The sequence below is a fragment of the Nitrosomonas sp. genome, assembly GCA_016703745.1.
In the GTDB taxonomy this organism is placed as follows: Bacteria; Pseudomonadota; Gammaproteobacteria; order Burkholderiales; family Nitrosomonadaceae; genus Nitrosomonas.
In genome coordinates this window covers 1,384,114-1,441,652 of sequence record JADJBK010000006.1, presented here as the reverse complement: position 1 = coordinate 1,441,652, position 57,539 = coordinate 1,384,114, and the positions used below count along the sequence as shown (strand labels likewise).

Annotated in this window: 57 protein-coding genes, 2 pseudogenes and 1 other annotated feature (2 of these 60 only partly in view); of the genes and pseudogenes, 34 read left to right on the top strand and 25 right to left on the bottom strand. The window is 49.3% G+C overall.

Annotation, left to right across the window (positions count from 1 at the left end; all coding sequences use genetic code 11):
* Positions 1–3,054: the 3' portion of an efflux RND transporter permease subunit gene (locus IPG31_07905; protein MBK6618280.1), read on the top strand. The gene continues 42 nt to the left of window position 1, outside the view; 3,054 of the gene's 3,096 nt are visible here — the last part of the coding sequence; the start codon falls outside the window, past its left edge; the stop codon is at positions 3,052–3,054.
* Positions 3,055–3,246: 192 nt separating this feature from the next.
* Positions 3,247–3,597, top strand: a complete 351-nt coding sequence (locus tag IPG31_07900) for a hypothetical protein (protein MBK6618279.1) — start codon at positions 3,247–3,249, stop codon at positions 3,595–3,597.
* A 44-nt stretch (positions 3,598–3,641) separates the two neighbouring features.
* On the opposite strand, the gene IPG31_07895 is transcribed toward IPG31_07900, so the two are convergent.
* Together IPG31_07895 and IPG31_07890 are read right to left on the bottom strand one after the other, a co-directional pair.
* Positions 3,642–4,844 carry an exo-alpha-sialidase gene (locus IPG31_07895; GenBank protein MBK6618278.1) on the bottom strand — a complete coding sequence of 401 codons (1,203 nt, stop codon included), beginning with the start codon at positions 4,842–4,844 and terminating at the stop codon, positions 3,642–3,644.
* Between the two features lie 68 nt (positions 4,845–4,912).
* Positions 4,913–6,448, bottom strand: a complete 1,536-nt coding sequence (locus IPG31_07890) for a class I SAM-dependent methyltransferase (GenBank protein ID MBK6618277.1) — start codon at positions 6,446–6,448, stop codon at positions 4,913–4,915.
* A 274-nt stretch (positions 6,449–6,722) separates the two neighbouring features.
* On the opposite strand from IPG31_07890, the gene tsaD reads away from it, so the two are divergent.
* Entirely contained in the window at positions 6,723–7,742 is a 1,020-nt protein-coding gene (gene tsaD / locus IPG31_07885) for a tRNA (adenosine(37)-N6)-threonylcarbamoyltransferase complex transferase subunit TsaD (protein ID MBK6618276.1), read from the top strand.
* Between the two features lie 32 nt (positions 7,743–7,774).
* On the opposite strand, the gene plsY is transcribed toward tsaD, so the two are convergent.
* A complete protein-coding gene (gene plsY, locus IPG31_07880) occupies positions 7,775–8,371 on the bottom strand; it encodes a glycerol-3-phosphate 1-O-acyltransferase PlsY (GenBank protein MBK6618275.1) in 597 nt (198 codons plus the stop codon).
* A 70-nt stretch (positions 8,372–8,441) separates the two neighbouring features.
* Between plsY and IPG31_07875 the strand changes: the two genes are divergently transcribed.
* Positions 8,442–8,798: a dihydroneopterin aldolase gene (locus IPG31_07875; protein MBK6618274.1), complete on the top strand. Its 357-nt coding sequence runs from the start codon at positions 8,442–8,444 to the stop codon at positions 8,796–8,798.
* 2 nt (positions 8,799–8,800) lie between these two features.
* Here IPG31_07875 and queC read toward each other — a convergent pair whose 3' ends face one another.
* The 9 genes from queC to ybgC form a co-directional block, all read right to left on the bottom strand.
* Positions 8,801–9,478 carry a 7-cyano-7-deazaguanine synthase QueC gene (queC, locus tag IPG31_07870; GenBank protein ID MBK6618273.1) on the bottom strand — a complete coding sequence of 226 codons (678 nt, stop codon included), beginning with the start codon at positions 9,476–9,478 and terminating at the stop codon, positions 8,801–8,803.
* A 16-nt stretch (positions 9,479–9,494) separates the two neighbouring features.
* Positions 9,495–10,130 (bottom strand): 7-carboxy-7-deazaguanine synthase QueE, encoded by a 636-nt coding sequence (gene queE, locus IPG31_07865; protein ID MBK6618272.1) that lies wholly within the window; start codon positions 10,128–10,130, stop codon positions 9,495–9,497.
* A gap of 84 nt (positions 10,131–10,214) precedes the next feature.
* A complete protein-coding gene (gene ybgF / locus IPG31_07860) occupies positions 10,215–11,030 on the bottom strand; it encodes a tol-pal system protein YbgF (protein ID MBK6618271.1) in 816 nt (271 codons plus the stop codon).
* Positions 11,030–11,539: a peptidoglycan-associated lipoprotein Pal gene (pal, locus tag IPG31_07855; GenBank protein ID MBK6618270.1), complete on the bottom strand. Its 510-nt coding sequence runs from the start codon at positions 11,537–11,539 to the stop codon at positions 11,030–11,032. Before pal ends, ybgF begins: the two co-directional genes overlap by 1 nt.
* Before the next feature lie 40 nt (positions 11,540–11,579).
* Positions 11,580–12,869: a Tol-Pal system protein TolB gene (gene tolB / locus IPG31_07850; GenBank protein ID MBK6618269.1), complete on the bottom strand. Its 1,290-nt coding sequence runs from the start codon at positions 12,867–12,869 to the stop codon at positions 11,580–11,582.
* A 31-nt stretch (positions 12,870–12,900) separates the two neighbouring features.
* Entirely contained in the window at positions 12,901–13,743 is an 843-nt protein-coding gene (tolA, locus tag IPG31_07845) for a cell envelope integrity protein TolA (protein ID MBK6618268.1), read from the bottom strand.
* A gap of 14 nt (positions 13,744–13,757) precedes the next feature.
* Positions 13,758–14,174, bottom strand: coding sequence for a protein TolR (tolR, locus tag IPG31_07840; protein MBK6618267.1), 417 nt, complete (start codon positions 14,172–14,174; stop codon positions 13,758–13,760).
* Positions 14,171–14,875, bottom strand: a complete 705-nt coding sequence (gene tolQ, locus IPG31_07835) for a protein TolQ (GenBank protein MBK6618266.1) — start codon at positions 14,873–14,875, stop codon at positions 14,171–14,173. The genes tolR and tolQ overlap by 4 nt, the downstream gene beginning before the upstream one ends.
* Positions 14,872–15,282, bottom strand: coding sequence for a tol-pal system-associated acyl-CoA thioesterase (gene ybgC / locus IPG31_07830; GenBank protein ID MBK6618265.1), 411 nt, complete (start codon positions 15,280–15,282; stop codon positions 14,872–14,874). The genes tolQ and ybgC overlap by 4 nt, the downstream gene beginning before the upstream one ends.
* Positions 15,283–15,476: 194 nt before the next feature.
* Between ybgC and IPG31_07825 the strand changes: the two genes are divergently transcribed.
* Positions 15,477–17,342, top strand: coding sequence for an ABC-F family ATP-binding cassette domain-containing protein (locus IPG31_07825; GenBank protein ID MBK6618264.1), 1,866 nt, complete (start codon positions 15,477–15,479; stop codon positions 17,340–17,342).
* 11 nt (positions 17,343–17,353) lie between these two features.
* Here the strand turns inward: IPG31_07825 and IPG31_07820 are convergent, their stop codons facing one another.
* Positions 17,354–17,998: an HTH domain-containing protein gene (locus IPG31_07820; GenBank protein ID MBK6618263.1), complete on the bottom strand. Its 645-nt coding sequence runs from the start codon at positions 17,996–17,998 to the stop codon at positions 17,354–17,356.
* A gap of 112 nt (positions 17,999–18,110) precedes the next feature.
* Here IPG31_07820 and IPG31_07815 point away from each other — a divergent pair, with 112 nt between their 5' ends.
* The 3 genes and pseudogenes from IPG31_07815 (at position 18,111) to IPG31_07805 (ending at position 19,919) form a co-directional block, all read left to right on the top strand.
* On the top strand, positions 18,111–18,449 hold the full coding sequence (locus tag IPG31_07815) for a hypothetical protein (protein ID MBK6618262.1): 339 nt from the start codon (positions 18,111–18,113) through the stop codon (positions 18,447–18,449).
* 20 nt (positions 18,450–18,469) lie between these two features.
* On the top strand, positions 18,470–18,898 hold the full coding sequence (locus IPG31_07810; protein MBK6618261.1) for a DUF2231 domain-containing protein: 429 nt from the start codon (positions 18,470–18,472) through the stop codon (positions 18,896–18,898).
* Between the two features lie 150 nt (positions 18,899–19,048).
* Positions 19,049–19,919: pseudogene (locus IPG31_07805) on the top strand (IS3 family transposase).
* Positions 19,327–19,442 (top strand) — a sequence feature (AL1L pseudoknot). It overlaps the preceding pseudogene by 116 nt.
* Before the next feature lie 127 nt (positions 19,920–20,046).
* On the opposite strand, the gene IPG31_07800 reads toward IPG31_07805, so the two are convergent.
* Positions 20,047–21,027 carry an IS5 family transposase gene (locus tag IPG31_07800; protein ID MBK6618260.1) on the bottom strand — a complete coding sequence of 327 codons (981 nt, stop codon included), beginning with the start codon at positions 21,025–21,027 and terminating at the stop codon, positions 20,047–20,049.
* A gap of 255 nt (positions 21,028–21,282) precedes the next feature.
* On the opposite strand from IPG31_07800, the gene IPG31_07795 reads away from it, so the two are divergent.
* The 3 genes and pseudogenes from IPG31_07795 to IPG31_07785 all read left to right on the top strand — a co-directional run bounded on the left by IPG31_07795 (position 21,283) and on the right by IPG31_07785 (position 23,883).
* A complete protein-coding gene (locus tag IPG31_07795) occupies positions 21,283–22,761 on the top strand; it encodes an IS21 family transposase (GenBank protein ID MBK6618259.1) in 1,479 nt (492 codons plus the stop codon).
* On the top strand, positions 22,740–23,477 hold the full coding sequence (locus tag IPG31_07790) for an ATP-binding protein (GenBank protein ID MBK6618258.1): 738 nt from the start codon (positions 22,740–22,742) through the stop codon (positions 23,475–23,477). The genes IPG31_07795 and IPG31_07790 overlap by 22 nt, the downstream gene beginning before the upstream one ends.
* 73 nt (positions 23,478–23,550) lie before the next feature.
* Positions 23,551–23,883, top strand: a pseudogene (locus IPG31_07785) (transposase).
* 289 nt (positions 23,884–24,172) lie between these two features.
* Here the strand turns inward: IPG31_07785 and IPG31_07780 are convergent.
* Positions 24,173–24,397 (bottom strand): hypothetical protein, encoded by a 225-nt coding sequence (locus tag IPG31_07780; GenBank protein MBK6618257.1) that lies wholly within the window; start codon positions 24,395–24,397, stop codon positions 24,173–24,175.
* Between the two features lie 438 nt (positions 24,398–24,835).
* Here IPG31_07780 and IPG31_07775 point away from each other — a divergent pair, with 438 nt between their 5' ends.
* The 6 genes from IPG31_07775 to IPG31_07750 all read left to right on the top strand — a co-directional run bounded on the left by IPG31_07775 (position 24,836) and on the right by IPG31_07750 (position 29,573).
* Entirely contained in the window at positions 24,836–25,651 is an 816-nt protein-coding gene (locus IPG31_07775; GenBank protein ID MBK6618256.1) for a methane monooxygenase/ammonia monooxygenase subunit C, read from the top strand.
* Positions 25,652–25,921: 270 nt separating this feature from the next.
* Positions 25,922–26,758: a methane monooxygenase/ammonia monooxygenase subunit A gene (locus IPG31_07770; GenBank protein ID MBK6618255.1), complete on the top strand. Its 837-nt coding sequence runs from the start codon at positions 25,922–25,924 to the stop codon at positions 26,756–26,758.
* Entirely contained in the window at positions 26,758–28,020 is a 1,263-nt protein-coding gene (locus IPG31_07765; GenBank protein ID MBK6618254.1) for a methane monooxygenase/ammonia monooxygenase subunit B, read from the top strand. Before IPG31_07770 ends, IPG31_07765 begins: the two co-directional genes overlap by 1 nt.
* Positions 28,021–28,239: 219 nt before the next feature.
* Positions 28,240–28,806 (top strand): hypothetical protein, encoded by a 567-nt coding sequence (locus IPG31_07760; GenBank protein MBK6618253.1) that lies wholly within the window; start codon positions 28,240–28,242, stop codon positions 28,804–28,806.
* Positions 28,807–28,905: 99 nt separating this feature from the next.
* Positions 28,906–29,199, top strand: coding sequence for a hypothetical protein (locus IPG31_07755; protein ID MBK6618252.1), 294 nt, complete (start codon positions 28,906–28,908; stop codon positions 29,197–29,199).
* 173 nt (positions 29,200–29,372) lie between these two features.
* The gene (locus IPG31_07750; GenBank protein ID MBK6618251.1) at positions 29,373–29,573 is read left to right on the top strand and encodes a hypothetical protein; all 201 of its coding nucleotides are present in this window, start codon (positions 29,373–29,375) and stop codon (positions 29,571–29,573) included.
* Between the two features lie 59 nt (positions 29,574–29,632).
* Here the strand turns inward: IPG31_07750 and IPG31_07745 are convergent, their stop codons facing one another.
* The 5 genes from IPG31_07745 to IPG31_07725 all read right to left on the bottom strand — a co-directional run bounded on the left by IPG31_07745 (position 29,633) and on the right by IPG31_07725 (position 33,135).
* Entirely contained in the window at positions 29,633–29,788 is a 156-nt protein-coding gene (locus tag IPG31_07745; protein ID MBK6618250.1) for an IS3 family transposase, read from the bottom strand.
* 132 nt (positions 29,789–29,920) lie between these two features.
* Positions 29,921–30,658, bottom strand: a complete 738-nt coding sequence (locus tag IPG31_07740) for an ATP-binding protein (protein MBK6618249.1) — start codon at positions 30,656–30,658, stop codon at positions 29,921–29,923.
* On the bottom strand, positions 30,637–32,115 hold the full coding sequence (locus IPG31_07735; protein ID MBK6618248.1) for an IS21 family transposase: 1,479 nt from the start codon (positions 32,113–32,115) through the stop codon (positions 30,637–30,639). Before IPG31_07735 ends, IPG31_07740 begins: the two co-directional genes overlap by 22 nt.
* A gap of 95 nt (positions 32,116–32,210) precedes the next feature.
* Positions 32,211–32,705, bottom strand: coding sequence for an IS3 family transposase (locus IPG31_07730; protein MBK6618247.1), 495 nt, complete (start codon positions 32,703–32,705; stop codon positions 32,211–32,213).
* A gap of 133 nt (positions 32,706–32,838) precedes the next feature.
* A complete protein-coding gene (locus tag IPG31_07725) occupies positions 32,839–33,135 on the bottom strand; it encodes a transposase (GenBank protein ID MBK6618246.1) in 297 nt (98 codons plus the stop codon).
* 337 nt (positions 33,136–33,472) lie between these two features.
* Here IPG31_07725 and flgB point away from each other — a divergent pair, with 337 nt between their 5' ends.
* The 11 genes from flgB (at position 33,473) to flgL (ending at position 44,023) form a co-directional block, all read left to right on the top strand.
* Positions 33,473–33,883 carry a flagellar basal body rod protein FlgB gene (flgB, locus tag IPG31_07720; protein MBK6618245.1) on the top strand — a complete coding sequence of 137 codons (411 nt, stop codon included), beginning with the start codon at positions 33,473–33,475 and terminating at the stop codon, positions 33,881–33,883.
* A gap of 2 nt (positions 33,884–33,885) precedes the next feature.
* Complete coding sequence (gene flgC, locus IPG31_07715; GenBank protein MBK6618244.1) at positions 33,886–34,287, top strand: flagellar basal body rod protein FlgC; 402 nt, start codon at positions 33,886–33,888, stop codon at positions 34,285–34,287.
* A gap of 11 nt (positions 34,288–34,298) precedes the next feature.
* Positions 34,299–34,973, top strand: a complete 675-nt coding sequence (gene flgD, locus IPG31_07710) for a flagellar hook assembly protein FlgD (protein MBK6618243.1) — start codon at positions 34,299–34,301, stop codon at positions 34,971–34,973.
* 16 nt (positions 34,974–34,989) lie between these two features.
* Positions 34,990–36,270, top strand: a complete 1,281-nt coding sequence (gene flgE / locus IPG31_07705) for a flagellar hook protein FlgE (protein MBK6618242.1) — start codon at positions 34,990–34,992, stop codon at positions 36,268–36,270.
* A 40-nt stretch (positions 36,271–36,310) separates the two neighbouring features.
* A complete protein-coding gene (flgF, locus tag IPG31_07700; protein MBK6618241.1) occupies positions 36,311–37,054 on the top strand; it encodes a flagellar basal-body rod protein FlgF in 744 nt (247 codons plus the stop codon).
* 37 nt (positions 37,055–37,091) lie between these two features.
* The gene (gene flgG / locus IPG31_07695; GenBank protein ID MBK6618240.1) at positions 37,092–37,874 is read left to right on the top strand and encodes a flagellar basal-body rod protein FlgG; all 783 of its coding nucleotides are present in this window, start codon (positions 37,092–37,094) and stop codon (positions 37,872–37,874) included.
* 58 nt (positions 37,875–37,932) lie between these two features.
* Positions 37,933–38,637 (top strand): flagellar basal body L-ring protein FlgH, encoded by a 705-nt coding sequence (locus IPG31_07690; GenBank protein ID MBK6618239.1) that lies wholly within the window; start codon positions 37,933–37,935, stop codon positions 38,635–38,637.
* 12 nt (positions 38,638–38,649) lie between these two features.
* Positions 38,650–39,762, top strand: coding sequence for a flagellar basal body P-ring protein FlgI (locus IPG31_07685; protein ID MBK6618238.1), 1,113 nt, complete (start codon positions 38,650–38,652; stop codon positions 39,760–39,762).
* Between the two features lie 10 nt (positions 39,763–39,772).
* On the top strand, positions 39,773–40,801 hold the full coding sequence (gene flgJ, locus IPG31_07680; protein MBK6618237.1) for a flagellar assembly peptidoglycan hydrolase FlgJ: 1,029 nt from the start codon (positions 39,773–39,775) through the stop codon (positions 40,799–40,801).
* 81 nt (positions 40,802–40,882) lie between these two features.
* Positions 40,883–42,778 carry a flagellar hook-associated protein FlgK gene (gene flgK / locus IPG31_07675; GenBank protein MBK6618236.1) on the top strand — a complete coding sequence of 632 codons (1,896 nt, stop codon included), beginning with the start codon at positions 40,883–40,885 and terminating at the stop codon, positions 42,776–42,778.
* 36 nt (positions 42,779–42,814) lie between these two features.
* A complete protein-coding gene (gene flgL / locus IPG31_07670) occupies positions 42,815–44,023 on the top strand; it encodes a flagellar hook-associated protein FlgL (GenBank protein ID MBK6618235.1) in 1,209 nt (402 codons plus the stop codon).
* 39 nt (positions 44,024–44,062) lie between these two features.
* Here the strand turns inward: flgL and IPG31_07665 are convergent, their stop codons facing one another.
* From IPG31_07665 to IPG31_07645, 5 genes are all read right to left on the bottom strand, one after another.
* The gene (locus IPG31_07665) at positions 44,063–44,488 is read right to left on the bottom strand and encodes a hypothetical protein (protein MBK6618234.1); all 426 of its coding nucleotides are present in this window, start codon (positions 44,486–44,488) and stop codon (positions 44,063–44,065) included.
* A gap of 283 nt (positions 44,489–44,771) precedes the next feature.
* Complete coding sequence (locus IPG31_07660) at positions 44,772–47,894, bottom strand: efflux RND transporter permease subunit (GenBank protein MBK6618233.1); 3,123 nt, start codon at positions 47,892–47,894, stop codon at positions 44,772–44,774.
* Positions 47,891–49,105 carry an efflux RND transporter periplasmic adaptor subunit gene (locus IPG31_07655; GenBank protein MBK6618232.1) on the bottom strand — a complete coding sequence of 405 codons (1,215 nt, stop codon included), beginning with the start codon at positions 49,103–49,105 and terminating at the stop codon, positions 47,891–47,893. Before IPG31_07655 ends, IPG31_07660 begins: the two co-directional genes overlap by 4 nt.
* Positions 49,106–49,208: 103 nt before the next feature.
* Positions 49,209–50,300 carry an anhydro-N-acetylmuramic acid kinase gene (locus IPG31_07650; GenBank protein ID MBK6618231.1) on the bottom strand — a complete coding sequence of 364 codons (1,092 nt, stop codon included), beginning with the start codon at positions 50,298–50,300 and terminating at the stop codon, positions 49,209–49,211.
* Positions 50,301–50,306: 6 nt separating this feature from the next.
* Positions 50,307–51,620 carry a peptidoglycan DD-metalloendopeptidase family protein gene (locus IPG31_07645; protein MBK6618230.1) on the bottom strand — a complete coding sequence of 438 codons (1,314 nt, stop codon included), beginning with the start codon at positions 51,618–51,620 and terminating at the stop codon, positions 50,307–50,309.
* A gap of 96 nt (positions 51,621–51,716) precedes the next feature.
* Between IPG31_07645 and IPG31_07640 the strand changes: the two genes are divergently transcribed.
* The 6 genes from IPG31_07640 to IPG31_07615 form a co-directional block, all read left to right on the top strand.
* Complete coding sequence (locus tag IPG31_07640) at positions 51,717–52,922, top strand: tyrosine--tRNA ligase (GenBank protein MBK6618229.1); 1,206 nt, start codon at positions 51,717–51,719, stop codon at positions 52,920–52,922.
* 30 nt (positions 52,923–52,952) lie between these two features.
* Positions 52,953–53,222: an exodeoxyribonuclease VII small subunit gene (locus tag IPG31_07635; GenBank protein MBK6618228.1), complete on the top strand. Its 270-nt coding sequence runs from the start codon at positions 52,953–52,955 to the stop codon at positions 53,220–53,222.
* Positions 53,212–54,105: a polyprenyl synthetase family protein gene (locus tag IPG31_07630; protein ID MBK6618227.1), complete on the top strand. Its 894-nt coding sequence runs from the start codon at positions 53,212–53,214 to the stop codon at positions 54,103–54,105. The genes IPG31_07635 and IPG31_07630 overlap by 11 nt, the downstream gene beginning before the upstream one ends.
* Before the next feature lie 80 nt (positions 54,106–54,185).
* Positions 54,186–56,048, top strand: coding sequence for a 1-deoxy-D-xylulose-5-phosphate synthase (dxs, locus tag IPG31_07625; GenBank protein MBK6618226.1), 1,863 nt, complete (start codon positions 54,186–54,188; stop codon positions 56,046–56,048).
* A gap of 121 nt (positions 56,049–56,169) precedes the next feature.
* A complete protein-coding gene (locus IPG31_07620) occupies positions 56,170–56,991 on the top strand; it encodes a GTP cyclohydrolase I FolE2 (protein ID MBK6618225.1) in 822 nt (273 codons plus the stop codon).
* A gap of 379 nt (positions 56,992–57,370) precedes the next feature.
* On the top strand, positions 57,371–57,539 hold the 5' portion of the coding sequence (locus IPG31_07615; protein ID MBK6618224.1) for a M48 family metallopeptidase. 1,346 nt of this gene lie beyond the right edge of the window; only the first 169 of its 1,515 coding nucleotides appear in the window; the start codon lies at positions 57,371–57,373; its stop codon lies off the right edge, out of view.

Below are 57,539 nucleotides of genomic sequence, written 5' to 3'. Positions count from 1 at the left end.
GTGGTTGTCGTCGTTGCACTGATTTTTGTCGGATTTGGTTTTCAAGCCGCCCAGAAATTGTCGGTGGATGCTTTTCCTGATGTTACCAATATTCAGGTACAGATTGCCACAGAGGCAATCGGTCGTAGCCCCGAAGAAATTGAGCGATTGGTGACGATCCCGCTCGAAATTGCGATGACGGGCCTGCCGGGGCTGGAAGAGATGCGCTCCTTGAATAAAAGTGGCCTATCGATAATCACGCTGGTCTTCACCGACGAGACAGATGTCTACTTTGCTCGTCAGTTGGTGATGGAGCGTTTACTCGAAGTAGCCACTAGAATGCCGACTGGCATTACGCCGGTGCTTGGACCGGTTTCGACGGGACTGGGAGAGGTCTACCAGTATACGATTGATCATCCGGATGACGGTGAGCGTGCATTGACGGTTGAAGAGCTGACTGAACGACGTGTGGTTCAGGACTGGGTTGTCCGGCCGTTATTGCGCTCTATCCAGGGCGTGGCGGAAATCAATTCACAAGGGGGCTATGTCAAGCAATTTCATGTGCTCTCTGATCCCAATAAATTACGCCACTATGATTTGACGCTCAAACAGGTTGAGCGTGCGATTGCTGATAATAATGCTAATGCCAGCGGCGGCATTTTGCCATTGGGTGCTGAGCAGTATCTGGTAAGAGGTGAAGGATTAATTCGTAGATTGCAGGATATCGGTAATATTGTATTGACCGAGCAAAATGGTGTGCCGATATTTATTCGGGATGTTGCGGAAGTAAAATTGGGTACAGAAGTTCGGGCGGGCGCGATTATTAAGGGGGGGTATACCGAATCAGCTTCCGGCATTGTACTGATGCTCAGAGGCGGTAACGCCAAGGAAATCGTTGGGCGCATCAAGGAGCGTGTGGCGGATATCAACGCGCGTGGCTTGTTGCCCGGCGGCTTGCAGATTGTTCCTTATTATGATCGTACTGATCTGGTCGATGCGGCATTGTGGACTGTCAGTAAGGTGCTCATGGAAGGTATCTTTCTCGTAATCGTCATTTTGTTTGTATTTCTGGGGGATGTCCGTTCCAGTTTGATTGTGGTGGCAACTTTAGTCATCACGCCTCTGGTGACTTTCATGGTGATGAATCAACAAGGGATTTCTGCAAATCTGATGTCACTGGGCGGGCTGGCAATCGCAATCGGCCTGATGGTGGACTCCACTGTGGTGGTCGTCGAAAATGTTTTTCACCGGCTGGGACATAACGCCAATACCCAGAATGCGCGCCTGAATGCGATTGTCGGCGCGGTCAGCGAGGTGGGCGTGCCAGTAATTTTTGGTATCTGTATTATCATTCTGGTGTTCCTGCCTCTTATGACCTTGGAAGGAATGGAAGGCAAGATGTTTGGTCCGTTAGCTTTTACCATCGCGATTGCCCTGGCTGTTTCGCTGATTGTGTCGCTATCCTTATCGCCAGTACTATGTGCGTATTTTTTGAAGGGTGGCGCAGATCGTGATACCAGAATTATTGCCAAGTTGAGATCTGCTTACAAGTTTTTGCTTAATAGGGCATTGGCTAACCGGAAAACTACCGTTACGGTTGCGTTGGGTTTATTGCTTATTTCATTCTTACTCTTTCCATTTCTTGGCAAATCGTTTATTCCGATTTTGCAGGAAGGCTCACTGACCCCTCAGATTATACGTGTGGCATCGATTTCACTGGCGGAATCTGTCGAAATGGAAATGGAAGCAATGAAGATGATATCAAAAGTACCCGGTGTAACAAGTGTGGTATCCAAGCTGGGCCGTGGAGAATCGCCAGCTGACCCTGCGAGTCAGAATGAATCGGGTCCGATTGTTAATCTGGATCCAGATTCAGGTCGAACACAAGGTGAGATTGAAGCAGAGATACGAGAGGTCCTGACGGTACTTCCCGGCGTTAATATTGTGTTGTCTCAGCCGATTGCCGAGCGTGTTGATGAGATGGTCACCGGGGTGCGTTCACAAATAGCCGTCAAGATTTTTGGTAATGATCTGAAAGAATTATTGGTGTTATCAGAACAGGTATCCCGTATTCTGAGCAGCATTCAGGGGGCACGGGATATTCGTATTGAGCGACTTTCCGGGCAACAATCATTGACGATCGATATCGATCGTAATGCAATCGCCCGCAATGGCATCAACGTTGCGGACGTTAATGAGCTCATAGAAACCGCTATCGGTGGCCTTGTAGTTACACCTTTGTTTGAGGGTGAGAGGCGTTTTGACATTGTATTGCGTTTTCCAGAAAATGTCCGTAACAGCGTTGAGAATATCCGTAATTTACTGCTGCGTGCACCGGATGGCGCGGCGGTTCCATTGCATTCAGTCGCGGATATCCAGATTGTGGACGGACCCTCACAAGTTTCACGTGAAAGTGCCAAGCGTCGTGTTGTGGTCGGCGCAAACGTAGAAGGGCGTGATCTGGGAGGATTTGTGGCTGAAATACAGCAACGTGTTATGCAAGAGGTTGAACTGCCTTCTGGTTACTATTTTGAATGGGGCGGTCAGTTTGAAAATATGGAACGTGCAATGGCGACACTTTCAATCATTGTCCCAATAACCATCTCAGCCATTTTCTTTCTGCTATTTCTATTGTTTAATTCAATTAAGTTAGCTTCGTTGATTATTCTGGTTTTACCGTTTGCATCGATAGGTGGTGTCATCGCACTTTTTCTTACTGGAGAATATTTATCGATACCAGCTTCAGTGGGATTTATTGCATTATGGGGAATTGCTGTCCTGAACGGGGTGGTGTTGATCTCCTATATTCGCAAACTGCGCGAAGAAGGCGTGAGTGTGAAGGATGCTGTCATCAAGGGCTGTGAACAGCGCTTCCGCCCCGTGTTGATGACTGCAACCGTGGCGATGCTGGGATTGGTACCGTTTCTTTTTGCGACTGGCCCAGGCTCGGAAGTGCAACGGCCACTTGCCATTGTGGTGATCGGTGGACTGATTACCTCAACCTTATTGACGCTGGTTGTTCTACCCGCGCTGTATCGCTGGTTTGACGAACCACCCGTTAAACATCAGTTGTGATAGCTTGACAGTCTCAGGTGCTGTGCCGGAATAGACAACAAGACGAATGTAATACATTAGGTGGTGGAGACGGGTTCTGGCGTAAATTGATAGTGGAATGAGGAAAGCAGAATGAAAAAAAATAACTTAAAAATCATAATCATGATAGCTGGATTTGCGATTTGGTGGCATGCTCAGCCAGGATTCTCTCATATGACCACCAACAGCCTTACCGCTGCTGACGCAGTAGATTATTTTTTAGTAACCTGTGAAGAAACGGATAACGATCATTTATACCTTCAGATTGGGGATCTGGGCGTAGAGGATGGCAGACAATTCAACGTATTGGCCATTAAGGGCAGGGCTATTGTCAGTGTGACCAACCCTGATGGCAAAACCAGCAAGGCTGTCAGAGTTCCTGGAAATAAGGGTGTTTTTCATTTATATGTCAGTCAGACTGCGGGTGGTGACAAGGCAGCAAATTATCAGCTGACCTATCATTGCGAAGACGGTGATCATGTCCATCTGGATACGTCTACAACGACCCAGATGGATCAGCCCTGATACTTCTGCGAAATTCAGATCTTAGAAAAGAGTAAAGGATAATTTTAGTCGGCTGTGATTAGTTGAAAACCTTTATCGATACTATTCCAGGACAGAAAAATCTGTTTTCCATCAGTAATCAGTGCAGGATGTGCGGAATTTTGTTCGGACTCGGCGATAACTTTCGCGGCTGACCAGTGCATACCCCGATCAGATGATCGCATTACGGTAATTTGAGTTTTGGTGCCATCAAAGACTTTCCACACTAGCGCGACTTCTTTGCCCAGTGCCAGTACATCAGGGTAGCCGGGTAACTTGTCGTGATCACCTATTTTCCGGGGTTCGGAGAAAGTTTTTCCTTGATCATCCGACCACGCGTAGAAAAGACCGAAATATTTATTTCCCTGAGAAAACCAGGTCATGTGATACCGACCATCGCTACTGATCGATAAGGCGGGCCCATGTGTTGGACAACCTTCGATTTCCCAGTCATCAAAGGTTACCCGCCATGGTTCGCTCGGGAGTCCCTCGGCTGACAGTCGAAACATGCCGTGGTCGCGTATATTACCGGGATAGACGAAACGTGCCAGTATCACGACATTACCATCGATATCTTCTGCCATTGCGGTGCGACAGCATGAGCAGATATTTTTAGCAATACGATGATCTGACGGGAATGCCATTTCTTTTCTTGCCTTTGCCGATACGTGGTAAATCGACAAATCCCCGCCACCCTGCTGTTTGTATTCTGCCCGGTCGCGCGCATCATGCCACATGAAATGGACGTTTCCAGTTGTACCGACCAGCATTTCTGTCTGATAGTGATAGCTGGAATCTGCTTTTGAACTGATTTTGACCGGTTCACTGAAATGAAGTCCGTTCTCGGATTGACTGAAAAAGCTGGTGCTGCGTTGTAAATCATCGGCAAAATAGAGCACATAGACTCTTCCACCTTTATCGACGGAAATAGCCGGAGGATTTTCTTCCCAGGAATGAATGGGTTTGTCCACCGGGTTGACTCGAACCGGTGGACTAAAAGTCTTGCCATAGTCGGTGGAATAATCGATTTTTATTGATTTTTCGGATGGTACCAGACGCCATAGCCGCCCATCTGGACCAAATGCTGCTGCTGTGTATATGTGCTGATCTGCGTAGACACGATCTGCACGGAGAGGGAAACTGGCGGCCAGTAGCAATACCATCCACAGCCAGCATGTCCACAATCCGTCGCTGAAATAGGCACAGCGATATCTATTCTTAGTTTTCATTTCGGTTTTTATGTTTGGCATGGTGATCAGTTATAATTTTCTCGGCATGGTATTGAGCTTAGCTCCGTCTAGACTACCTGAAGTGCCTTGAGTATTGCTAAGTGATGATCTGCAAAAGTTTGCGCTTGTGCACTCAGTTCAGCAAGATTGTCCTCTGGCGTATCCAGGGTTTTGCCCTCCTTGATGATATGTTGACCCTGCAGAGTAAGCAAATGCCAGACATATTGCGCCCAGTCTTGCGGTGTTTTGTGATCTTGAGTAGCCGCGAGCATAAACAGCTGCTGAAAGCGCGGTATGGTTATTCCTCCACCAGTGATGGGACTGGCAAGATAGGAAATCTCATTACTACTGCGCGCCTTTGACATCAAGTGCAGATTGAGGTGTTTGCTGGTGATTTTTGTTTGTGTGATGGCAGCCTCATTCTGTGCTGGTGCGAGCGCACCGTTACCGGATAGCACCACAACCGCTTGTAGTAATTGTGCGAAGGTAATGTTCTGCTGTCTGACAGTCTGTTCCAGCTCGGCCAAGGATTGTGACTGATGACTGGCGAGCGCATCCAGTACCGGTGCGTAAACTGTCTCTTGCAGAGTGGCCTCACCAAGATGACCATTCGTTTTAAGATTGACTTGCGCACGTGGTTGTACCAGCACGCAGCGTTCAGCGCGTAACAGCTCAGCTTGCTCGAGTGTGCTTAACCGGCGAGCACCTTTGACCCAGAAATCGCGACGAAACTGCTGGTTTATGCAAAAGTCCCGTACCAGCTGGCTAAACATGGGGTGGGGAATATGCTTAAGGAGTGCCTGCTGCTCAGCGGTGAGGTTCAAGACATCGATATGGTCGAGATAATTTGCGGAGCAGGCATAATCGATCTTTGCCGGTGCAAGCCATTCGCTCATACGGGCAAAGCTCATTGGGTGCCAGTCACGATTGAAATATTCATGTGCAAGATAGTGGCGATTCTGATCTCGGATTTTTTTCAAGCGCTCGTTTACTTGTGGATTGGCACGAGCGAATGCCGGATTAGTGTCAAACAGCTTTCCGGCAAAATCCAGTGCCGTGTCGATGCGTTGCGAGATATCCTGACCCTTCATGCCGAGTACTTCGGTATGCCTGGCCAGCAGCTCGCGTAACGGTACCATCGCTGCCCATCCGGGTTGCGTGTTGTAACTGATGTAGAGTACGCCACCGACTTTGAGTCGGTGGCGAATAAATTCAGTGATGGATTGCCGGTTGTCATCAGAAATCCAGCTCCAGATACCGTGCAGACCAATAAAATCAAAATCTGGCAGATCGCTGCGTGCACAAAAATCAGCAAAAGCTTCATCAAAAAGATGCGCATTTGACCCAGACACCTGTGCTAATTCTTGTGCAAAACCAGCTTGAGCAGGGTTGAAATCCGTGCCATACCACTGAGTAGCCGAAGTGGCGGCATGAAGATTGATACTTATGCCCTGACCAAAACCCAGCTCACAGGCAGCATTCACTGTCGGTGGGCGTATACCGGCATAAAGGAGCGCAAGACGCATGCGCAAGGGATTGAGTTCTGGATAGTATCCGTGGGTATAAGTAATATCGGCTACATAGCCGTCAGTCCAGTCAGTCATGATCCTGAGTTCCTTGGTTAAATAAGCGAAGTATTTTTACCGGAGATTATTTGGTGTCGTTCTGACCTGGTGGAACGATAATTCGGGGAACGTCACGATAAAGTTCTTTCGAGGCATAACGATACCGGGCTGATTTTTAAGCGTTCAATCAGTGAGACTGGCGTCATGCTACCATAGAACCCGTGTGGTCTGCACCGCAAGGATATGCGGTTCAGGTCAGTCTGTTTCCTGTCAACCAAGAGTGACTATTGATGAAATTGAGAATCTATTGAGTATGATTATTCTTGGATTAGAGACATCCTGTGATGAAACCGGGATTGCGCTTTATGATGTCGAGCATGGCTTGTTGGGTCACGTGCTTCATTCCCAAATCAGTTTACATAGCGAATATGGAGGTGTGGTACCGGAACTGGCTTCCCGCGATCATATTCGTTGGATTTTACCGCTCATTAAAACATTACTTGAGCAAACCCAACTATCCCTGGAAGCGGTCAGTGCTATTGCCTATACGCAGGGTCCGGGTCTGGCCGGAGCGTTATTAACTGGGGCGAGTGTGGGCGCATCACTGGCGTATGCATTAGGAATTCCGGCGGTTGCTGTGCATCATCTTGAGGGTCACCTTTTGTCACCGCTGCTATCCCACCCAGCGCCAGCCTTTCCCTTTGTGGCCTTGCTGGTGTCTGGCGGGCATACTCAACTCATGCGGGTGGAGAGTGTCGGACATTATCAATTGCTGGGAGAAACAGTAGATGATGCCGCAGGGGAAGCTTTTGACAAGACAGCCAAGCTACTGGGACTGGGTTATCCCGGTGGTCAGAGATTAGAAGAAATGGCGCGGACAGGTAACCCAGGAAAATTCAAGCTACCACGCCCGATGTTGCACAGTGGGGATCTCAATTTCAGTTTTAGTGGATTAAAAACGGCGGTCGCGTTACTAATTAATCAGCATGGGGTGGATAAGGAGAGTCATGCGGATATTGCATTGGCTTTTGAGGAAGCAGTAACAGATGTTTTGGTGGCAAAATCGATAGCTGCTTTAAAAATGGCGGGGCTGCGACGCCTGGTTGTGGCTGGTGGCGTGGGTGCCAACACACGATTACGGCAGAAACTGGTGCAGCAGATGAAAGTGGATGGTGCAGAGGTTTTTTTTCCTGAATTAACATTTTGTACTGATAATGGAGCCATGATTGCGCTTGCCGGAGCGCTGCGCTTGCAACATGCTCAGCCGCTACCCAAATGTAATGGCAGTTTTAGCGTTAAGGCTCGCTGGCCATTGGCTGAGATAACACGGTGATATGGATATCTGCATACAGTGGTTGCTGCCTTTTACTTGCCGATGCGTGTTTCCGTGCCAGCAAATAGATTGACGATATTGGAGCGATGGCGAATCATCAATAAAATTGAAATAATCAGTACCGTTACGGTCAGAACAGAGTTTTGTAACAGCCAGTATGTATAGATCGGCGCCAATAAAGCTGATGACAGGGCGGCCAGTGATGAAATCCGTGATAATAAAGCTACGGTTATCCAGGTCAGAATGGTGAGTGCGCCTAGCCATGGACTCAAACCGAGCAACACGCCCGCAGCAGTTGCAACGCCTTTACCTCCGCGAAACTTCAGGAAAACCGGATACAAATGGCCGATAAAAACGGCCAGCATCATTGCGGCCACCAAAGTAGCCTCTTCTCCGCGAGGTGTCGTAAAATGATGGGCAAGCACGATGGTGAGCCATCCCTTGCCTGCATCACCCAACAAAGTCAGAATTGCCGCGCCTTTTTTCCCGGTACGTAAGACATTCGTTGCCCCTGGATTGCCGGAGCCATAACTACGTGGGTCCGGAAGTTTGCATATCCGGCTTGCCACGATAGCGAAGGGAATGGATCCCAGTATGTAGGCAGTTATGATTAAGAATACTGTCAAGATGTCCATCCTTTCGTCATTAGATTAAAATCTGGCATCACCCACCTTATTAGTCACTCTGGTCACGCCTCAAATGGATATTATTTTTCTTAAAACCTTCAGAATCAAAACATTAATTGGAATTTATCCTTGGGAGAAAAAAATTCCTCAAACGATTGAGCTGAATCTTGAAATCGGTTTACCATCAAAACAGGGCCATTTGATGGATCGGATAGAAGATACGCTGGATTATGCGAAAATTGTGGAGCGTATCCGTGCCATGCTTACCGGACAGCATTTTTCTTTGCTGGAAACGCTGACCGAAAATATCGCGCAGATGATTCTGACAGAGTTCCAGTCTCCCTGGGTGAAAGTGAGTGCAGCCAAACTGGATGTGTTGGAAGGAGTTCAAAAGCTGGGTATAGCCATTGAGCGAGGCAAGCGGGAATAAACTCATTTTTCCTGATAACGGGTTGGATCATCTATCTCCGCTGTGATGAAACCGGCGCGGCGTATGCGGCAGGCGTCACAATATCCGCAGGCATATCCGGATTCATCAGCCTGGTAACAGGATACGGTCAAACTGTAATCCAATCCTAGAACGATGCCTTTCTGGATAATGGTGGCTTTTGACCAATTTAGTAAGGGTGCATGAATTTGGAAATGCTCTCCTTCTCTGCCGGCTTTGGTTGCGAGATTGGCCATATCTTGAAATGCAGCCAGATAATCTGGCCGACAATCGGGATAGCCGGAGTAATCAACTGCGGTTATCCCAATAAAAATATCACGACACCGCAATACTTCTGCCCATGCCAGGGCAAGAGACAGCATGATGGTATTTCGTGCAGGTACGTAAGTAATCGGGATTTCGCCCTGTTTTGTTTCCATGGGTAGCGCGGTCGAGGGATTAGTTAGCGCGCTGGAGGCGAGGGTGGTTAAATCCAGCTTGATGAATTGATGATCTGTTACCTGCATCAAATTACCCACATCCGCAGCTGCCTGCAGTTCAGCACGATGGCGTTGACCATAATCCATGCTCAACGCATAACAGAGAAAATCGGCCTGGCGTGCGATAGCGAGCGTAGTCGCTGAATCCATGCCGCCGGATAATAATACAACTGCTTTCTTCATGCGGGATACTTCGGATTCATTTGCCCGCACACTCTCCCCAAATCAGTTTGTGCAGCTGTAACTGCAGGCGAACAGGTAGTTGATCCTGCAAAATCCAGGAAGCCAGAGCGGCCGGATCAAGCTGCTGAAAAACGGGTGAGAATAATATCGGGCAAATTTGATCAAGTTTGTTATCGTGTATCACTTGTTTAGCCCAGTGGTAGTCGTTTTGATCGCACAGCACGAATTTTAATTCATCCCGTGCAGTAAGATATTTAAGATTTTTCCAGTGATTTCTTTCGACTTCACCAGAGCCAGGTGTTTTGACATCAACAATGCGAGAAACACGGGTGTCTACACGGGATATATCGAGTGCACCACTGGTTTCAAGTGAAACGGAATAACCAAGATCGCAGAGTGATGTTAGCAGGAGCAGGCAATTAATCTGGGCAAGTGGTTCGCCGCCTGTAACCGTTACATATTGGGGTGAAAAGAGAGCAACCTCACTGATCACGCTATCGATTGACATCGATGTGCCACCAGAAAAGGCATAGCTGGTATCGCAATAACCACAGCGTAGCGGGCATCCTGTCAGACGGATAAATACCGTAGGTAATCCAACCCGGGTGGTTTCTCCCTGAAGGGAGTGAAAGATTTCGGTAATACGCAGCATTGGGCTGTTGATGAACAGGCTGAATTGACGGCTAGAGGGCTAATTGATTCAGTTTACAGCAGGCTGTCAGTTTTTCTGAGAGAGCTATTGCTTTATTGATCCATAACGTACTTTGGCTTTTAGGGCAGCTCCACTATCAGGATAACGGGAAATAAGGTCTTGGAGCGTTTTCTGGGCGGCAGCGCCTTGTCCCTTTTCTGTCTGGCTGCTGGCCATGTTGAGGAGTGCATCGGGAACTTTGGGACTGGCAGGGTAAGTCTCGATTAACCACTGTTGCGCGGCAATAGATGCATCAAAATCACGCTGGGCGTAATGTGAGTTGCCTATCCAGTAAGCGGCAGCGGGTGCCAGCTCAGACTGTGGATAGTGTCTTGTAAAAGATTCAAATTCGGCGATAGCCGCAACATAATTGCCATCTTTAAACAAGTTGTATGCCGTGTCATAGCGGCTGCGCTGTACTGCATCAGGTGGTTGCAGCCTGCTCCCGTTGTGTTCTGATATCGTGCCAGGCGCAGCAGCTTGTCTGTCGTGATTAGCCGATCCTGTGGGTGGCGCAATATCGTTGATCCTATTTCCGGGATTTTGCAGGGATGCGCCAGTTTCCAGTGCGCGTAAACGACTATCCAAATCCAGGTAGAAATCCTTTTGTTGCTGGCGCAAAGTCCGATTTTCTTCCTGAAGCTCCTCCAGCTGGCCACGTAATTTACCGAGTTCGATCCTGATTGTCTCGCCCTGGGTATGCAGTTCAATTAAGGCTTGTCCAGAGAGTGTATTTTCAATGTTGTCGATGCGTGCTTTCATGGTTTCTATTTGTTCACGCGCATAGGCGTCATCAAATAATCCAGCAAAGCATAGATTACTACCCAGGCACAATAGTGGCAGGAAAGCACGCAACCGCATTAATATTCTCCCTGATAGAGAATGTCAGTGCGACGATTTTCTGCCCAGGAGGACTCGTCACTGCCCATTGCGCGTGGTTTTTCTTCTCCAAGACTGACAGATTCAACCTGCCCATCTTTGACACCTGATAACAGCATGATGCTTTTGACGCTGTCTGCACGGCGTTGACCCAGCGCAAGATTATATTCGCGACTGCCTCGATCATCAGTATTGCCTTGAAGCAATACCTGCGCACCACTGTTGTCACGTAAATAAGCTGCATGTGCTAATACCAGGTCACGGTACTCACTGGTGACGCTATAGCTGTCGAATCCATAGTAAACACTGCGGCGCGACAGGATATTATTGGGATCTTGCAGTGGATTCATCCCAAAACCAGATCGCCCGTCATTGCCATCCATGCCACTTTTATTATCAAAGTAATCGTTGTTATCGCTGGTGGCTACGGGTTTGGTACTGGAACAAGCAGTTAATGCCAATGCTATAAATAAACTAAAAATCAGTTTCATTTTTTTTCCTTCAAAGAATGTTTAATTAGTACTGCATAAATTACCGCTTCCTCGGTAAAGGCCCCCACTTCGGTTCACGTATGTCGCCCATATCCGGGGAAAGCCGTTGTTTCATTTGCCCGTCTACTGAAACGAGCGACAATATACCACGCCTGTTGATTTCAGATGCGTACAGTATCATACGGTTATTTGGGGAAAAACTGGGGGATTCATCAAATCTGGAATCACTCAATATCTGCACTTGGCGGGTAGCCATATCTTGAACCGTAACGTTGAATCCCCCCGCATGACGGCGTATATAAGTCAGCATTTTTCCATCGGGACTGACGCGTGGACTAACGTTGTAGTCGCCTTCAAAAGTCAGGCGCTCGGCCCTGCCGGCATTCTCCCCGGATGCTGGCATGCGGTAGATTTGCGGGCTGCCGCCCCGATCAGAAGTAAAGATGATCCAGCGGCCATCTGGAGAAAATGTGGGTTCTGTATCGATACTGCTGCTTTGTGAGAGCCGTTGCAGTCCACTGCCATCCGCGTTGATCAGGTAGATTTGAGACCCCCCCTGCTGTGACAGAACAACCGCCAGTTTGTTGCCATCTGGTGACCAGGCGGGGGCGCTGTTACTTCCCTTGAAGTTGGCAACTGCATGGCGTTCGCGCGTGGCCAATGTCTGCACATAAACGATCGGTTTCTTCTTTTCAAAGGAAACATAGGCAATTTTGCTGCCATCTGGCGACCAGGAAGGGGAAATAATCGGTTCGCTATATTCAATTAGCGAGCGCGCATTAAATCCATCGTAATCTGAAACCTGAAGTGCATACTGATTGCCTTGCTTTCGGACAAAAGCGATGCGGGAACTGAAAAAACCAGGCTCGCCCGTTAAAGCTTCATATATAACGTCAGCGATTCTATGGGAGAGGGCACGTAATTGGTCGGTTGTGACGATGGATGAAAATCCTGCCAATTGAATGCGTTTGGCCACATCCAGCAGGCGGAAGCGTACATCCAGGCGGCCATCTGGCTGTGCTGAGATACTGCCAATCACCAGCGCGGCCGCATTCCGGTTCTGCCAGTCGGTATAGTTGACTTGATCAATTTCATGTGGAGCAGTCCCAAAAGTATCAACCAGCTTGAATAAGCCACTCCGCTCCAGGTCAGCCGCTACAACGGCTGAAACCCGTTCCGGGAATTGTGTTTCGGCAGCGAAAGGCACCAATGCAATCGGAATCTTACTGGCGCCTCCACCGTATATTTCGATATTCAGTGCGGCGTGTAAGCCTGTCGTAGTACTAACCAGCAGCACCAGTAGGATACAAATCAAGTTACGTAAACGCATGGCGAAGGTTCTCAAAAATCTTTTGGAAAGGTTATTCACGGTAATACACGGTTAGGTTGAAATCGCGGAATTCCCTGAAAAGGGCGGGATCAGGCGGCAAAGGCAAAGGTTTTGCAAGGTATACTGCTCTTTCTACGGCCTCATCAAACACAGTAAAACCACTTGAGCGATGTAAGTTGACACTCAATACTTCGCCACCTGGCAGCAAAATGACACGAAATTCGACAACCGGATTACCTGGCAGGTCAGGTGGCATGACGATCCGGCTGCGAATTTTAGCTTGAATCATCGCCTTGTATTTTGCAATTTCATCGAGTGTCTGGCTCTGCTTCGCTCTCAATGCTAGACGTTCTTGCTCCTGCTGTTTTTTTTGTTCAGTTGCTTGCGTGTTTTCTGTTTTCTTTTCAACTGGTTTTTTGTCAATATCTTTATTGGGCGGCGTCTCAGGTGCAGTTTTTTTTATGGGCTCGGATGGCTTCTCTGCTGCTTGTTTGGGCGTCGGCTTCTCTTTTATTGCCTTAAGTGGAATGGCTGGTTTGCGCAAGGGGGGAGAAGGCTCAGCAGTTGTGATTGCTGGTTGACCAGGTGACTTCGATTCTACAGGCTGCGGTTTAGACTCAACTTTTGGCTCGGGTTTTGCTGTGACGGGTGGCGCAGGGAGAGGTGGTTTGACCGGCTGCACAGGTTTGATGGGCTCGATTTCAGCAAAATTCTGCCATAATTCCACAATAGTGGCTTCGGGCTCTTTACTTTTCCAGTTCAACCCAAAAACCAGTAGGCCGAAAAAAACCAGATGAATCAGAAGAGAAAAAAGTGCCGCGCGCACTTTTCCAGGTTCTGTATGATGATTATCTGACTGGATGACGGCTTGCATGTATTCTTAATTGATTATTTAGGGCGAGTCAACAGGCCAATTTTTTTAACTTGCTGTTGTTGTAGCAAATCCATGATCTGAATGACTTCCTCATAACGAACGCGCTTGTCCGCAGCAATAACGACAGGCTGCTCGGTGTTTTGTTGTTGCTTGAGTTTGATCAATTCCGCTAATCGGGTGCGATCCACTTTTTGCTCCTCGCCTTTTGCTGCGCGGTCACGTAGTGTCAAACCACCATCAACGTCGATGCTGACTTCAAGTGGTTCAATAGGGGGTGCCGAGGATTGTCCGATCTCAGGCAGTTCAACCTGGCCTGGATGGATAAGTGGTGACGTAATCATAAAAATAATCAATAACACCAACATGACATCAATGTAAGGTACCACATTGATTTCATTCATCAATTGTCGTTTGTTGCGGCGTTGAATCATAAATGCCCTGCAGGGTTTTTAGGTTGAGCGACGCGACGCTGCAGTACATTGGCAACTTCATCGATAAAGCTTTCAAAACGGGTCGCCAGTTGGCTGGTTTTGCTGGCATAGCGATTGTAGGCGATTACGGCAGGAATGGCGGCAAAGAGTCCCATTGCCGTTGCGATTAACGCCTCGGCAATGCCAGGCGCAACGTGTGCAATAGTCGCCTGCGCGATATTGGATAATTCACGAAAAGCATTCATGATTCCCCACACGGTTCCAAACAGACCAATGTAGGGACTGACGGATCCGACGGTAGCAAGAAATGGCAGATGTGATTCAAGCTTGTCCATTTCGCGTTGATAGACTGCCCGCATTGCGCCACGAGTGCTGTCCATGATGACACCGGCTTCCACGCCGGGTTGGTGCTTGGTAAATTCCCGAAATCCTGCTTCAAAAATACGTTCCATGCTACCCACGGCCTCGCGACCACCGGCAGCACGCTGGTAGAGTGCATTCAGATCGGCACCTCGCCAGAAGGCGTTCTCGAATTCATCCGTTTGTCTGGTTGCCTGGCGTATTGCAAACAATTTGCGAAAAATAAACCACCAGGAAAAAAAAGAAGCCACGAGTAAAAGTAGCATAACCAGTTGCACGGGCAGACTGGCGCTGCTAATCAGGTAGAATAAAGATAGATCGTTGTTGATAGTTGAGTTCATGTTGATATTTTTTCTATTTTTTGACGAAGAGGTAGTGGAACACTAATTGGTCTTAGCGTCTCGGCGCCTACGCAGACGACGTGTACAGTTGCGCTCACCAGTAAGCCATCCTCTCTTAATACCTGCTGTTGCAGCGTTACTCGGCTTCGTCCTATTTCGGATGCCTGCACAGTCACCTGCAGCAGATCGTCCAGTAGAGCTGGTTTGAAATATTCAATATTGAGTGAGCGCACCAGAAAAATCATTTTATGCGATTGAATCATTGCGCTTACTTCAAAACCGAGTTCACGCAACCATTCATATCGTGCGCGTTCCATGAAATCAAGGTAGGTGGCGTGATACACCACGCCGCCGGTATCGGTATCTTGATAATAGACACGCACGGGGTAGTTGAACATAGTCTCCATATCGGAAAATATAAAATCTGAGTAGACAAGCTGGTAAAACAAAAACCTGGATAATTTCCAAAAAAACCTAATGGTATATTCTTTTAGGGTTGGAGGTCATTGTACAGTGAGACCCCTTGCTTCAACAATGGTCTCTTTTTCGCGATAATTTTTTTGTAACTACCTGGATGAGATCCAGTAATGATGGGGTTTTTATGCTCTCGATTCGTAATCTTTCTTTTCTGCAAAGTGGAATCCCTCTGTTGCGTGATATTAACCTACAGGTTTTTGCGAATCAGCGGGTTGGATTGGTTGGTAGAAATGGATGTGGTAAATCCACTTTGTTTCAGTTAATTCGTGGGGAGATTGCGCCAGATCAGGGCGAAGTATCTTTGCAGAAAGGGAAAACACTTGCTTTTGTCGAGCAGGAGATTGTTAGTTCTGCGCAAGCTGCACTGGCTTTTACGCTGGAGGGAGATGCGGAGTGGCAGCAACTGCAAGCAGTGTTAGAGAGCAATATGCATGATGCGGACTGGTTTGCCGCTCAGCATCGGTTTGAGGAGATTGATGGCTACGGTGCGCCGGCGCGTGCCGCGCAACTACTGAATGGCCTGGGCTTTTCACAAACGAAGCTGGAGCAATCCGTTAGCAGTTTTTCCGGTGGATGGCGTATGCGACTCAATTTGGCGAGGGCGCTGATGCGACGAGCGGATTTGTTGTTGCTGGATGAGCCGACTAATCATCTTGATTTGGAGGCGATTATATGGCTGGAGGAATACCTTGCGCGTTATCCTGGAAGTTTGATTGTTGTTTCACATGATCGTGAATTTCTGAATGCATGCGTCAATCAGGTGGCTTATATGCACGATGGCGTAATTGATGCTTATAGCGGTAACTACGATAAATTTGAGCGTGCAATGATAGAAAGAATGAGTCAGCAGGAACAGGCTTTTCAGCAACAGCAGCAACAGATCGCTCATATGGAAGATTTTGTGCGACGATTTCGTGCTAAGGCGACTAAGGCGAAACAGGCGCAAAGCCGACTTAAAGCACTGGAGCGTTTGGTGAGAATTGCCCCTGTACACGGTAAACAAAATCACTGCGAATTTAAAATTGAAGCGCCGGAACGTGGTCCGGATTTGTTGATAGAGGCTGAAAGTGCCGGTTTCAAATATGGTGATCAATTGATATTCGATCAGGTTAATTTTTCTTTGCGCGCGGGTGCGCGTGCGGCATTAATTGGACCCAATGGCGCGGGTAAATCAACGCTAATCAAATTGTTAATTGGTGAAATTAAACCAACAGCTGGACAAGTGCATGTCAATTCCGATATTCGCATTGGCTATTTTGCCCAGCATCAATTGGAATATCTGGATGGCAATCAAACCCCCCTGCAGCATGTTCAGAAAATTGCTCCTGGCGAAAAAGAATTGGTATTAAGAAATTTTCTAGGGGGATTCGGTCTGGCGGGAAATGATGAAGATCGTCCAGTTGCAACTTTTTCAGGAGGGGAGAAAAGCCGACTGGCGCTAGCTCTGATTGCTTATCAAAAACCACATATTCTTTTGCTGGATGAGCCAACCAATCATCTTGATATGGAAATGCGGGATTTGTTGACTCTGGCTTTGGAAGAGTATGTGGGTGCTGTGGTATTGGTGTCACATGATCGAGGTTTGATTAAAGCGATTGCTGACGAACTTTGGCTGGTTGCAGATAGATCAGTAAAATTGTTTGATGGTGACTTGGAGGAATATAAAAAGTGGTTTGAAAAAGATCAAGCGCTAAAAACAGAGCGAGTGAAAATAGATATCCCGATAAATGGAAAATCTGTTTTGCCGGAAATTAAGCCGCGGCCGAATAAAAAGTTTTTATTCACAAAACAGGTAAAACTGGAAACATCGATTATATCTCTACAGGTTGAATTGGATGCTATCAATAGCCGTTTGATAGATAGTTCGACTTATATCAATTTGACTCAAAGAGAAATACAGGTTCTAGATCAAAATCGTAGCGAATTGGAGAAAAAAATCGAGATACTAGAAGAAGAATGGCTTGAATTGCTGGCATTGATAGAGGCGTAAAATGGGAAAACCTAGTCAGAATGGCCTGCGATTACAAAACAGCAGTAGTTTCCTTTCTTGACGATACATTCTTTATGTTCGATGTCAGCTTTTAGTAATGAGGATAGAAAACTCAGATCGAGCGTGCAAAATCCCTGGTACTCCTCAGCGAGTTTATTGTAAATACAGTTATTGGCAATGATTTCAGTATGGTTTCCTGCGGTTTCCTTTACGCTTGCATCATAACCAAGTTCACACATAACCGCAGCTACTTCATGAAGTTTAGCTGTTGATGATGATTGGTTCTCTATGCGATCTTCAAATTCTCGAGCCATTTGTTCCCCGAGCGAATGCAAACATAGTTTTGTTTCCTGTTCCCCCAGATTTTTATCGACCCACGAAAGCAGCAGTCTGGCAAAGAATGAGTAACGTCTTTGGAAAAGTTCTAAACCACTTGGTGATAACGAATAAATTTTGCTCGGCCTGCCTCCCGTACTTGCCAGAGTTGCGGTCTGAATGAAGCCGCTGCCGCTCAGGCTCGACAGATGCTGATTGACTGCATTGCGAGAGATGGATAGTAGAGACGATAGCTCGTCTACCGTAAGCCCGCTGCGATGGCGAAGTAACGCCGTGATCAATAATTGTTGGCTTTGACCTAAAAATGACAAAGAGGGCATTCTGAATATTGGTAATGGTTGTGTTTGCTGGTTTTGACATATCTCTATTACAAAAGATTTCAAACATAGGGTAAAGTATAAACTCTCACGCTAATATGAGGAGGAAAGTTTAATGCTGACCTATTTAATCATGGTGTTAGCCATTGCAGCTGTTGGCGGTGTTGTGTTAGCCGCGAAAGTTCTGTCTGGACAGTTGGCGCCATGGCCCTTGTCCATTATTCACGCTTTATTGGGCGCGACAGGTTTGATCATGCTGATCATGATGGTGCTGGAAGGCTCAGGGGGCTCACGCTTGACCGCTGCACTTGGATTGCTTGTTGTTGCCGCATTAGGCGGATGCTATCTTGCCTCGATGCACGCAAAAGGCAACGTTGCACCAAAAAATGTGGTGCTTATTCATGCCGGTGTGGCGGTGGCAGGCTTTCTGACGTTGCTCAGCCTGTTTCTTTAATATATTAAAAACTAAATCACATGAAACATCCCGTCCACCCAATGCTGGTTCATTTTCCGCTGGCGACCTGGTTTCTTGCAACAATAGCAGACATTGCAAGTTTCATTTTTACAAATGAACAGACGGGTTGGGTGACTGGGGTGTTGCTTGTCACTGGAACAGGTACTGCGTTACCTGCGATGATGACTGGGTTGCTTGAGCTTGGAAAAATTGATCAGCAGAGTCCGGTGATGAAGGTGGTGAACCAACATATGATTTTGATTATGATCAGCTGGTCTTTCTATGCGATCAGCTTGTTTCTGCGTCTTGATGGCACACAAATTGAATCGCCAGGATTGGCTGCCATTGCTTTCTCGATTTTGGGGTTTTTTCTTCTTTGTAGTGCGGGATGGAAAGGAGGAAAATTGGTGTATGAACATGGTGTTGGCGTCCGCGCGTGCGCAAAATAAGATTAAATTAGTAGCTGCACTCTTGAATATTTGAATATTTGTTTTGCCGGTTAGTAATGAGCCTCGGCCCTGCTTCTAATGGGGTCCTGAAAATACGGCCTGAATCGCCCCGGATTTTGAGGAGGCTCCAAATCTTGAGAGAATGGAGCCATGAACAAATTAAACAAATATTCCCCTGAAGTAAAAGCACGCGCAGTCCGTCTGGTGCAAGAGCATCGCAGTGAGTACCCTTCGCTGTGGGCGACGATAGAATCGATAGCGCCAAAGATTGGCTGCGCACCACCGACATTGCATGATTGGGTGAAGAAGCACGAGATCGACACAGGCTTGCGAGATGGCGTCACCAGTGAAGAACGCGAGCGCATCAAAGCACTGGAGCGTGAAGTCAAGGAATTACGTCGCGCCAATGAGATACTGAAACTGGCCAGTGCTTTTTTGCCCAGGCGGAGCTCGACCGCAAACTCAAATCCTAAGATCGTTCATTGACCGGCATCGCGACACCCACGGAGTCGAGCCGATCTGCAAGGTATTGCAGGTCGCTCCGTCGGGATATCGACGTCACGTTGTCGAACTGCGTAATCCGGCATTGCGCTGTGCCCGAGCTATTCGCGATGACGATCTGATGCCGCAGATATAACGAATCTGGCAGGCCAATCTGCAGGTTTATGGTGCCGACAAGGTATGGCGACAACTTAAGCGCGAAGGAATACAGGTAGCTCGTTGCACTGTTGAGCGGCTGATGAAACGGTTGGGGCTGGAAGGTGTACGGCGCGGCAAGATTGTCCGCACGACGGTTTCAGACAAGGCGCTGCCGTGCCCACTGGACAGGGTCAACCGGCAATTCAAGGCAGATCGCCCAAACCAGTTGTGGGTGTCGGATTTCACCTATGTTTCCACCTGGCAGGGCTGGCTGTATGTCGCGTTCGTCATCGACGTGTTTGCCCGGTGCATCGTGGGTTGGCGTGTCAGTTCCAGCATGCACACAGACTTCGTGCTGGATGCGCTGGAGCAGGCGTTATGGAACCTCTGAAAAACAAACATTCTGAACGGCAGTCACTCAAAAACTGACCACTACTTCAAATAGTGACGCTGATTTTTATGAAAACAGCCGTTCCTCTCTGGAAACAAGCTCATTTACTGGCTTGTTTTCAAATTTCAGACGCAACAAGACATCGACGTTCATAAGCATCACCACGGATGACGTTGGCAATGGCTGTCAGGAAGGTCAAACGGGCCGCATTTTTGGCCAGGCCGCGATAGCGATTTTTAGCATACCCAAAGCGGATTTTGATATCCCGAAACACGTGTTCGACTTTGGCGCGGCGTTTCGCCAGCTCACGGGCGGCACCGCGCAGTAGTTGAGCCGCCCCGGAATCGTCTTTCGTGAGCCTGGCCAGTTTGCCCGGACGCATCGCGATCACGCAGGCTGGAGGGCTTTCCGCCGGCATCTCCGGGCGTTTATCCAGCCCCTGATATCCGGCATCGCCATGAACAAACTGTTCCTCGCCATGCAGCAGGGCGGCGGCTTCGGCAACGTCGCTGACATGCCCCGAGGTTACTTTGAGCGTATGCACCAACCCGGTTTCATGATCGACGCCGATATGAAACTTGCTGCCGAAAAACCATTGATTGCCCTTTTTGCTGGAATGCATTTCTGGATCACGCGACCGGCTCTTATTTTTGGTTGAAGTCGGCGCGGCAATCAGGCTGGCATCGACGATGGTGCCGGCTTTCAAGAACAACCCACGCTCACCCAGCGTTTGGTTGATGACCTGGAAGATCTGATCCATTAACCCGTGTTTTTCCAGTAAATGCCGAAATTGCAAAATGGTGCTTTCATCCGGCACGGCTTCCAGACGAATGCCGCAAAAACGGCGCAGTGATTCAATCTCATACAGCGCATCTTCCATGCCCGGATCGGAATAGTTGTAGATAATTTGCGCAACATGCGCGCGCAGCATCAATTCCAAGGCAAATGGTTTGCGGCCACGCCCATTGCCTGGCGCATAGTGTGGTTCAATAACATCAATCATAGCCTGCCAAGGCAATAATCCATCAAGTTGATCGAGAAACTTCTCGCGGCGCGTGACTTTGCCCTTATTGGCGTATTCGGCATCAGCAAAACTCATCTGTTGGTAAGGTTTCATGAATAGCTTCTCGAAAAAGTTTGATGCAGAATTATATTACTTGCGGGGAATTAATCAGAGGTTCCTTATACGCCCGGCAACCGGAGCTGGGTGCTTTATTAGACGACAATTAACCTGTCCGGTCAGGCGACAATTATCTTGACCGGTTGAGTGAAAGTATCAGTATGAGTTCTTTTCTATATAAGGAGAAAGAACTTGCCTGGAAAACATATCACTCATCAACAGGAAGCTATTTATATGAAGAATCGTCAGATAGGGCATGGTCAGGAGACAGCGACTGCGAAAGCGGGGGTAAGTATCCGCAGTGGCCGCAGGATTGAGAAGGGTGTGCGGGTGGAGAAGTCGCAACGGCAATGGCGCACGCGCCAGGATCCTTTTGCGCTGGTTTGGGAGACCGAATTGGTTCCATTGCTGTACGGGGAACTTGAACTGACCGGGACTACGCTTTGGGAGTACCTGGATGATCGATATCCCGGCCAATACCCGGAGAAATTTCTCAGAAGCTTGCAGCGCCGTGTAAAACACTGGCGGGCAACGCAAGGTCCCGGTAAGGCGGTCATGTTTTGCCAGTCGGTGCCTGCCGGGCACCAGGGGTTGTCCGATTTTACCCGGCCGCGCACGGCAATTACGATTGCAGGCAAACCATTTGATCACCTGCTGTATCAGTTTCGTCTGGCTTATAGTCATTGGCGCGCGGTTCATATCATCCGGGGCGGGGAAAGTTATAGTGCGTTGGCCGATGGATTGCAGACCGCCTTGCATAAACTGGGCGGCGTGCCCAGGGAACATCGCACCGACAGCCTGAGTGCCGCATACGTCAATGCGAGCCAAAAACAAGAACTCACGCAATCTTATGCGGCGCTGTGTCAACACTATGGCATGAAGCCTACGGTCAATAACCTGGGCGTCAGCCATGAAAATGGCGCCGTAGAAAATGCCCATGGTTCGCTCAAACACCGGATTGAGCAGGCGATCAAACTGCGGGGATCTGCGGATTTCGAAAGTGTGGGCGCCTACCGCCGTTTTCTTGAACGGATCGTCGATAAGCTCAATCTGCGCTGCAGGGGGCGATTGGCGGAAGAGCAATCGCATCTCCAGCCACTGCCACGCTACCGCTTCATGGACTTCAGTGAACTGACCGTCAAAGTGACCACCAGTAGCACCATAGCGGTCAAACGGGGACTCTACAGTGTGCCATCCAGACTCATTGGCGAGAACATCCGGGTCCATCTCTATCACGATCGTCTGGAATGCTTTGTTGGCCAAACACCGGTCATTACCTTACCGCGCGCGTATCCGAAAACGCCAGAAGGACGCGCCCGGCGCATCGATTACCGTCATGTGATTCATGCATTGGCGGCAAAGCCACAAGCCTTTCGCTTTTCCCGGCTGCGGGATGATCTGTTGCCAACGCCACAGTATCACCAGCTGTGGGCGCGGGTACAACAACAATTTGATCCCGGACTCGCTTGCAAATGGATGGTATCGGTGCTGCGTTTTGCCTACGACTATGATTGCGAGAGCCAGTTGGCCGCTGAATTGTTGCAACAACATCCGCTACCTGAACTGCAAACACTGCAAAAGCGATTTCTGCGACAGCATGTGCCGCAGCCGGACATCCCAATCAAACAACACACTGCGGATACCTACGATCAACTCCTCAGCGGAAACTGGGCAACGCAAGGAGGCAGCTCATGTCTGAATCGCTCCCACTGATGCTCAAGGAACTCAGACTCCCTGCCTTTGGCCAGCATTACCGGCACTTCCAGGATCAAGCCGCAGAACACGCCTGGAGCTACAGCCAATATCTCGCCGCCCTGTGCGAACAGGAAGTCGCCCAGCGCTTCCAAAGCAGAATCAGCAACTGGACGCATGAAGCCAGACTACCGCGCGGCAAAAGCTTTGCCACTCTGGCTCTGACCGAACTGCCTCAAGCCGCTCAGAAAAAAATCATCACGCTGCGCGACAATACCTACTGGGCGAGCCAGGCAGACAATGTGTTGCTGATCGGCCCATCCGGTGTCGGCAAATCACATGTGGCGGCAGCATTAGGGTTGCATTTGATTGAACAAGGCATTCGCGTCAAATGGATATCAGCTACCGCACTGGTTCAACTCCTGCAGCAAGCCAGGAAAGAACTGGACTTGATGTCCGCCATGACGCGGCTGGATAAATACCGTGTACTGATCGTTGATGATATCGGCTATGTCAAAAAGACCGATTCGGAAACACAAGTATTGTTTGACTTCATTGCCCATCGCTATGAAAGCGGAAGTCTCATCATTACTTCAAACCAGCCTTTTAGCCAGTGGGATCAAATCTTCCCTGACACCATGATGACTGTTGCCGCCATCGACCGGATCATCCATCACGCAACCATCATCGAAATCGACAGTGAAAGTTATAGGAGGAAAAACCAGAAAAAATCATGAAGTAGCTAATAAACTCAACCGGCCATCATAATTGTCGTCAAAGCGGCCAAGATAATTGACGCGAGACAGTGCTTTGATTCACCACAGCGACAAGGGCTCCCAGTATGTCTCTATCCGTTATACGGAGCGACTTGCCGAGGCTGGAATAGAGCCGTCGGTTGGCAGTAAAGGAGATAGCTACGACAACGCACTGGCCGAAACGATCAACGGGCTTTACAAGACTGAATTGATTCATAAGCAAGGGCCTTGGAAAAACAGGGAATCCGTTGAATTGGCGACGTTGAACTGGGTGTTCTGGTTCAATCATCAGCGTTTGCTGGGACCTATCGGCTATATACCGCCCGCAGAAGCTGAGGCACAATACTACCGGCAGTTAACCAACTCGGATTCTGCCAGTGTTACTTAAACCAAATAGCCTCCACAGAACCCGGGGCGATTCAGCCTGCGTTGTGCGGTCGCGACCAGAAAGCGTTAGGTCAGCGTCTTGATATTTCCTAATAGAATGGCAATCCACTAAAACTGCGGTTCATCCTTGAGCTTGCGTTCGACCACGAGGGTGCTTTTATGGATGTAGCGCTCTTGCTATAACGCTGAAGCAGACCGGATCATCAGAATAGGCAGTAGTACCGCCAGCAGCAAAGTTTTGACTAATCCGCTGAACTTGTAATAGGTCTCACTCTCGGTCATGGCTTGTATCAACTTGTGATGCACCGCCAAGTGATGAAGTGACTCGTGGCGAGTTGGCGTTTGAGTGCGAATGCCTGTAGCCCCGTTTCAACCTGACTGATCAAGGTAACTTGCCAGAAGATCATGTCATCAACGGCAGTGTCGTCGTCCGAAACAGCGTTTGCAGTCAGATGAGGGACTGATTTGAGAGACTGTTTAGTTTTTTTTGCGGCATCATCGTGACTGATATACATTAACAGAGTGTTCTTATACAGCAGTCTGCACTTGGTTGTGACCTTTTTAGTCTGACGAAATAGGGTTAGCGCCTGCAGTCAGCAGCATAACCTCTCTAGTAATATGGTTATAAAAAATAGTATAAAGAAATATTGAGGAAATAAGTCAAAAAGGATTTTTATAATGCCTTGTCTTGTAATTATTTGAATTATCGGTAGTTTTATACTGGTTTGTGGTGAGTCACTAAAAAAAACTTGACTAAGGATGAGAAGGTGACTACGCTTTCGGGTGTATCTGGCGTTGGAGGTGTAACCTTGCTGGAACAAAAGTGGTAGTAGAGTGTCACAAGCAAGGCAAAAGCCGCGATTAGTTTGTGGTTTTTGTGAAGACGGGTGATGGAAAGAAGACAAATCATCACAATTTTTAACAAAAATGTTGTTCGATAGGAGGAACTAGAGATGGCAACTACGATGGGAACAAGCAGCGCAGCGTCTACCTCGGAAAGAGGCTATGACATGTCGTTGTGGTATGACTCCAAGTGGTACAAATTTGGCATGATCACCATGCTGTTGGTAGCAATATTCTGGGTATGGTATCAACGTACTTTTGCGTATTCGCACGGTATGGACTCGATGGAGCCTGAATTTGACCGCATCTGGATGGGACTGTGGCGCGTACACATGACCATTATGCCGTTGTTTGCCTTGGTAACCTGGGGCTGGATCTTAAAAACGCGTGATACCAAAGAGCAGTTGGATAACCTTGATCCTAAACTGGAGATTAAACGTTATTTCTACTGGTTGATGTGGATTGGCGTATACATCTTTGGTGTGTACTGGGGCGGTAGTTTCTTCACGGAGCAAGATGCTTCCTGGCATCAAGTGATTATCCGTGACACCAGCTTTACCCCTAGTCATGTAGTGGTATTTTATGGTTCATTCCCAATGTACATTGTCTGCGGTATTGCTGCATACCTGTATGCAATGACTCGTCTACCGCTGTATAGCCGTGGAATTTCATTCCCACTGGTTATGGCGATTGCGGGACCATTGATGATTCTGCCTAACGTTGGTTTGAACGAATGGGGCCATGCTTTCTGGTTCATGGAAGAGCTGTTTAGTGCACCGCTGCACTGGGGCTTCGTGATTCTGGGATGGGCTGGCCTGTTTCAAGGTGGTATTGCTGCACAGATTATCACCCGTTATTCCAATCTGACTGACGTTATCTGGAATAACCAAAGTAAAGAAATTCTTAACAACCGGGTCGTAGCTTAATCTGGTACATTTTTGGTGGCGCGGCGTCGAGTAGTTGATTGGCGCCACGCTTCCAGGATGTGAGTGGAAATACCCTGGTTGATTTCGAGGGATTGGAGTCAGCCGGGTACGAGAGAGGTACTTTATTGATAAAGATAGAGGAATCGTCATGTTGCTACACTTAATATTACAAGCTAGAAAAGGGAGGGAGTTATGAATGATATTTTACTAGTTCTGATATATGTCGTACCGTTGTTAATGGTGTTTACTTTGCTCACCAAGGGCGAAGGTATGTTTGCTGGTGTATTCAGAACGAATGAAATTCTGAAAGCGGCTAAAATGCCGCCAGAAGCGATTCACATGTCGCGATTGATTGATGCGGTGTATTTTCCGATTTTGATTGTGCTGCTGGTTGGAACCTACCACATGCATTTTATGCTATTGGCAGGTGACTGGGATTTCTGGCTGGATTGGAAAGATCGCCAGTGGTGGCCGGTATTGACACCTATCGTTGGAATTACCTACTGTTCGACCATTATGTACTACCTGTGGGTGAACTATCGTCAACCATTTGGCGCGACCCTTTGCGTAATATGTTTGTTGCTGGGTGAATGGCTGACCCGCTACTGGGGATTCTACTGGTGGTCACATTACCCAATCAATTTTGTCACACCGGGTATTATGCTTCCAGGTGCATTAATGCTGGATTTGACCTTGTATTTGACACGTAACTGGTTAGTTACCGCATTGGTTGGCGGTGCCTTCTTTGGATTGTTATTTTATCCAGGTAACTGGCCGATATTTGGTCCTACACATTTGCCGATCGTAGTAGAAGGACACTTGCTGTCGATGGCTGATTACATGGGTCACATGTACATTCGCACAGGTACACCGGAATATACGCGTCTGATTGAGAAAGGATCATTGCGTACTTTTGGCGGCCATACCACAGTGATTGCGGCGTTCTTTGCAGCATTCGTTTCCATGTTGATGTTCTGCGTTTGGTGGTATCTGGGCAAAGTCTACTGCACAGCCTTCTTCTACGTTAAAGGTAAAAGAGGACGGATTGTACATAGAGAAGATGTGACTGCATTTGGTGAAGAAGGCTTTCCAGAGAGGATCAAATAATGGATATCAAAAAACTATATAAACATGGCGTGATGGGGCTTTACGGTGCGGCCTATGCAGTAGCAGCACTGACCATGACGATGACGCTGGATGTTTCAACGGTAGCGGCACATGGTGAGCGTTCACAAGAGCCATTCCTGCGGATGCGGACTGTGCAATGGTATGACGTGAAATGGAGTCCAGAAACTGTCAAAGTGAATGAAAATGCAAGAATGGAAGGTAAGTTCCATTTGGCATCAGACTGGCCACGGGCTGCTTCAAAACCTGAACGCGCATTCCTGAACGTGGGTAGCCCGAGTCCGGTTTTTGTTCGGCTGAGTACCAAAATCAATGGTCATCCATGGTTTATTTCTGGACCATTGCAGGTTGGCCGTGACTATGCCTTCGAAGTTAATCTGAGAGCGCGTATTCCTGGTCGTCACCACATTCATGCGATGTTGAATGTGGAAGGAGCTGGTCCAATTGCTGGTCCGGGCGCATGGATGAACATCACGGGAAGTTGGGATGATTTTACCAATCCGCTCAAGTTGCTGACGGGTGAAACCATCGATTCAGAAACGTTTAATCATACCAATGGACTTTTCTGGCACGTATTGTGGATATCGCTGGGTGTTTTCTGGATTGGCGTATTCACTATCCGTCCCATGTTCCTCCCGCGTAGCCGGGTACTGCTGGCATACGGTGATGACCTGCTGCGTGATCCAGTGGATACCAAGATTGCCTGGGTGATGGTAGTAGTGACGCTAGGTTTAGTATGGGGTGGTTATCGCTATACAGAAAACAAACATCCCTACACTGTACCAATTCAAGCGGGTGAATCCAAGGTTGCTCCATTACCGGTAGCACCTAACCCGGTTGCTATTACCATAACAGACGCGAACTATGACGTACCAGGTCGTGCGCTGCGTGTTTCAATGGAAGTAACTAACAATGGTGATAGCGCGATTGAGTTCGGTGAATTCACCACGGCAGGTATTCGTTTTATTAACTCAGTTGGACGTAAAACACTGGATCCAAACTATCCACGTGAATTAACGGCAATTGGACTGTCATTTGATGATGAAACACCAATCCAGCCGGGCGAAACCAGAGAAATGAAAATGGAAGCCAAAGATGCATTATGGGAAATTCAACGCTTGATGGCGTTGTTGGGTGACCCGGAAAGCCGCTTTGGTGGACTGCTGATGGCTTGGGATGAAGAAGGAAATCGACATATCACCAGTATTGCTGGTCCAGTGATTCCAGTCTTTACCAAACTCTAAGCAATACCAGGGTTAGGTTAATCACCATCAACCGTTACACCGCTGTCGTCAGGCAGGGGTGTAACGGTTTTTTTATTAGCGGAACGAGAACAAAGTATCCTGAAATCTGTCGAAATAATCGTTGTCTCTATGAGATGATTGCTAACAAAAAATAGCGATTGGGCTATTTGAGAGAAGGGCTTGTTGCAAATAGATTAAAAATTTATGGGGGAATTGGTCATGATGAGGCGATCAATACAGGTAGTTTTAGCGTGTTGTGGATTGATTGGAGCATTGAATATAAGTAATGTACAGGCGCACGGAGCGGTACCACTGGAAGAGGATATCTGCGTTCGTCAGGTTGGTGAAAATATGGTGCATCTAAGTGCGTATCAGCCACAACATGATCAGGCAGGACAATATTGCACAGAGATACCGGTTGCGGGGGAGACGTATCTGGTCGTAGATTTAATTGATCCGGCGCTCAGGAACATGCCGGTGAGTTTAAAAGTATTTCGTGGAGCGACCCCTGAAGGCGAGACGGTTGCCCAAATGAATGCGGATTATTACCCGGATGGCGTGATAAACGGATTGGAACGGCTGGATCAGGGACTATATTCGCTATTGGTGACTGCAGAGGGGGTGCCGCCATTAAACTATCACTATCAACTGCGCGTGGAGATGGTGGATTATGCAAAAGTGGCACGCCAGGCTATAGGTCCGGCTATCGTGCTGTTAGTATTATCTTGGCTTATATTTAAACTGGTGCAGTCCGGACGTATTAACAAATGGTTCAAAAACCGGTGAAAATAAATGAGAGGTGGTCTCACAAATTCGGACAGCCGGATAAGTGGTAATCTTGCTCAACCCAAGCCGTGTAATAGATGGCAAAAAAGGAGCGAGCGTATGAGAAGGACGAGAAGGAATCACGCAGCGGGATTCAAAGCCAAGGTGGCGATATCTGCGATCAAGGGCGATAAGACCCTGGCTGAACAATTTGATGTACATCTGAACCAGATTTCGGGATGGAAGCAGCAGTTACAGGAATCTGCAATCGATGTATCCGGGAGTAATTCAAGAGTAAAGGCCGCTGCGCCTGATCTCAAGCTACTTCACGCCAAGATTGGACAGCTCACATTGGAGAATGATTTTTTAGAAGGTGCGCTCACCAAGGCGGGATTGCTGAGCGCAAAGCGATGATAGACCAAGCCCATAAACTGTCGTTAGTGCGGCAATGCCAGCTATTGGATGTAGCGCGCTCGACAGCATAACTACCAACCGGTTCCGCTATCGGCCCAAGAGCTTGCACTGATGCGCCGGATAGACGAATTGCATTTGAACCATCCCTTTGCAGGGCCAGAATGCTTTCCAAAATGTTCAAACGTGAAGGAAGTTTATTCGGTCGGCGTCGTGTATCTACGCTGATGAAGCGAATGGGAACCCACGCAATCTACCGCAAGCCCAACACCAGCAAGCGGTATTACGCGCATCCAGTCTATCCGTATCTGTTGCGGAATTTATCCATCACCCGCTCAAACCCTGATGTGTCAACACTTTTCTGGACACAAAGTTAAGCAGAATTTTGCTGTAACTCGAAGTCAACGGGTGATATATATCCATTAGCTGAATGCAATCACTCCCGGTTGTAAAACACTTCGATATATTCAAACACAGCCTGTTTAGCTTCTTCCCGGGAATGAAGCGTTTCATGATGGATCAATTCGGTTTTTAAGGTATGGAAGAAGCTTTCCGACACGGCGTTGTCCCAGCAATTGCCCTTCCGGCTCATGCTTTGTTGGATGCCATGCTGCTTTAGTAATTGCCGGTGACACTCCGAGGCGTATTGGCTACCCTGTCTCGCGTCAATTATCTTGGCCGCTTTGACGACAATTATGATGGCCGGTTGAGTTTATTAGCTACTTCATGATTTTTTCTGGTTTTTCCTCCTATAACTTTCACTGTCGATTTCGATGATGGTTGCGTGATGGATGATCCGGTCGATGGCGGCAACAGTCATCATGGTGTCAGGGAAGATTTGATCCCACTGGCTAAAAGGCTGGTTTGAAGTAATGATGAGACTTCCGCTTTCATAGCGATGGGCAATGAAGTCAAACAATACCTGTGTTTCCGAATCGGTCTTTTTGACATAGCCGATATCATCAACGATCAGTACACGGTATTTATCCAGCCGCGTCATGGCGGACATCAAGTCCAGTTCTTTCCTGGCTTGCTGCAGGAGTTGAACCAGTGCGGTAGCTGATATCCATTTGACGCGAATGCCTTGTTCAATCAAATGCAACCCCAATGCTGCCGCCACATGTGATTTGCCGACACCGGATGGGCCGATCAGCAACACATTGTCTGCCTGGCTCGCCCAGTAGGTATTGTCGCGCAGCGTAATGATTTTTTTCTGAGCGGCTTGAGGCAGTTCGGTCAGCGCCAGAGTGGCAAAGCTTTTGCCGCGCGGCAGTCTGGCTTCATGCGTCCAGTTGCTGATTCTGCTTTGGAAGCGCTGGGCGACTTCCTGTTCGCACAGGGCGGCGAGATATTGGCTGTAGCTCCAGGCGTGTTCTGCGGCTTGATCCTGGAAGTGCCGGTAATGCTGGCCAAAGGCAGGGAGTCTGAGTTCCTTGAGCATCAGTGGGAGCGATTCAGACATGAGCTGCCTCCTTGTGTTGCCCAGTTTCCGCTGAGGAGTTGATCGTAGGTATCCGCAGTGTGTTGTTTAATTGGGATGTCCGGCTGCGGCGCATGCTGCCGCAGAAATCGCTTTTGCAGTGTTTGCAGTTCAGGTAGCGGATGTTGTTGCAACAATTCAGCGGCCAACTGGCTCTCGCAATCATAGTCGTAGGCAAAACGCAGCACCGATACCATCCATTTGCAAGCGAGTCCGGGATCAAATTGTTGTTGTACCCGCGCCCACAGCTGGTGATACTGTGGCGTTGGCAACAGATCATCCCGCAGCCGGGAAAAGCGAAAGGCTTGTGGCTTTGCCGCCAATGCATGAATCACATGACGGTAATCGATGCGCCGGGCGCGTCCTTCCGGCGTTTTCGGATACGCGCGCGGTAATATAATGACCGGTGTTTGGCCGACAAAGCATTCCAGACGATCGTGATAGAGATGAACCCGGATGTTCTCGCCAATGAGTCTGGATGGCACACTGTAGAGTCCCCGTTTGACCGCTATGGTGCTACTGGTGGTCGCTTTGACGGTCAGTTCACTGAAGTCCATGAAGCGGTAGCGTGGCAGTGGCTGGAGATGCGATTGCTCTTCCGCCAATCGCCCCCTGCAGCGCAGATTGAGTTTATCGACGATCCGTTCAAGAAAACGGTGGTAGGCGCCCACACTGTCGAAATCCGCAGATCCCCGCAGTTTGATCGCCTGCTCAATCCGGTGTTTGAGCGAACCATGGGCATTTTCTACGGCGCCATTTTCATGACTGACGCCCAGGTTATTGACCGTAGGCTTCATGCCGTAGTGTTGACACAGCGCCGCATAAGATTGCGTGAGTTCTTGTTTTTGGCTCGCATTGACGTAAGCGGCACTCAGACTGTCGGTGCGATGTTCCCTGGGCACGCCGCCCAGTTTATGCAAGGCGGTCTGCAATCCATCGGCCAATGCACTATAACTTTCCCCGCCCCGGATGATATGAACCGCGCGCCAATGACTATAAGCCAGACGAAACTGATACAGCAGGTGATCAAATGGTTTGCCTGCAATCGTAATTGCCGTGCGCGGCCAGGTAAAATCGGACAACCCCTGGTGCCCGGCAGGCACCGACTGGCAAAACATGACCGCCTTACCGGGACCTTGCGTTGCCCGCCAGTGTTTTACACGGCGCTGCAAGCTTCTGAGCAATTTCTCCGGGTATTGGCTGGGATATCGATCATCCAGGTACTCCCAAAGCGTAGTCCCGGTCAGTTCAGGTTCCCCGTGCAGCAATGGAACCAATTCGGTCTCCCAAACCAGCTCAAAAGGATCCTGGCGCGTGCGCCACTGCCGTTGCGACTTCTCCACCCGCACACCCTTCTCAATCCTGCGGCCACTGCGGATACTTACCCCCGCTTTCGCAGCCGCTGTCTCCTGACCATGCCCTATCTGACGATTCTTCATATAAATAGCTTCCTGTTGATGAGTGATATGTTTTCCAGGCAAGTTCTTTCTCCTTATATAGAAAAGAACTCATACTGATACTTTCACTCAACCGGTCAAGATAATTGTCGCCTGACCGGACAGGTTAATTGTCGTCTAATACTACCCCGATCGGTATGCCATAACAAGCCTTTGCCGGGTTTGCGTTTCCAAATAGCCATCTGGAACGCATCATTGACTAATTGTGTTTTCATATGCGCGGCCATTGACCAGCCAACGACCTGACGGGAGAACAAGTCGATCACGACCGCCAGATACAGCCAGCCTTCCAGGGTATGAATATAAGTGATATTGCCCACATACACCTGATTTGTCTGATCTATGGAGAACTGACGATCCAAATAATCAGGTGCAATCGGCAATTCATGTTTTGAATTGGTAGTGGTTTTAAATCGACGTTTGGTTTTACAGGCCAGTCCGGCTTCCTTCATTAACCGGCTTATTCGTCGCCGCCCCACGGATCGGCCCTGGTGAAACATAGCTATTTTGAGACGGTGGGTGCCGTATGTATTCCGGCTTTTTTTAAATACTTTTTTACAATACCGCTGAATTGCTCATCTTCTCGTTCCCTGAATGAAGGAATTCGATGCAGCCAATCATAGTAAGCACTCTGTGAGACCTGTAAAAACCGGCACATCGATAATACGGCGAATTTACCCCGATGCTGTTTAATCCAGGCGTACTTCACCGTTGCTCCTTGGCAAAGTACGCGGCAGCCTTTTTTAATAGGTCGCGCTCATCTGTCAGCCGGACAACCTCTTTTTTCAGTCGCTTTAACTCTTCATAGAGATGTTCGTCAGTGCGCACTGCCTTTATGTTATCAACCGGTCGACTGTATTTATTGATCCAGGTATGCAAGGTGTTTTCATTCACACCAATATCCCGGGCGGTTTGGGCTACCGGTTTATCCGATTCAATGGCCAACTTTACCGATGACTCCCTAAATTCAGCTGTATAGACTTTGGGTTTTTCTTGGTTCATTTAAATACACTCCTTCTTTCAGTTATTTTAAGGAATGTGTCCGGTTTAGTGTAGCCACATTACGTTGGACGGTTACACGTTTGACTGGTGAGTAGTGACAGATATTTCTTCATCTGATTATCCGGGGTTATCAAAAGTAAATTTTTGCAGGGCAATTTTTGCCGCTTGCGACAATTTTTGCCGCCTATGGCGCATGGCATTGCCTCAAGAACAGAGCTAAAAAGGGAATTGGGGGCGGATTGTGTATTTCTTCTAACAATCAATGGCAATTCAGGTTGGCAGAAAGTTGGCATGGTTAATGCATGTATTGTTTGTAACCATACAACAGGAGGAAATTATGATCAGCAAGCTCGACAATATGCTTGGTTTTCATCAAAAGGCTTTAAATATGAGATCGGCCAGGCAGACGTTGCTGGCGAGTAATATCGCCAATGCAGATACACCTGGTTTCAAGGCCAGAGATTTTGATTTTTCCAGGGCATTGCAAAATTCGTTCGCTCCTAATCAGATGAATGTTGGATTGCAGGCAACTTCAGCAAAACATATTAATCCTTCAAGTTTTCGCTCGATTGGCTCTTCGCAGGCGCAGTATCGTATTCCACAACAACCGAGTGTGGATGGCAATACCGTGGATATGGATGCCGAACGCATGCAGTTTGCTGACAATGCGCTGCGCTATGACGCTGGCCTGACTTTTATCAGCGGCCAGATTAGAGGTCTGTTGTCTGCCATCCGGGAGGGGAGTTAATCATGTCTTTATTCAGTATTTTCAATATTGCAGGCTCATCCATGGCGGCGCAATCGCAACGGTTGAACGTGGTGGCCAGTAATCTCGCCAATGCGGACAGCGTAACCAGTTCTACTGGCGAAGCTTATCGCGCGCGGCAGGTTGTTTTCAAAACCATTGATGTTAATGAGACCGCCAAGGGCGTCAAAGTGGCGGGTGTGGTGCACGACCCCTCGCCAATGAAGGTGACGTATGACCCCAAGCATCCGATGGCGGATGAGAAAGGGTATGTCACGTCTCCCAATGTCAATGCAATCGACGAGATGGTCAACATGATGTCAGCATCACGCTCCTATCAAAATAGTGTGGACATGATGAATACCACCAAGACATTGTTGCAGAAAACACTTTCGATCGGTCAATAAGGAGAATCACCATGAGTCAGGCAGCAAACGTAAATTCCAGCATTTCGCCGTTACTGAACAGCAAGGGAGAGAGTTTGACGGCGGTGCGCAAAAATGAGGAGGATCCGCAAGAGCGTTTTCTGAAACTGTTGGTAACGCAGATGCAGAATCAGGATCCATTAAGCCCGATGGATAACGCCGAAGTAACCAGCCAACTGGCGCAAATCAGCACCGTCAGCGGCATCGACAAACTCAATGCCACGCTGGAAAAGCTGGTAGCGAATACAGACGCTCGTAGCTCATTTGAAGCAGCAGCCATGATCGGGCGCGGCGTATTGATTCCCGGCACCGCCATGCAGGTTGAGAAGAGCGCGGGAATTGGTGGTTTTGAACTGGCGGAACCTGCCGATAAAGTCGTGGTGACTGTTAAGGATGCGGCCGGTATCGCAGTGCGTGATATTGATCTGGCGGCACAGTCACTGGGGGTCAATACGTTTGTCTGGGATGGTCTAACCAATGACGGTGCCCAGGCCGCTGATGGTCGCTACAGTTTTTCAGTGAAGGCGGTACGCGGCGAGAATGCAGTGACTGCTGCCACGCTGGCTTTTGGCACGGTTAACAGTGCCGGGCCGGGCAAGGATGGTGCATTGCTGGACGTGGGTGAACTGGGTTTCGCCGGGATGAATGACATTAAAAAGATATTCTAGGAGAGGAGTGTAGATTATGGGATTTCAGCACGGTTTAAGTGGGTTAAAAGCAGCGTCAACTAATCTGGACGTGGTGGGTAATAATATCGCCAATGCCAATGTGGTCGGGTTTAAACAGTCGCATGCGCAGTTCAGCGATGTTTTCGCCAATTCGCTTGGCGGCGCGGGTGGCAACCAGGTCGGGATTGGTACACAGGTAACGACAATTGCCCAGCAATTCTCACAGGGCAATATCAGCAATTCCAGCAATCCGCTGGATATTGCCATTGTCGGTGGTGGGTTTTTCCGTATGAGCGACAATGGCGCAATTAGCTACAGCCGTAATGGCCAGTTCCATCTGGACAGCAATGGTTTTCTGGTGAATGCGGATAACTTGAACGTTACTGGATTTACCGCCAATCAATCAGGTCAGATTATTGCCGATGCCCCGACCAACCTGCAATTATCCACCGCTGAACTGACACCACAAGCCACCAGCAAATTTGCCGCAGGCGTCAATCTGGACTCTCGTACCGATGTGCCAACGCCATTGCCGATATTTAATGCCACCAATCCAGCGACGTATGCCAGTTCCACTTCTGGCGCAATTTTTGACAGCCTGGGCAATTCGCACACACTGACACTGTTCTTTCAGAAAACTGCACCGGCAACCTGGAGTGTTTTTGCCGCCGTGGATGGCGCGACGGATGCCATAACAGGACAGCCAGTTGGCGTGACACTGGGCGGCTTGTCTTCATTGGAAATGAAATTTGATACCAATGGCGCATTGACTGCACCCACCGGGCCGATCACGGCATCGGTAAGTTTACCGGCAATTGCTGCCAACCTGGGAAGGGCCGACTGGGGAGCAACTGCACCCCTTGATTTCTCGCTTGATCTGACCAGTTCCACCCAGTTTGGAAGTAACTTCGGCGTCAACAAGTTAAGTCAGGACGGCTTCACCTCGGGTCGCCTGGCGGGGTTCAACGTGTCCGATGACGGCACCATCAAGGGTAACTATACCAATGGTCAGAATATTACATTGGGGCAGGTCGTGCTGGCGAGCTTTGCTAATACAGATGGCCTCAAGCCACAAGGACGCAATCAATGGCTGGAAACGGCGGATTCCGGTCTGCCGCTGGTGGGCGTGCCATTGAGTGGTACGCTGGGTTCGCTGCAATCCGCCGCAGTGGAAGAATCCAATGTTGATTTGACTGCGGAACTGGTCGGTTTGATCACCGCACAACGGGTTTATCAGGCCAACGCTAAAACGATAGAGACGCAGGATGCCGTACTGCAAACCCTGGTCAATCTTTAAACAGCGTAACTGAATAACGATCACACAAGGGATCTGAAAAATGGATCGAATGATTTATACCGCGATGACCGGTGCGCTGCATACCATGACACAGCAGGCAACCGTTTCGCACAATCTGGCGAATGCTTCGACTACCGGCTACCGTGCGCAGACGGACAGTTTTCGTGCGGTTCCGGTTTATGGTGACAGCCTGCCGACCCGAGCGCTTGTATTGGACACGACGACGGGCTCCGATTTCAGACCGGGCCCGATCCAGCACACGGGCCGATCGCTGGATGTGGCCGTACAAAGCGAAGGCTGGCTTACGGTACAGCTGGAAAATGGTGAAGAAGCCTATACCCGTCATGGCAATCTGCAAATCGATGCCAATGGTGTGCTAAAGACCCGTGATGGTCAGAATGTCAGGGGGGATGGTGGCGTCATTTCCATTCCACCTGATAGTCGCATCATGGTCGCCAAGGATGGCACGGTTTCGGTGATTCCCGATGATCCTAAAGTGACGGCGGTGTCGATCGTGGGCCGTCTCAAACTCGTCAATCCACCCGCTGAGGAAATGATCCGGGGGGATGATGGTCTGTTTCGCTTGAAAGACGGTGGAGTGGCGCTGGCTGACCCGAAGGTGATATTGGTGGAAGGTGCCCTGGAAAGCAGCAACGTCAATGTGATCCATGAAATGGTCAAGATGATCACTCTCGCGCGTCAGTTTGACATGCAGATGAAGATGCTGGAAAACGCGCAGCATAATTCGCAGCAGGCCAGTGAAATACTGACTCTCAGAAATTAATGAATAGCCAATCAGTTTCGATCAAAGGAAAAATATCATGACACGCGCTTTATGGATATCAAAAACAGGTCTGGATGCTCAGCAGACCAAAATGGATGTGATTGCCAATAACCTGGCCAACGTCAGCACCAATGGCTTCAAACGGATGCGGCCGGTATTCGAGGACCTGCTTTATCAAACCTTGCGTCAACCGGGCGCGCAGTCTTCAGAGCAGACCCGTCTACCATCCGGTTTGCAACTGGGAACCGGCGTGCGGCCGGTAGCGACTGAAAATATTTTCATGCAGGGTAATCTGCAGCAAACCAACAATCCGCGTGATATCGCGATCCAAGGGGAAGGTTTTTTTCAGATTCTGCTGCCGGATGGCACGCTGGCCTATACCCGCGATGGTGCGTTCCAGTCGAATGAAAACGGGCAGCTGGTGACGTCCAGCGGTTTTATCGTTCAGCCGGGCATTACCATTCCACCCGATGCGTTGAGTATGACTATTGCGCGCGATGGCACGGTTTCAGCTTTGACGCCCGGAACCGCTGCACCCGTTCAGGTTGGGACACTGCAGCTGACTCGTTTTATCAATCCGGCAGGATTACAACGCTTTGGCGAAAACCTCTATCTGGAAACCGCAACCAGCGGCGTTGCCAATCCAGGTATAGCCGGTACTAATGGCATGGGATTGTTGAATCAGGGATTCGTAGAAACGTCCAATGTCAATGTCGTCGAGGAGCTGGTCGAAATGATCCAGACGCAGCGTGCCTATGAGATCAATTCCCGTTCGATCCAGACATCGGATCAGATGCTGCAAAGACTGGCGCAACTGTAATGGCCATTTTATTCCTGAAGTGATTCTGGGCATCATGAAATCAATACATTGTTCCGATATGCGTGGCAAGCTTTATCTTGCAAGGCTGGTGCTGCCTATGCTGGTTGTGGTGGTGTCGGGCTGTGCGATAACGCCCAAACCCGCTGTGCAGCAACCGATGACTATCCGGCCGGAAATTCCACGCCCCCTCCCGGTAACAGAAACGCATGGCAGCATCTATCAGACAGCGTTCAGTCACCAGTCCGGGAGGCGTTACATCCCCTTGTTCGAGGATCGACGTGCGCGCGGCATTGGTGACACCATTATCGTAACGCTCAACGAGCGCACCAATGCGAGCAAGAAAACGGGCAGTAACGTAAAACGTGAGTCCGAAACCGGATTCTCGATTCCAGCATTCATGGGATTGCCTCTTAAGAAGCTCTTCCAGGATGTTTCGCTGGAAACGGAGTCAACCAATAAATTTGATGGTCAGGGCGCGAGTTCCAGTAACAATAATTTCACGGGTACGATTGCCGTTACGGTGATTGATTTTCTGCCCAATGGCAATCTGCTGGTCAGTGGTGAAAAGCAGGTCGGCATCAATCAGGGGCATGAGTATATCCGCTTGTCTGGCGTGATCAATCCGATCAACATCATCAATAACACCGTGTCCTCAGTGCAGGTTGCGGATGCGCGTCTCGAATATCGTGGCAGCGGTTATCTGGATGAGGCGCAGACAATGGGCTGGTTGTCCCGCTTTTTTCTGTCCGTTTTGCCATTCTAATCGAGCATTATCATGATATTACGTAATATTTTATTGGGTGCGGCCTTGTTGAGTGCGCTACTGGCACCATCATTGGTGGTCGCTGAACGCATCAAGGACATCACCAGTATTCAGGGGGTGCGCAACAACCAGCTGATCGGCTATGGGCTGGTAGTGGGGCTCGATGGTACGGGTGACCAGACGCAGCAGGCGCCATTCTCGGTACAGAGTATTGTCAGCATGCTGGGGCAGCTTGGCGTTAATCTGCCGCCGGGAATCAACATGCAGTTGCGCAATATTGCCGCAGTCATGGTGACGGCCAATTTGCCAGCATTCGCTAAACCGGGGCAGAATATCGACGTGACCGTGTCATCGATGGGTAATGCCAAGAGTCTACGTGGCGGCACGCTGCTGATGACGCCGCTGAAAGGTATTGATAATCAGGTTTATGCGGTTGCGCAGGGGCATCTTGTCGTTGGTGGCGCCGGTGCAGGTGCGGCGGGCAGCAGCGTACAGATCAATCACCTTGGCACGGGACGAATCAGTGCGGGCGCGATTGTCGAGCGTGCTGTCCCCACTATGCTAGGTCAGGGCGAGCATATACATCTGGAATTGCGCGATACCGATTTTACGACTGTCAGGATGATTGTCGAGACTGTCAACAGTCGTTTTCCGTCAGGTACCGCCACTGCACTCGATGGGCGTGTTATTCAGATACGGGCACCGCTGGACAACGGCCAGCGCGTAACTTTCATCTCGCAGATTGAGAATCTGGAAATCAATCCGGCGCAGGGTCCGGCGAAAGTCATCATCAATGCGCGTACCGGCTCGGTCGTGATGAATCAGGCGGTGATGCTGGCAACCAGCGCCGTGGCGCATGGCAATCTGTCCGTCATCATCAATACCCAACCGATTATCAGCCAGCCGGGGCCTTTTGCGGAGCGGGGAGAGACGGTCGTCGTGCCGCAATCCCAAATCGAAATCCGTTCGGATGAGGGCAATCTGATGCTGTTGCCGGGTGCGGCGAATCTCGCGGAAGTGGTCAAGGCATTAAACTCAATCGGTGCCACGCCACAGGATCTGCTGGCGATTCTGCAGGCGTTGAAAGCAGCCGGTGCGCTACGCGCCGAGCTCGAAATCATTTAATGAGCCTGGCATGATCAATACCCCCGACCTTACCAGTCAGCTGGCAATCGATAGTCAACATATCGAGAAGCTGCGCCATCATGCCAGACAAAACCCAGAGGAAGGATTGCGCCAGGCCGCCAGACAATTCGAGGCATTATTTGTCAATATGATGCTGAAAAGCATGCGCGATGCTTCACCCGAAAAGGGGTTGTTTGAAAATGAGCAATCGAAATTCTATACACAAATGCTCGATCAGCAGATGGCGCAGAACTTTGCTGAAAAAGGCATTGGTCTGGCTGACCTGATTGTGCAGCAATTAACCCAATCCATCGATGCGGATGCCAATCCGGAAACCGCAATCGGTGAGGCAAACGCAAAGCTGGATACACTTGCCAACCGGCAGACGGCGCCGCTGGTCAATCTGTCACCCAGTCAGCCAGGAGATTTGCCCGTGCGATTGTGGGCAAATGATTCCCATGTGGCAATCGCAAAACCCAATTTTTCCGGCATGGCGCCAACGCAAGCCAGTGAACCGCTGGTGGCAATCAAGCCGGAACGGATAGCGATAATGGAACCGATGTTGCGTCAACCCCGGGAATTTGTCGCTGAGTTATTGCCACATGCCAGAAAAATTGCGCAGGAAACCGGCATTCCTGAACGATTCATGATCGCGCAGGCAGCGCTGGAAACCGGCTGGGGCAAGCATCAGATTCGTGACAGCAACAATGCGCCCAGCTTCAACCTGTTTGGCATCAAGGCGGGTTCTTCCTGGCGCGGCAGGGTTGTTGAAGCCACGACCACCGAGTTTATTGATGGCAAACCACAGAAGCTGAGCGAGAAGTTTCGTGCCTACGCTTCGTTTGAAGAGGCGTTCCGGGATTATGCCAATTTGCTGCAAAACCACTCCCGCTATGCGCCTGTGGTGAAAAGCCGCAGTGCGACAGCATTTGCGTGGGGATTGCAGGAGGCCGGTTATGCGACTGATCCACACTATGCCAAAAAATTGATCAATATCATCAACAGCGATGTTTTCAACATCAAAGCAACTGGCGGATAAAAGCAGATCAACAGGGTTAATTTGGCGCGGTATTTGTCGTTAACAACACTCATCAGGATTTAAAAATATAAGGATTGAATCATGGGAAACAGTATTCTGAACATCGGTGTCTCCGGTCTGCAAACCGCGCAGGCGCAATTGTTGACCACCAGCCACAATATCAGTAACGCATCGACCCCCGGCTATAACCGCCAGCAGGCGATTGCCAGCACCAATATTCCAGATCGGCGTGGAAATGGATTTATTGGCCAGGGCGTACAGGTGTCGACAGTACAGCGCGTATTCAGCCAGTTTCTGTTTACCCAGGCACTACAGACACAAACCCAAAGCAGCCAGCTGGACAGTTATTACAACGAAATCAAACAACTCGACAATCTGCTGGCAGACACATCATCGGGATTGACCCCCGCATTGCACGCCTTTTTTAACGCGGTGCAGGATGTCGCGGCCAACCCGGCTTCCGTGCCTTCGCGCGAGGCGATGCTGAGTAATGCCGAAGCGCTCACAGGACGCTTCCAGTCGATGGATCATCGCTTCAATGAAGTGCGCGATGGCGTCAACAGTCAGTTGACCAGCACCGTTGACGAAATCAATTCGCTGGCGCAACAGATCGGCAGAATGAACCTCAATATTCAAACGGTGGAAGGTTCATCCGGTGGGCAACCCGCCAATGATCTGCGTGACCAGCGCGATGCGTTGGTGCGGGATCTGGGCAAGCTGGCCAATGTTTCGGTCGTGCGGCAGGATAACGGACATCACAATGTGTTTATCGGCAATGGTCAGGCACTGGTGGTGGGTTCGGAAACCATGGCGCTGAAAACGGTGCCTTCCAGGGAAGACCCGCAGCGATTGACAGTGGCGATGGATCTGGGCAACAAAACCGTGCTGATTCCGGAACACCAGTTGCAAGGCGGCAGCATGGGTGGGCTCATCGCGTTTCGCAACGAGACGCTCGATCAGGCGCAGAATGAATTTGGCCTGCTGGCGCTCGGTCTGGCGCAAACCTTTAACGATCAGCATCGCCTTGGGCAGGATCTAAGTGGCGTGCTTGGTGGAGACTTTTTTAAAGTACCTGAGCCAGAAATTATGTCGTCGCGTGATAATGCACCTGCTTCCAGCGTAACGGCGACCATCAGCGACGTGAGCAAGTTGACTGCGAGTGACTATCGCTTCGATTACAACGGCACAAATTTTACGCTGACACGGCTGACGGATCAAACCTCGATCAGTTCGACAACCGCACCCACTACAGCTTCGCCCTTGACACTGGATGGGTTGAGCATCACCAGTAGCAGCATGGCGGCGGGTGAACACTTTGTCATTCAGCCCACTCGCCAGGCCGCCAAAAATATTGAGGTCGCCATCAGCGATACTGCGAAGATTGCCGCCGCCGCGCCAATTCGTACTGAAGCCGCCACCAGCAATACCGGAACCGGCAAGATCAGCGCGGGCAAGGTGGATGCTCTGGATACGAATCTGCAACAGCCGGTGACACTCACTTTTACCTCCTCTGGGCAGTTCAATATTGTTGGCACTGGTGCCGCAGCAACTGGTCTGATATACACACCCGGCGCCGATATCAGTTTCAACGGGCTGACGGTGCAGATCAGTGGTGAGCCGGCAGCGGGGGATACGTTCAAAATCGAGGCCAATACCAGTGGTGTCGCGGATAACCGCAATGCCTTGCTGCTGGCCGGGCTGCAAACAAAAAACACGCTGTTGAATGATACGGCGTCACTGCAATCCGGTTATGCGCGCCTGGTCAGCCAGATCGGCAACAAAACCCGTGAGCTGGAGGTGATGAATACGGCACAGGCGAATCTGCTCGCGCAGACGGACCAGTCGCTGCAATCCCTCTCCGGCGTCAATCTGGAAGAAGAGGCGGCCAATCTGTTGCGTTACCAGCAGGCTTTCCAGGCATCCAGCAAGGTGATCGAAGTCAGCAATTCGCTGTTCGATACGCTGCTCAGAATTTGAAAAAATAATTAGTCAAGTACGGAGGGAAAAACCATCATGCGCGTCAGCACCAATACCTTGTTTGATCAAGGCACAAAATCCATGCTGCAGCAACAGAATTCATTATTCAAACTGCAACAGCAAATTTCAACCGGCAAACGCATTGTGACACCGTCCGATGATCCGATTGGCGCAGCGCGTGCGCATGAATTAACCCAGGCGGCCTCATTGAATACCCAGTACGCGGAGAATCGCCAGCGGGCAGGAGACAGCCTTAAACTGGTTGAGAGCACGCTGGGCGGTGTTACCAACCTGATCCAGAATGTGCAATCGCTGGCAGTGGCGGCCGGTAACCCGGTACTCTCCGACAGCGACCGCTCAAACATGGCGACCGAACTGCGCGGGCGTTTCGAGGAATTGCTGGGATTGGCCAACGCAACCGACGACGAGGGCAATTATCTGTTCTCCGGTTTCCAGGGGAAAACCCAGCCTTTCGTGCAGGTGGCCGGTGGCGTGGAGTATAAGGGTGATCAGGGTCAACGTCTGGCGCAGGTTTCTGCCTCCCGGCAACTGCCCGTCAGTGAAACTGGACTCGCAATTTTTGAGCAGATCAGGAACGGCAATGGCACGTTTGTGACCGCCGCGAAAGATTCCAATACTGGTAGCGGCGTGATCAATGCCGGTTCAGTAAGCGATGCCGCCAGCCTGACCGGGAATAATTATGAAATCAGTTTCAAGGTTAACGCGGGCGTGACAACTTTTGACGTAACCAACGTGACCACCGGAGCGGTATTGTCCAGCAGCAATCCCTATAGTAGTGGGGAAGCGATCAGCTTTGAAGGGCTGCAATTTGCCATCAAGGGTGCGCCTGCCGATGGTGACACATTCACCGTACATCCCAGCCGTCATGAAAGTCTATTTGTAACGATCAATAATTTCATTACCGCGCTGGAAACTCCCGCAACGGGCAGCACTGGTAACGCGAAGCTAACCAATAGTATGAACACTGCATTGCAGAATCTTGATCATGCGCTGACTAACGTATTGGGCACACGTGCCGCAGCAGGCGCGCGCCTGCAGGAAATCGACTCACTGCAGCAGGCCGGTGAAGATACCGCCGTTCAATATCAGCAGTCGCTCTCCCGCCTGCAGGATCTGGATTTTGCTCAGGCTATTTCAGATCTGACCCGTCAGCAGGCGTTGCTCGAAGCCGCACAGCAATCCTTCATCCGTATCTCGGGGTTGTCCTTGTTTAACAAGATTTGAGGGTTTGGTCGGGTTATACCCGCCGTTGGTTTTCCGGCTTTAACGGTTAAGCGGTGAAATATCCAGGCCGCCCAGGGTTACCCCGATATCAAATCCACGACCTGCTCCGGAAATGGCCAGCGAAACCATGCCACGTGTCATCACCTGGCCGTGTCCGGATTTCACCGCGCCAATATGTCCTTCAAGCGCGATAAAAACGCCATAAATTTCACTGATATCTTTCAATTCTGAAAAATAACCGACTCCTTCTATGTCAGATTGACCAATGGTGAAACCGATGCTTCTTGAAGTCAATTTAACCTGGGCACGTTGACCGTTGCTACAGGTGACGTTGCCCGTACCATCATAGTGCTTGACGACAAATGACCATCCGCTGAGTTTGTAATTCATCGAACAGGAAATGTATGGGCTTGATGCCTGCGCTGGAGCCGTGATGGCGGCAACAGACAGGAACCCGGTAAGAATTGTTAATTTCTTGAAAACGGTAGATGGTTTCATTGATATATGTTCCTCAAAAAATGACTAATGTTGCTATTGTAATATAGCCGGCCAGAGGATATAGGGTTGAATCTTGTGTGCGTAATTTTCGGCGTGTGAGCCATGGGCAGTGAATTATCCGGATTTGAGTGGTTTATCAGGCGTTCCAGTCAAAGTCGGCGCCAGCCATCATGCCCGGAAATGAAACGATACCGGTTGCGCTTTGGTGACGGCACGTTCGCACACTACTCCATTGTGGAGAAACCAATATTTAAAAAGGTTTTGAGAGCGAATTTCGTGTAATGGTGTGGTTTCCGATGGAATTCTCATCATGATCAATTTCAATCGGACCACAACCGGAAAAGCGGTCGAGGTACAGATAAATCACTGGTGTGATGATCAGGGTGATGACTTGCGAAAACAACAGTCCACCTACAACAACTAGACCCAGCGGCTGACGAAGCTCGGCACCTGCGCCTAATCCCATGGCAATTGGCAACGCACCAACCAGCGCGGTGAGAGTGGTCATCATGATTGGGCGAAAGCGCAGCAGGCAGGCGCTGCGAATAGCTTGTAACGGTGGCAGTTGCTGGGTGCGCTGTGCTACCAGTGCAAAATCGATCATCATGATCGCGTTTTTCTTGACGATTGCAATCAAAAGCAGCATGCCGATCATCGCGATGATAGAAATATCGAGATCAAATAGCCACAGGGTGAGCAACGCGCCCACTGCTGCTGAGGGCAACCCCGACAGAATGGTAATCGGGTGGATATAGCTCTCGTAGAGCACGCCGAGCAAAACGTAAATGACGAGCAGTGACGAGATGATCAGAATCAGTTGCCCGGTCTGGCTGGTCTGAAAGGCAGCAGCATCACCCGCATAGCTGGTGACAATGCTGTCCGGTATGCCAATTTCGCGCTCAAACTGAGTAATCAGGGCGGTTGCCTCACCCAGTGCGGTATCCGGAGCGAGATTGAACGACAGGGTGATGGCTTCGAGTTGACCCATGCGGTTGATAGTAGATGGACCAAAGCCGCGCGTCACGCTGACCATGCTGGATAGCGGTACCAGATTACCCCGTTCCGATCGGACATGAATACTGCTCAGCGCATTTTCATCGACACGATGTGCGTCATCCGCCTGCAGAATGACGCGATAGGTATCACTTGCCGTATAAATGCTTGCGATTTGCCGTTCACCAAATGCATCAAACATCGCTGAGCGGATAGTGGCGGAATCCACCCCCAGCAACTGCGCCTTGTCGCGGTCAATTTCAATTTTTGCCTGCAGGCTGCGCAATTGCATGTTACCGCTGACATCACGAAATACCGGATTCCCACGCATTTTATTTATCATGCTATCCGCCGTCGGGTAAAGCTCGTCGGTCAGCAACCCGCGCAGCACATACTGAAAACGGCTTCTGCTGCCTACGCTACCGAGCCGGATATTGTTCATGCTGGATACGAACGCGCGAATTCCTGCCATGGCCTGCAGACTCTTGCGCAGTGATTCCTGGATTTCCTTTGCGGGAGGACGATCGGCGCGTGGCTTGAGGTCAATCAGAAAACGGGCAACGTTGGAACCTTCGGTAAAAACCACGTTGTTCTGGACGTGAGGATGCTGGCCGATGATTGCTATCGCCTGCTGGAGCAAATCAGTCATCGCGGGAAAAGCGATTTCTTCGGCTGCTTCGATCACGACCATCACGCGGCCAGTATCTTCCTCTGGGAAAAAACCTTTGGGTAGCATCATGAACAAAGAAACTGAGACAAACAGGGTGCTAATGGCAATCAGCAGAATTGTTTTGCGGTGTGCCAGTGACCAGTCGAGCAGATACGTATAGCCTGTTGTCAGCCAGTCAAAAATTATCGTGAACCAGTTAGTGAGAAATGCCAGTCTGTCTGGGCGTGAGGATTCGGGTGGCTGGCGACTTGCGAGCATCGGCACCAGGGTGAGCGATACCACTGCCGAGACCAGTACCGCTACGGTGATTACTGCAGCAAATTCCTCGAACATCTGGCCAATAACGCCTGAGATGAAAAACAGTGGAATGAATGCAATGGCAAGTGATAGAGAAATTGAGATGATCGTAAAGGTGATCTCGCGGGATCCCTTGATTGCGGCCTGCATCGGAGACAGACCTTGTTCGCTGTGGCGAACGATATTTTCCAGCACCACGATGGCGTCATCGACAACTAACCCTACCGCAAGCGTGATGGCGAGAAGCGAAATATTGTCGAGTGTAAACCCCATGGTGCGAATGAAGATGAAGGTGACCAGAATCGATATGGGCAGCGAGAACACCGGTATCAACGTGGCGCGAGGTTTTCTCAGGAACAGAAAAATTACCAGTACTACCAGCAGCACAGTGAACACAAACGTGATCTGTGCATCGTGTATGGCTTCACGAACCGCTAGTGAGCGATCCACCAGTACCTGCAGGCGAACTGAGGGAGGTAATTGTTCATTAAGACGAACCAGTGTTTTCTTAACCGCGTCGACTGACGTTACCAGATTGGCACCCGGCTGGGTATAGACAGAGAGACTCAGAGATTGCTTGCCATCAGTCCAGCTGGCGGTTTTGGTGGATTCTACGCTGTCCTCAATGGTGGCGATCTCAGCCAATCGAATCGGGCGGCCGTCGGCAGTGGTCTTGATAATAACCTGCGAGAAATCGGCGGCATTGGCAAGCTGGTTGCCAGTCTCGATTACCAGTATCTGACGCTGTCCTTCGAGTGTACCCATGGGGGAATTATTGTTGATCTGCGCCAGTGCAGTACCAACGTCGTTAATGGTCAGATCGCGTGAGGCCAGCAAGACCGGATCAACGTTGATTCTGACCGCGTATTTTTTCTGTCCGTTGATACGTACTTCGGCAATGCCAGGCAAGGTTGATAATGCCGGTGCAATGAAGTTTTCGGCAAAGCGATTGAGTTCAGCGTAGGGGAGAGTATCCGACACCAGGGAGAGTAGTACGCTGGAGAGATCAGTTGGACTGATCTTGCGGTAAGACGGAAACGTTGTCATTTCCACCGGAAGCAGCCGCTGCGCGTTGAGCAGGGCGGACTGAATATCGATAGTGGCTCCATCAATATCGCGTTCGGGTACAAATTCCAGGGAAATGGTTGTAAGCCCTCGGCGGTTAGTGGAACTGATCTGCGCAAGACCAGCGATGTTGGCAAACTGACGTTCCATCGGGGTTGCAACAGCGGTTGCCATAGTCTCCGGGCCTGCACCTGGTAAGATGGCAGTCACGGTGATCACCGGAGTATCGATGTTTGGAAGCGAAGCAATCGGAATGTTCTGATAGGCAAGCAATCCACCAATCATGGCGGCCAGTGACAGCAGCACCGTCATGACCGGACGGCGAATACACAATTCTGGCAGGGTCATGATGTTTGCTCCATGGCATAGGGTGGCCGTTTGCCATCACTTCTCTGCACTGGTTTTTCTGGTGCGGCTACCCGGGTGCATGCTTGCCAGTTTTCTGCAGGATCGGCAATTTTCACCTTGCTGCCAGGAAAAACTTGCTGCATACCTTCGACAACTACGCAAATACCCGTCGCAATGCCTTCAATAGCCGCTAGCCCATCCTGTACCTGCAGGGATTTCACGGGCTGTGGTCTGACACTATCGTCCTCAGCCAGGACATAAACGAATTGCCCTCGTGGCCCAACCATCAGGGCAGTGGTCGGTACGGTGGCAGCATTCTGTAGTACCTGCGGTGCGAGTGTTACTTCAACATGCCGTCCAGGCCAGAGATAATTGTCCGCATTGGGAATTTCTGCTTTGACCAGGATAGTGCCACTGGCGGCATTGACTTTGTTATCAATAAAAATAATCTTGCCTTGCCGAGAGAATGATTCAGGCTGGGGAGAGTGTACGTTGATCACGACTTCGCTTCTGGCCAATGCTATCTGAAGATTGGGCAGCGCCTGTTCCGGCAATTCAAAACTGACGTGAATCGGATCGATGCGGGTGATGTTAACCAATGAACCTGTATCTGGCCCGACCAATGTGCCGATATGAAACGGAATAGCACCGGTACGGCCACTGATCGGAGAATGGATTTTGCCGTGACTACGGGTAACACGATCCGCTTCCACGGCTGCCAGATCGAGCTTAAGTTGATTTTTCAGAAGATTGACCTGGTTTTCTGCTTCATCGAGCAGGGAGCGCGCAATAAAGTTCTGAGAAAACAGTTGGCTCTGGCGCTGAAAATGACGTTCAGCATTACGCAGATCGGTGCGAGTCTTTTCTGCCTGGGCGCGTGCTTTGTTCAGGTTGGCCTCTTCCGTGCGCATGTCAAGTGTGAATAATAGCTGACCCTGCTGGACAGATTGTCCTTCTCGGATATGGATTTCTCGGATTATGGCACTGACCTGGGGTCTGATATCGACCGACTGAATGGTGGTGAGGATACCGTTTAGTTTTAGCGTCACGGCAACATCCTGATTTCCCACCGGGCTAACCATGATGGCGGTGGGCGGCAGGCTGGGTTTGCCATCTGCTGTCTGCGCGTTATCCGGTTCACTTTTCAACCAGAAAAATAATGATGCTACTAAAGTGATTAGGCCCGTTATTAAAATAACATTGTTTTTCATAAATATTTTTTAAGGTCTTATCCAGTAGTTGAAAGCTGCTTAAACCCGGAAAATCTCGCAGTTCATGATGTAGCCAGTTGAAAAATACTTGGGACTGCAAGAATCAGGCTTGATGAATCGCGCCCAATATTCTGGTTCCCATTGCGCCGGTAACAGCGGGCAGGTTGCCTGGTGATCTGTTGATTGTTTGCTGGGCAAGCCAGGCAAAAGCACAGGCTTCCACCCAGTCAGCGGGAATACCTAGCTCGTCAGTTAGTTTAATTTTGTGATGAGGCATGATTTCGTGAAGCATCATGATCAGCGCGGCGTTATGCGCGCCACCACCGCATAGATAAAGTTCTCCTGCCCGGGGATACCATGACGTGATCGCACGTTTTATCGTCTCAACTGTAAAACTGAGCAGGGTTGCCTGAACATCTTCTGGGCGCGCGTTGCTGGAGAGGTGAGTAGTGAGCCAATCAAGATGAAATAGCTCGCGTCCAGTACTTTTGGGTGGGGGGAGGGAGAAATATGGTGACGCCAGTAGCTTTTCGAGCAGGTGGGGAATAAGGTTGCCAGATCGTGCCCAGTTGCCATGGTGGTCATAAGTCATACCGGTGTGCAGGTGGCACCAGGCATCCATTAGCATGTTACCCGGTCCGCAATCAAAACCGGTTACCTCGCCTTCTGGTGGCAGGCTGGTAATGTTGGCGATTCCGCCGATGTTGATGATCAGACGATGAATGTGCGGATGAGAGAACACTGCTTGATGAAAAGCCGGCACCAGCGGTGCGCCTTGTCCCCCGGCAGCGATATCGCGATTTCTGAAATCACTTATTACCGTGATACCGGTCAATTCCGCCAGTAAGGAGCCATTAACGAGTTGAATGCTGTATCCATCCTGTGGGCTATGTCTGATTGTTTGACCATGGCAGCCAATTGCACGAATCTCAGAAGGTAAGACTGCTACCTGATCAAGTAGTTGATTAACAATTTCCGCGTAGGAATAAGTTAGCTGATTGGCAAGGCGCGCCGCTCGCTGCAGCTCATTTTTACCCGGCGTATGCAGTGCGAGCAGATCTTTCCGTCGAGTGTCGTCAAACGCTGTAAAAGCAGTGTTGATCAGCACAGGTGATCGGGAAAGATCCGTTAGAGCAGCATCGATACCATCAAGACTGGTGCCTGACATCAGTCCAATATAATATGAGCTGCTCAAGCAGTCTTATTGCAGAGAGGCCATTTCGGTATTGTGCGGCAGTTCGAGTATGGCGAGCATTTCCCTGCTTTGCTTCTGAAAAGCAGCGCGATATTTTTTATTAATGGAAGGAGCAGCAGGCATAACGATCTTGGTCGGATCCTGTTGTATGCCATTTACCCGCAGTTCATAGTGGAGATGTGGGCCGGTTGCCATGCCAGTCGAGCCGACATAGCCGATGATATCGCCTTGCTTGACGCGTTGGCCTGGCTTCAGATGGCTGACAAAACTTGATAAATGTCCATAAGCGGAGCTGTATGGCCCGGCATGCTGCAAAACAATCAAGTTACCATATCCAGCTTGCTGACCCTTATATTTGACAGATCCATCAGCCGTTGCCATGATCTCAGTACCGGCGGGAGCGGCGTAGTCAATTCCTTTATGTGCACGCCATCGTTTGAGAATAGGATGATAACGATTGTCGGTATATCCGGAGCTGATTCGTGAAAATTTGAGTGGTGCCATCAAAAAAGGTTTGTGCAGATTATCACCTGAAGGGGTGTAATAGTCACCCTGACCTTCTGCCTTGAAATAGATGGCTCGGTATGGCTTTCCCTTATTGCTGAATTCTACTGCAAGAATTCGTCCCGGTTGAGTTTGACCGCTTTCATCCTGGTGAGATTCATAGATGACGGTAAAGTGATCACCTTTATGCAGGCCACGGTGAAAATCAATGTTGCTGGCAAAAATATCGATCATTTGTGAGGCGATCTGACTTGGAAGTCCGACATCACTGACGGCTGCAAACAGGGAGTGGGTGATTACGCCTGATGAAATTTGCAGGGTGGTATTATCATGTTGACTCGACAGTTCATTGAGTTCAAAAACGCCGTCTACTTTCTCAATTTGTAACTGCTTTCCATTGCCATAAAAATAACGAAGTAACAGCAACCCTCCGTCTGGACGGGTTTCCGCATGTACGATCTCACCTGGTTTGAGCTTATGCAGCGCTTCACTGGTGCGTGACGTATTGAGAATATCCAATTTATCCTGCCGACTGATATTCAGTCGGTCAAGTATTGCATGGATGGTATCGCCACGACGAATACTTTCCTGATGCCAGAAAGTCATATCGGGGTCAGAAGTTGCCAGATTTTCCGGCAAAGTCAGGGGGTACACAACCCGTTCTTCGGAAGCTTTCTGAAAAGAGGCGTCCGGCATGATGCCGAAGGCGGTGACCATGCCAAGTATTGGCATGCTGAGCAGAAGGGTTAGCCAGCGGGTACGTTTCTGCGATAATATGCTTGATTTTTTGGGGGGCAGGTAAGGTTGATAATACATTAACGATACTTCTCCTCATTAATTAACAGATAATTCGAAGTCTAACATGGAACCGCATAAATAATATGACGACGTCCACATTTTTATCCTGCTATTGTGTCTGAATTATCCGCCATACAAGCCATCAAGCGTGGTTGTCAGGAATTGCTGATCGAGCAGGAGCTGGTGGAAAAACTACAGAAATCGGCTCCGCTTCGGATCAAGGCAGGGTTTGATCCTACTGCGCCAGACTTGCATTTGGGACATACAGTTTTATTGAACAAACTGCGATTGTTGCAGGACATGGGACATCACGTTCTGTTTTTGATTGGTGATTTTACCGGCATGATTGGAGATCCCAGCGGCAAAAATACGACGAGACCACCCTTGACCCGTGAGCAGGTTGCCGTCAATGCCATATCGTATACCACGCAAGTTTTTAAAATACTGAGACAAGAGCAAACAGAGGTCGTATTTAACTCAACCTGGATGGATCAATTCAGTGCGGCGGATCTCATCAAGCTTGCTTCTACTCATACCGTAGCGCGTATGCTCGAGCGTGACGATTTTGACAAACGCTATCGTAATAATCAGCCCATTGCCATTCATGAGTTTCTTTATCCCCTGATCCAGGGGTATGATTCTGTTGCGCTCAGAGCTGATCTTGAGCTGGGTGGGACTGATCAGAAATTCAATCTGCTGATGGGGCGTGAGCTGCAAAAACATTATGGACAGACCCCGCAATGTATCCTGACCATGCCATTGCTTGAAGGACTGGATGGTGTGCAGAAAATGTCCAAGTCGCTCAATAATTATATTGGTGTTGCTGAATCACCGACAGAAATGTTTGGTAAGTTGATGTCAATCAGCGATACGCTTATGTGGCGATATCTGGAGCTGTTGTCATTTGAAACGTTGGAGACAATACAGCAATGGCGCAGCGACGTTACCCAGGGGCGTAATCCTCGGGATATCAAAGTGCAGCTTGCACTGGAAATTGTTACGCGTTTTCATAGCCAGGTGGATGCAGATAAGGCATTGGTGGATTTTGAAGCACGCTTTACCAGAGGTGCGCTGCCTGATGAGTTGCCAGAAAAAATGCTGCATATTACTGGAGATGCCATTCAGATTCCGCAACTCCTTAAGCTTGCTGGGTTGACGGCAAGCACCAGCGAGGCCTTGCGTATGATTGAGCAGGGTGGAGTCAGACTGGATGGAGGCAAGATTAGTGATAAAACTATCGCTATCCCGCTCAATGCGACAGTAACCATCCAGATTGGAAAACGGAAATTTGCAAAGGTTACCCTCTTGCCAGAAAAATAGGGTGCCCAGAAAACAGTTCATACCATAAGCATGAAAAAAAAACTGACAGAAACTGAGGTAATTTCCCAATCACAACTACAGCCGCAAGACTTTGAACATGCCGTGGCCGAACTGGAGCGTATTGTTGTGGCGATGGAAAGTGAACAGATGAATTTGCAGGAATCACTTTCTAACTACAAGCGTGGGATGGAGTTGTTACAATATTGCCAGAAGACGCTGGAAAACTCACAACAACAAATCAAGATATTCGAAGCAGAGATGCTTAAAAATTTTACGGTTACGGAAAGTAATGAGTGCTGATTTTACGACTTGGATGAATGCTTGTCTTGCGCAAGTTGAAGTATGTCTGGATAAACATCTTGCCACAGTAGATTGCGCGCCAGCACGCTTACATGAGGCAATGCGTTACGTCGTACTGGGTGGGGGTAAGCGAATACGTCCTTTGTTGTCACTTGCCGCCGGCGAATTAAGCGGAGCGGATCAAGACCGCGCAGTGCAGGCTGGAGTAGCAGTTGAGCTAATTCACGCATACTCTCTGGTGCATGATGATATGCCCTGCATGGATGATGATACTTTGCGGCGAGGCAAGCCAACTTGCCATATCCATTATGACGAAGCAACCGCACTACTGGTGGGTGATAGCTTGCAAAGTCTGGCTTTTCAGATATTGGCGCAACCTGGTTTGACACAAAATCCAGACAAACAACTGGAAATGATTGAACAGCTTGCGATAGCCGCAGGTTCGCGTGGGATGGCCGGTGGTCAAGCGATCGATCTGGATAGTGTTGGTAAAACATTGAGCCTGGCAGAGCTGGAATTCATGCACATCCATAAAACTGGCGCACTAATTCGAGCTGCAGTCATACTGGGGGCGTGTTGTGGTGATGGGTTAAATGTCTCTCAAATCAAGCAACTCGATCATTTTGCAAAGTGTATTGGTTTGGTATTTCAGGTGGTGGATGATATTCTGGACGCAGAAGCGACGACGGATACGCTGGGAAAAACCGCTGGCAAGGACGCGGAGAACAATAAACCGACGTATGTTAGTATATTGGGTGTCAAACAAGCGCGTAAACTGGCAAAATCAATCCACCAGGACGCCTGCCAAACCCTGGACAAGCTTGGAGCAGATGCTACCCGTCTGCGACAAGTGACCGATTTTATTATCGAGCGTGAATTTTAAAGCGGCTCTGAAGAACAGTTTGCAGTTGTCCCGTATCTTTTGCCTTCCATCCATTTCTACTAAGTTTTTTCTTGATCCTGATGTATCCATTACTTGATCGTGTCGAAATACCCGCACAGTTACGTGCCCTGAAACGTAGTCAATTACCGCAGCTTGCCACCGAGCTGCGGCAATTCTTAGTGGAATCTGTTGCCAGTACTGGTGGGCATTTGTCGTCTAATCTTGGTACCGTTGAATTAACAATTGCCCTGCATTATGTATTCAATACGCCCTATGACCGATTAGTCTGGGATGTCGGTCATCAGACCTATGCACACAAAATATTGACTGGCCGTCGTGCCGGAATGGAGCGATTGCGTATGTGCGGTGGAATTGCCGGATTTCCGCGACGTGATGAAAGCGAATACGATACCTTTGGCACGGCGCATTCGAGTACCTCCATTAGTGCCGCATTGGGCATGGCGGTCGGTGCGCAGATCAGCGGTCTGAAGCGTCAGTCTATTGCCGTAATTGGTGATGGGGCAATGAGTGCTGGTATGGCCTTTGAGGCGCTGAATAATGCCGGGGTGATGGACACTAATTTGCTGGTGATTCTGAACGATAACGACATGTCGATTTCGCCACCGGTGGGCGCACTCAACAATTACCTGGCCAAGCTGATGTCTGGTCGATTCTACGCAACTGCGCGACGTGCGGGAGAGCGGGTTCTAGGTGTGGTGCCCTCAATGCTGGAGCTTGCCAAGCGTGCGGAAGAGCATGTCAAAGGAATGGTTACGCCAGGAACACTATTCGAAGAATTTGGTTTCAACTATATCGGCCCAATTGATGGACACGATCTCGATATTCTTTATGCCACTCTGAATAACATCAAACAACTGGAAGGCCCTCAATTTCTTCACATCGTTACGCGCAAAGGTAAAGGATACAAGCCGGCTGAAGAAGATCCAATTTTGTACCATGGTGTAGGGAAATTTGATTCTACGCAGGGTATTGTTCCCAAAGTGGTGGCAAAGAAATTATCGTACACTCAGATTTTTGGTGATTGGCTATGTGATATGGCTGCGCGTGATCCGCGTCTGATTGGTGTTACTCCGGCTATGCGCGAAGGCTCTGGGTTAGTCAGGTTTTCAAGTGAATTTCCAGACCGCTATTTCGATGTTGGCATTGCTGAGCAGCATGCGGTTACTTTTGCCGCAGGTGCTGCCTGTGAGGGATTAAAGCCGGTTGTTGCCATATACTCAACCTTTCTACAGCGTGCCTATGACCAGCTGATTCATGATGTTGCCATTCAGAATCTGCCGGTGGTATTTGCGATCGATCGGGCTGGGCTGGTCGGGGCTGACGGACCCACGCACGCGGGCAGTTTTGATTTAACCTATCTGCGTTGCATTCCGAATATGACAGTCATGACCCCTGCGGATGAAAATGAGTGCCGACAGATGTTGTATACCGCTTTTCAGTTAAAAACTCCAAGCGCTGTGCGTTACCCGCGTGGTACGGGTTCGGGTGTTAACGTCGAGCAGGAAATGCAGGCTATTCCGATTGGATGTGGAGAAATACGCCGCCAAGGTAAGCAAATCGCATTGCTTGCATTTGGCAGCATGTTATCGCCTTGCCTGGAAGCCGCCGAAGTGCTGAATGCGACGGTTGCAAACATGCGTTTTGTTAAACCGCTGGATCAAGCTCTGATCGAATCTCTGGCAGCGGAACACGAGCTGCTGGTAACAGTCGAAGAAAATACTGTTATGGGTGGTGCGGGGAGCGCAGTTCTCGAATATCTTGCAAGTCGAGGTATCATCGTGAACGTGATTCAACTGGGTTTGCCTGATAGTTTTATTGACCAGGGCGATCCGGAACAAATGCTCGCTGATTGTGGGCTGGACAAGCGTGGTATTGTGCAGGCCGTTCAACAAAGGGTGACTGCCAAGACTGCTGGTGGTTAAGAGTCATGAGGAAATAAGTGTTACACCTATGTATGAATGACTCTTTAGCTGGTTGTTTTGTTAGGAGTAGGCAAAATAGTTTTCAAATATGCTGGTTAGTTACTAACCGGTGGAGAGTGCCATGAATAAACAGATTGATTTACCCATCGCAGATGTACAAAACTCTGCAGATACGCGGCGCATTGCTATTGACAGAGTGGGCATCAAGGCCATACGTCACCCGGTAAGAGTGGGGGATAAGAATGGTGGTGTGCAGCATACGGTAGCATTTTTTAATATGTATGTTGACTTACCCCATAATTTCAAGGGGACGCATATGTCCCGCTTTGTGGAGATTCTCAATAGCCAGGAACGTGAGATCTCGGTAGAGTCGTTCGAAAGTATCCTGCGAGCCATGGTTGCCAGGCTGGAATCAACTTCCGGGCGTATCGAGATGACGTTCCCCTATTTTGTAAATAAGGCGGCCCCAGTGTCGGGTGTGCAAAGCCTGATGGATTATGAAGTTATGTTTGTTGGGGAAATCGACCAGCCGGATAGTCAATATACCTTTACCATGAAACTGGTTGTACCGGTTACCAGTTTATGCCCATGCTCCAAAAAGATATCGGATTATGGCGCGCATAATCAGCGATCCCATGTCTCGATTGCCGTTAAAACCAATAGTTTTGTCTGGATCGAGGATATTATCCGAATTGCTGAGGAGAACGCTTCTTGTGAACTGTTCGGCCTGCTTAAGCGTCCTGATGAGAAATATGTTACGGAAAAAGCTTACGATAACCCCAAATTTGTAGAAGATCTGGTACGCGATATTGCCGAGGTATTAAATCGAGACAATCGGATAGATGCCTATGTGGTGGAATCAGAAAACTTTGAGTCTATTCATAACCACTCAGCCTACGCGATGATTGAACGTAATAAGCAAAAATCCCGGAATCCACGATAACTTTGTTTCCTCCTTGAAATTATTGCAGCCAAGGGCGTGCTGAGCCAGAGGCGTTCCCAGGCTTTGGAGTTTCAGGGCATCTCTAAAAATCCATATTTCGTTACAATATGTCGCAATTCACAAAAAATATCTCCTGATATATCAATCTTTGCTGCGCCTTGTTTAAAGGTTGCTGTCGTTGCTGTCAATGGATCTACTGCCAGCCCCCGTTCTTTTTAGCAGAATACGAACTCAATTTACTGTCCTGAAAGGAGCGACCTTTATATTGCTGGTAGAATTTCAAGTGCGTTGCGTCTCTGTTGTATTCTCCAGAAATTTCTGAAGAGGTTGAGAGCCATATCCAAACGGAACCCGACACGGAAATTTTGATCATACCACCATGAAATACATAGCTTTCCTTGTTGTTTTATCGTTACTTTTTCCGGGTTCGGTTTTTGGACAAATGCTGCCTGATCTGGGTGACGTTTCGCAAGCAACGATTACTCCCCGCCAGGAACGTCAGATTGGGTTGCAGATCATGCGTCAGATTCGCGCAGATCCGAGCTATC

Excerpts from the sequence above, each read along its gene's own strand:
- IPG31_07900 (MBK6618279.1), top strand. The coding sequence starts at position 3,247 with ATGACCACCAACAGCCTTACCGCTGCTGACGCAGTAGATTATTTTTTA.
- IPG31_07895 (MBK6618278.1), bottom strand. The coding sequence starts at position 4,844 with ATGAAAACTAAGAATAGATATCGCTGTGCCTATTTCAGCGACGGATTG.
- IPG31_07890 (MBK6618277.1), bottom strand. The coding sequence starts at position 6,448 with ATGACTGACTGGACTGACGGCTATGTAGCCGATATTACTTATACCCAC.
- tsaD (MBK6618276.1), top strand. The coding sequence starts at position 6,723 with ATGATTATTCTTGGATTAGAGACATCCTGTGATGAAACCGGGATTGCG.
- IPG31_07875 (MBK6618274.1), top strand. The coding sequence starts at position 8,442 with ATGGATATTATTTTTCTTAAAACCTTCAGAATCAAAACATTAATTGGA.
- queC (MBK6618273.1), bottom strand. The coding sequence starts at position 9,478 with ATGAAGAAAGCAGTTGTATTATTATCCGGCGGCATGGATTCAGCGACT.
- queE (MBK6618272.1), bottom strand. The coding sequence starts at position 10,130 with ATGCTGCGTATTACCGAAATCTTTCACTCCCTTCAGGGAGAAACCACC.
- ybgF (MBK6618271.1), bottom strand. The coding sequence starts at position 11,030 with ATGCGGTTGCGTGCTTTCCTGCCACTATTGTGCCTGGGTAGTAATCTA.
- pal (MBK6618270.1), bottom strand. The coding sequence starts at position 11,539 with ATGAAACTGATTTTTAGTTTATTTATAGCATTGGCATTAACTGCTTGT.
- tolB (MBK6618269.1), bottom strand. The coding sequence starts at position 12,869 with ATGCGTTTACGTAACTTGATTTGTATCCTACTGGTGCTGCTGGTTAGT.
- tolA (MBK6618268.1), bottom strand. The coding sequence starts at position 13,743 with ATGCAAGCCGTCATCCAGTCAGATAATCATCATACAGAACCTGGAAAA.
- tolR (MBK6618267.1), bottom strand. The coding sequence starts at position 14,174 with ATGATTCAACGCCGCAACAAACGACAATTGATGAATGAAATCAATGTG.
- tolQ (MBK6618266.1), bottom strand. The coding sequence starts at position 14,875 with ATGAACTCAACTATCAACAACGATCTATCTTTATTCTACCTGATTAGC.
- ybgC (MBK6618265.1), bottom strand. The coding sequence starts at position 15,282 with ATGGAGACTATGTTCAACTACCCCGTGCGTGTCTATTATCAAGATACC.
- IPG31_07825 (MBK6618264.1), top strand. The coding sequence starts at position 15,477 with ATGCTCTCGATTCGTAATCTTTCTTTTCTGCAAAGTGGAATCCCTCTG.
- IPG31_07820 (MBK6618263.1), bottom strand. The coding sequence starts at position 17,998 with ATGCCCTCTTTGTCATTTTTAGGTCAAAGCCAACAATTATTGATCACG.
- IPG31_07815 (MBK6618262.1), top strand. The coding sequence starts at position 18,111 with ATGCTGACCTATTTAATCATGGTGTTAGCCATTGCAGCTGTTGGCGGT.
- IPG31_07810 (MBK6618261.1), top strand. The coding sequence starts at position 18,470 with ATGAAACATCCCGTCCACCCAATGCTGGTTCATTTTCCGCTGGCGACC.
- IPG31_07800 (MBK6618260.1), bottom strand. The coding sequence starts at position 21,027 with ATGAGTTTTGCTGATGCCGAATACGCCAATAAGGGCAAAGTCACGCGC.
- IPG31_07795 (MBK6618259.1), top strand. The coding sequence starts at position 21,283 with ATGAAGAATCGTCAGATAGGGCATGGTCAGGAGACAGCGACTGCGAAA.
- IPG31_07790 (MBK6618258.1), top strand. The coding sequence starts at position 22,740 with ATGTCTGAATCGCTCCCACTGATGCTCAAGGAACTCAGACTCCCTGCC.
- IPG31_07780 (MBK6618257.1), bottom strand. The coding sequence starts at position 24,397 with ATGTATATCAGTCACGATGATGCCGCAAAAAAAACTAAACAGTCTCTC.
- IPG31_07775 (MBK6618256.1), top strand. The coding sequence starts at position 24,836 with ATGGCAACTACGATGGGAACAAGCAGCGCAGCGTCTACCTCGGAAAGA.
- IPG31_07770 (MBK6618255.1), top strand. The coding sequence starts at position 25,922 with ATGTTTGCTGGTGTATTCAGAACGAATGAAATTCTGAAAGCGGCTAAA.
- IPG31_07765 (MBK6618254.1), top strand. The coding sequence starts at position 26,758 with ATGGATATCAAAAAACTATATAAACATGGCGTGATGGGGCTTTACGGT.
- IPG31_07760 (MBK6618253.1), top strand. The coding sequence starts at position 28,240 with ATGATGAGGCGATCAATACAGGTAGTTTTAGCGTGTTGTGGATTGATT.
- IPG31_07755 (MBK6618252.1), top strand. The coding sequence starts at position 28,906 with ATGAGAAGGACGAGAAGGAATCACGCAGCGGGATTCAAAGCCAAGGTG.
- IPG31_07750 (MBK6618251.1), top strand. The coding sequence starts at position 29,373 with ATGTTCAAACGTGAAGGAAGTTTATTCGGTCGGCGTCGTGTATCTACG.
- IPG31_07745 (MBK6618250.1), bottom strand. The coding sequence starts at position 29,788 with ATGAGCCGGAAGGGCAATTGCTGGGACAACGCCGTGTCGGAAAGCTTC.
- IPG31_07740 (MBK6618249.1), bottom strand. The coding sequence starts at position 30,658 with ATGTCTGAATCGCTCCCACTGATGCTCAAGGAACTCAGACTCCCTGCC.
- IPG31_07735 (MBK6618248.1), bottom strand. The coding sequence starts at position 32,115 with ATGAAGAATCGTCAGATAGGGCATGGTCAGGAGACAGCGGCTGCGAAA.
- IPG31_07725 (MBK6618246.1), bottom strand. The coding sequence starts at position 33,135 with ATGAACCAAGAAAAACCCAAAGTCTATACAGCTGAATTTAGGGAGTCA.
- flgB (MBK6618245.1), top strand. The coding sequence starts at position 33,473 with ATGATCAGCAAGCTCGACAATATGCTTGGTTTTCATCAAAAGGCTTTA.
- flgC (MBK6618244.1), top strand. The coding sequence starts at position 33,886 with ATGTCTTTATTCAGTATTTTCAATATTGCAGGCTCATCCATGGCGGCG.
- flgD (MBK6618243.1), top strand. The coding sequence starts at position 34,299 with ATGAGTCAGGCAGCAAACGTAAATTCCAGCATTTCGCCGTTACTGAAC.
- flgE (MBK6618242.1), top strand. The coding sequence starts at position 34,990 with ATGGGATTTCAGCACGGTTTAAGTGGGTTAAAAGCAGCGTCAACTAAT.
- flgF (MBK6618241.1), top strand. The coding sequence starts at position 36,311 with ATGGATCGAATGATTTATACCGCGATGACCGGTGCGCTGCATACCATG.
- flgG (MBK6618240.1), top strand. The coding sequence starts at position 37,092 with ATGACACGCGCTTTATGGATATCAAAAACAGGTCTGGATGCTCAGCAG.
- IPG31_07690 (MBK6618239.1), top strand. The coding sequence starts at position 37,933 with ATGCGTGGCAAGCTTTATCTTGCAAGGCTGGTGCTGCCTATGCTGGTT.
- IPG31_07685 (MBK6618238.1), top strand. The coding sequence starts at position 38,650 with ATGATATTACGTAATATTTTATTGGGTGCGGCCTTGTTGAGTGCGCTA.
- flgJ (MBK6618237.1), top strand. The coding sequence starts at position 39,773 with ATGATCAATACCCCCGACCTTACCAGTCAGCTGGCAATCGATAGTCAA.
- flgK (MBK6618236.1), top strand. The coding sequence starts at position 40,883 with ATGGGAAACAGTATTCTGAACATCGGTGTCTCCGGTCTGCAAACCGCG.
- flgL (MBK6618235.1), top strand. The coding sequence starts at position 42,815 with ATGCGCGTCAGCACCAATACCTTGTTTGATCAAGGCACAAAATCCATG.
- IPG31_07660 (MBK6618233.1), bottom strand. The coding sequence starts at position 47,894 with ATGACCCTGCCAGAATTGTGTATTCGCCGTCCGGTCATGACGGTGCTG.
- IPG31_07655 (MBK6618232.1), bottom strand. The coding sequence starts at position 49,105 with ATGAAAAACAATGTTATTTTAATAACGGGCCTAATCACTTTAGTAGCA.
- IPG31_07645 (MBK6618230.1), bottom strand. The coding sequence starts at position 51,620 with ATGTATTATCAACCTTACCTGCCCCCCAAAAAATCAAGCATATTATCG.
- IPG31_07635 (MBK6618228.1), top strand. The coding sequence starts at position 52,953 with ATGAAAAAAAAACTGACAGAAACTGAGGTAATTTCCCAATCACAACTA.
- IPG31_07630 (MBK6618227.1), top strand. The coding sequence starts at position 53,212 with ATGAGTGCTGATTTTACGACTTGGATGAATGCTTGTCTTGCGCAAGTT.
- dxs (MBK6618226.1), top strand. The coding sequence starts at position 54,186 with ATGTATCCATTACTTGATCGTGTCGAAATACCCGCACAGTTACGTGCC.
- IPG31_07620 (MBK6618225.1), top strand. The coding sequence starts at position 56,170 with ATGAATAAACAGATTGATTTACCCATCGCAGATGTACAAAACTCTGCA.